The sequence below is a fragment of the Bacteroides sp. AF32-8BH genome, from assembly GCF_003435205.1.
Lineage (GTDB): Bacteria > Bacteroidota > Bacteroidia > Bacteroidales > Bacteroidaceae > Bacteroides > Bacteroides ovatus.
In genome coordinates, this window is the sequence record NZ_QVLZ01000019.1 from 1 (window position 1) to 57,671 (window position 57,671).

At 42.5% G+C, this 57,671-nt stretch carries 41 protein-coding genes (1 of these 41 running past the window's edge); 5 read left to right on the forward strand and 36 right to left on the reverse strand.

Annotated elements, in window-relative coordinates; translation table 11 throughout:
- Positions 1 to 76: 76 nt before the first annotated feature.
- The 21 genes from rpmA to DWZ47_RS14740 all read right to left on the reverse strand — a co-directional run bounded on the left by rpmA (position 77) and on the right by DWZ47_RS14740 (position 23,595).
- Positions 77 to 340 (reverse strand): 50S ribosomal protein L27, encoded by a 264-nt coding sequence (gene rpmA / locus DWZ47_RS14635; RefSeq protein WP_004301792.1) that lies wholly within the window; start codon positions 338 to 340, stop codon positions 77 to 79.
- A 21-nt stretch (positions 341 to 361) separates the two neighbouring features.
- Positions 362 to 679, reverse strand: coding sequence for a 50S ribosomal protein L21 (gene rplU, locus DWZ47_RS14640; protein ID WP_004316691.1), 318 nt, complete (start codon positions 677 to 679; stop codon positions 362 to 364).
- A gap of 194 nt (positions 680 to 873) precedes the next feature.
- A complete protein-coding gene (locus DWZ47_RS14645; RefSeq protein ID WP_004309869.1) occupies positions 874 to 1,512 on the reverse strand; it encodes an HAD-IA family hydrolase in 639 nt (212 codons plus the stop codon).
- A 38-nt stretch (positions 1,513 to 1,550) separates the two neighbouring features.
- Entirely contained in the window at positions 1,551 to 2,435 is an 885-nt protein-coding gene (locus DWZ47_RS14650; RefSeq protein WP_004309868.1) for a TraB/GumN family protein, read from the reverse strand.
- 26 nt (positions 2,436 to 2,461) lie between these two features.
- Positions 2,462 to 3,085, reverse strand: coding sequence for a C40 family peptidase (locus tag DWZ47_RS14655; RefSeq protein WP_182281624.1), 624 nt, complete (start codon positions 3,083 to 3,085; stop codon positions 2,462 to 2,464).
- A gap of 25 nt (positions 3,086 to 3,110) precedes the next feature.
- A complete protein-coding gene (locus tag DWZ47_RS14660) occupies positions 3,111 to 3,818 on the reverse strand; it encodes an ABC transporter ATP-binding protein (RefSeq protein ID WP_004301798.1) in 708 nt (235 codons plus the stop codon).
- 38 nt (positions 3,819 to 3,856) lie between these two features.
- Positions 3,857 to 5,350, reverse strand: coding sequence for a DUF5687 family protein (locus tag DWZ47_RS14665; protein WP_182281625.1), 1,494 nt, complete (start codon positions 5,348 to 5,350; stop codon positions 3,857 to 3,859).
- 23 nt (positions 5,351 to 5,373) lie between these two features.
- Complete coding sequence (locus tag DWZ47_RS14670; RefSeq protein WP_004304602.1) at positions 5,374 to 8,211, reverse strand: M16 family metallopeptidase; 2,838 nt, start codon at positions 8,209 to 8,211, stop codon at positions 5,374 to 5,376.
- An 81-nt stretch (positions 8,212 to 8,292) separates the two neighbouring features.
- The gene (gene kdsA, locus DWZ47_RS14675; RefSeq protein WP_004304603.1) at positions 8,293 to 9,093 is read right to left on the reverse strand and encodes a 3-deoxy-8-phosphooctulonate synthase; all 801 of its coding nucleotides are present in this window, start codon (positions 9,091 to 9,093) and stop codon (positions 8,293 to 8,295) included.
- A 75-nt stretch (positions 9,094 to 9,168) separates the two neighbouring features.
- Positions 9,169 to 10,095, reverse strand: coding sequence for a diacylglycerol/lipid kinase family protein (locus tag DWZ47_RS14680; RefSeq protein WP_004301802.1), 927 nt, complete (start codon positions 10,093 to 10,095; stop codon positions 9,169 to 9,171).
- A 58-nt stretch (positions 10,096 to 10,153) separates the two neighbouring features.
- Positions 10,154 to 11,074 carry a tRNA (adenosine(37)-N6)-dimethylallyltransferase MiaA gene (gene miaA / locus DWZ47_RS14685; RefSeq protein ID WP_117513654.1) on the reverse strand — a complete coding sequence of 307 codons (921 nt, stop codon included), beginning with the start codon at positions 11,072 to 11,074 and terminating at the stop codon, positions 10,154 to 10,156.
- Positions 11,075 to 11,817: 743 nt separating this feature from the next.
- Positions 11,818 to 14,469, reverse strand: coding sequence for a TonB-dependent receptor plug domain-containing protein (locus tag DWZ47_RS14690; protein WP_117513656.1), 2,652 nt, complete (start codon positions 14,467 to 14,469; stop codon positions 11,818 to 11,820).
- A 23-nt stretch (positions 14,470 to 14,492) separates the two neighbouring features.
- A complete protein-coding gene (locus DWZ47_RS14695) occupies positions 14,493 to 15,698 on the reverse strand; it encodes a hypothetical protein (protein WP_004320882.1) in 1,206 nt (401 codons plus the stop codon).
- 94 nt (positions 15,699 to 15,792) lie between these two features.
- Positions 15,793 to 16,437 (reverse strand): ATP-binding cassette domain-containing protein, encoded by a 645-nt coding sequence (locus tag DWZ47_RS14700; protein WP_004304608.1) that lies wholly within the window; start codon positions 16,435 to 16,437, stop codon positions 15,793 to 15,795.
- Between the two features lie 20 nt (positions 16,438 to 16,457).
- The gene (locus tag DWZ47_RS14705) at positions 16,458 to 18,005 is read right to left on the reverse strand and encodes a DUF4836 family protein (protein WP_117513700.1); all 1,548 of its coding nucleotides are present in this window, start codon (positions 18,003 to 18,005) and stop codon (positions 16,458 to 16,460) included.
- A gap of 51 nt (positions 18,006 to 18,056) precedes the next feature.
- Positions 18,057 to 18,755 (reverse strand): 16S rRNA (uracil(1498)-N(3))-methyltransferase, encoded by a 699-nt coding sequence (locus DWZ47_RS14710; protein ID WP_004309858.1) that lies wholly within the window; start codon positions 18,753 to 18,755, stop codon positions 18,057 to 18,059.
- 8 nt (positions 18,756 to 18,763) lie between these two features.
- The gene (locus DWZ47_RS14715) at positions 18,764 to 19,357 is read right to left on the reverse strand and encodes a bifunctional nuclease family protein (RefSeq protein ID WP_117513658.1); all 594 of its coding nucleotides are present in this window, start codon (positions 19,355 to 19,357) and stop codon (positions 18,764 to 18,766) included.
- 13 nt (positions 19,358 to 19,370) lie between these two features.
- A complete protein-coding gene (locus DWZ47_RS14720) occupies positions 19,371 to 20,621 on the reverse strand; it encodes a nucleoside permease (RefSeq protein WP_117513660.1) in 1,251 nt (416 codons plus the stop codon).
- A gap of 407 nt (positions 20,622 to 21,028) precedes the next feature.
- Positions 21,029 to 22,207 (reverse strand): class I SAM-dependent rRNA methyltransferase, encoded by a 1,179-nt coding sequence (locus tag DWZ47_RS14730; RefSeq protein WP_117513662.1) that lies wholly within the window; start codon positions 22,205 to 22,207, stop codon positions 21,029 to 21,031.
- A gap of 63 nt (positions 22,208 to 22,270) precedes the next feature.
- The gene (locus tag DWZ47_RS14735; RefSeq protein ID WP_004301815.1) at positions 22,271 to 22,930 is read right to left on the reverse strand and encodes a 3'-5' exonuclease; all 660 of its coding nucleotides are present in this window, start codon (positions 22,928 to 22,930) and stop codon (positions 22,271 to 22,273) included.
- Between the two features lie 2 nt (positions 22,931 to 22,932).
- Positions 22,933 to 23,595, reverse strand: a complete 663-nt coding sequence (locus DWZ47_RS14740; protein ID WP_008650924.1) for a DUF5063 domain-containing protein — start codon at positions 23,593 to 23,595, stop codon at positions 22,933 to 22,935.
- 125 nt (positions 23,596 to 23,720) lie between these two features.
- Here DWZ47_RS14740 and DWZ47_RS14745 point away from each other — a divergent pair, with 125 nt between their 5' ends.
- The 3 genes from DWZ47_RS14745 to trxB are packed head-to-tail and all read left to right on the forward strand — an operon-like array spanning position 23,721 to position 27,867.
- The gene (locus DWZ47_RS14745) at positions 23,721 to 26,213 is read left to right on the forward strand and encodes a DNA translocase FtsK (protein WP_008650926.1); all 2,493 of its coding nucleotides are present in this window, start codon (positions 23,721 to 23,723) and stop codon (positions 26,211 to 26,213) included.
- A gap of 19 nt (positions 26,214 to 26,232) precedes the next feature.
- Complete coding sequence (locus DWZ47_RS14750; protein WP_117513664.1) at positions 26,233 to 26,880, forward strand: LolA-like putative outer membrane lipoprotein chaperone; 648 nt, start codon at positions 26,233 to 26,235, stop codon at positions 26,878 to 26,880.
- 36 nt (positions 26,881 to 26,916) lie between these two features.
- Complete coding sequence (gene trxB / locus DWZ47_RS14755) at positions 26,917 to 27,867, forward strand: thioredoxin-disulfide reductase (protein ID WP_004301820.1); 951 nt, start codon at positions 26,917 to 26,919, stop codon at positions 27,865 to 27,867.
- Positions 27,868 to 28,079: 212 nt separating this feature from the next.
- Here the strand turns inward: trxB and DWZ47_RS14760 are convergent, their stop codons facing one another.
- The 14 genes from DWZ47_RS14760 to DWZ47_RS14825 all read right to left on the reverse strand — a co-directional run bounded on the left by DWZ47_RS14760 (position 28,080) and on the right by DWZ47_RS14825 (position 48,872).
- Positions 28,080 to 30,509: a beta-N-acetylhexosaminidase gene (locus DWZ47_RS14760; protein ID WP_117513666.1), complete on the reverse strand. Its 2,430-nt coding sequence runs from the start codon at positions 30,507 to 30,509 to the stop codon at positions 28,080 to 28,082.
- A 157-nt stretch (positions 30,510 to 30,666) separates the two neighbouring features.
- Entirely contained in the window at positions 30,667 to 31,956 is a 1,290-nt protein-coding gene (locus DWZ47_RS14765) for a thioredoxin domain-containing protein (RefSeq protein WP_004320880.1), read from the reverse strand.
- Between the two features lie 20 nt (positions 31,957 to 31,976).
- Positions 31,977 to 33,152 carry a pepsin/retropepsin-like aspartic protease family protein gene (locus DWZ47_RS14770; RefSeq protein ID WP_004301823.1) on the reverse strand — a complete coding sequence of 392 codons (1,176 nt, stop codon included), beginning with the start codon at positions 33,150 to 33,152 and terminating at the stop codon, positions 31,977 to 31,979.
- Positions 33,139 to 34,281: an aspartyl protease family protein gene (locus DWZ47_RS14775; protein ID WP_004301824.1), complete on the reverse strand. Its 1,143-nt coding sequence runs from the start codon at positions 34,279 to 34,281 to the stop codon at positions 33,139 to 33,141. The genes DWZ47_RS14770 and DWZ47_RS14775 overlap by 14 nt, the downstream gene beginning before the upstream one ends.
- A 9-nt stretch (positions 34,282 to 34,290) precedes the next feature.
- Positions 34,291 to 35,997, reverse strand: coding sequence for a S8 family serine peptidase (locus DWZ47_RS14780; RefSeq protein ID WP_004301825.1), 1,707 nt, complete (start codon positions 35,995 to 35,997; stop codon positions 34,291 to 34,293).
- Positions 35,998 to 36,027: 30 nt separating this feature from the next.
- Positions 36,028 to 37,035 carry a TlpA family protein disulfide reductase gene (locus DWZ47_RS14785; protein WP_004301826.1) on the reverse strand — a complete coding sequence of 336 codons (1,008 nt, stop codon included), beginning with the start codon at positions 37,033 to 37,035 and terminating at the stop codon, positions 36,028 to 36,030.
- 99 nt (positions 37,036 to 37,134) lie between these two features.
- Positions 37,135 to 38,196 (reverse strand): hypothetical protein, encoded by a 1,062-nt coding sequence (locus DWZ47_RS14790; RefSeq protein ID WP_233525055.1) that lies wholly within the window; start codon positions 38,194 to 38,196, stop codon positions 37,135 to 37,137.
- Positions 38,197 to 38,244: 48 nt separating this feature from the next.
- Positions 38,245 to 39,807 (reverse strand): RagB/SusD family nutrient uptake outer membrane protein, encoded by a 1,563-nt coding sequence (locus DWZ47_RS14795; protein WP_004301828.1) that lies wholly within the window; start codon positions 39,805 to 39,807, stop codon positions 38,245 to 38,247.
- Between the two features lie 19 nt (positions 39,808 to 39,826).
- The gene (locus tag DWZ47_RS14800; RefSeq protein WP_004320878.1) at positions 39,827 to 43,408 is read right to left on the reverse strand and encodes a SusC/RagA family TonB-linked outer membrane protein; all 3,582 of its coding nucleotides are present in this window, start codon (positions 43,406 to 43,408) and stop codon (positions 39,827 to 39,829) included.
- Positions 43,409 to 43,433: 25 nt separating this feature from the next.
- Complete coding sequence (locus DWZ47_RS14805) at positions 43,434 to 44,594, reverse strand: FecR family protein (RefSeq protein WP_004301830.1); 1,161 nt, start codon at positions 44,592 to 44,594, stop codon at positions 43,434 to 43,436.
- A gap of 67 nt (positions 44,595 to 44,661) precedes the next feature.
- The gene (locus DWZ47_RS14810) at positions 44,662 to 45,216 is read right to left on the reverse strand and encodes an RNA polymerase sigma factor (RefSeq protein WP_004301831.1); all 555 of its coding nucleotides are present in this window, start codon (positions 45,214 to 45,216) and stop codon (positions 44,662 to 44,664) included.
- 34 nt (positions 45,217 to 45,250) lie between these two features.
- Positions 45,251 to 45,952 carry a Crp/Fnr family transcriptional regulator gene (locus tag DWZ47_RS14815; RefSeq protein WP_004301832.1) on the reverse strand — a complete coding sequence of 234 codons (702 nt, stop codon included), beginning with the start codon at positions 45,950 to 45,952 and terminating at the stop codon, positions 45,251 to 45,253.
- 116 nt (positions 45,953 to 46,068) lie between these two features.
- A complete protein-coding gene (locus tag DWZ47_RS14820; protein WP_004301833.1) occupies positions 46,069 to 48,258 on the reverse strand; it encodes a glutamine synthetase III in 2,190 nt (729 codons plus the stop codon).
- Between the two features lie 134 nt (positions 48,259 to 48,392).
- On the reverse strand, positions 48,393 to 48,872 hold the full coding sequence (locus DWZ47_RS14825) for a hypothetical protein (RefSeq protein ID WP_117513670.1): 480 nt from the start codon (positions 48,870 to 48,872) through the stop codon (positions 48,393 to 48,395).
- 665 nt (positions 48,873 to 49,537) lie between these two features.
- Here DWZ47_RS14825 and DWZ47_RS14830 point away from each other — a divergent pair.
- Together DWZ47_RS14830 and DWZ47_RS14835 are read left to right on the forward strand one after the other, a co-directional pair.
- A complete protein-coding gene (locus DWZ47_RS14830; RefSeq protein WP_165860838.1) occupies positions 49,538 to 51,745 on the forward strand; it encodes a DUF5686 family protein in 2,208 nt (735 codons plus the stop codon).
- Between the two features lie 205 nt (positions 51,746 to 51,950).
- Positions 51,951 to 53,081, forward strand: coding sequence for a reverse transcriptase family protein (locus tag DWZ47_RS14835; RefSeq protein WP_004301840.1), 1,131 nt, complete (start codon positions 51,951 to 51,953; stop codon positions 53,079 to 53,081).
- 1 nt (position 53,082) lies between these two features.
- Here the strand turns inward: DWZ47_RS14835 and DWZ47_RS14840 are convergent, their stop codons facing one another.
- A protein-coding gene (locus DWZ47_RS14840) for a DUF3320 domain-containing protein (protein ID WP_117513672.1) crosses the window boundary here: on the reverse strand, positions 53,083 to 57,671 show its 3' portion. 1,369 nt of this gene lie beyond the right edge of the window; the window shows 4,589 of its 5,958 coding nt (coding positions 1,370-5,958); its start codon lies off the right edge, out of view; it ends in the stop codon at positions 53,083 to 53,085.

Below are 57,671 nucleotides of genomic sequence, written 5' to 3' on the forward strand. Positions count from 1 at the left end.
AGAACTGTAAAATATAAAAGAGGTTGTGCCAACGTTTTGACACAACCTCTTCTCTTAAATATTTTCAGTTGTGCAATTATGCCTCAGTAGCAGGAACAACAGAAACATATCTTCTGTCTTCTTTGCCAACTTTGAAGCTAACTGTACCATCTACTAAAGCGAAAAGAGTGTGGTCTTTACCCATTCCGATGTTTTCACCCGGGTGGAATTCAGTACCTCTTTGACGAACGATGATGTTACCTGCTTTGCAAGCTTCGCCACCAAATATCTTAACGCCTAATCTTTTACTTTGTGATTCGCGGCCGTTCTTAGAACTACCGACACCTTTCTTATGTGCCATTTCTTCTTACTTTTTAATTGATTAAGCTACTACTTCTGTAATTGTTAATTCAGTGAACTGTTGACGGTGGCCGTTCAGTTTTCTGTGTCCTTTTCTTCTTTTCTTGTGGAAAACAAGAACTTTGTCGCCTTTAACCAAGTTTGAAACAACCTGGCAAACAACTTTAGCGCCTTCTACGGTAGGAGCACCTACTGTTACGTTTCCGTCTTTGTCTACCAAAAGAACTTTTTCAAATTCTACTGTTGAACCGTTTTCTGCACCTTCGATGTGGTGAACGAACAACTTTTGACCAGCTTCTGCTTTAAATTGCTGACCGTTAATCTCTACAATTGCGTACATCTTATATATAAATGTATAAGTTAGCTCCGGCGGGTGGTCTTTAATCACTTAAAGAACTCTTTATCGAACCCGTTGCGGAATAATCGGGCACAAAAGTACTATTTTTATTCGTTCCCGACAAATATTTCTTTTATTTTTTATAGGAGATAAAATGATTACGGCAAATAAATGAGCATTTTAGCTCTCATTGTAGCCTATTGGACTAATTCTCCTAAATTCTGCATAATGATTTTGTGTGGATAAACACGAAGTTCCTCTCCCGTTGTCATTCCGTTCAGCACACCTGCAAAATCGACTCCTGCATTCTGCGCTGTTTCGGCATCTACGGTGCTATCTCCAATATACAATGTCTCTTCGGGGCTACTTCCCAGATGTTCCAATGCAAATTTAACTCCTTCCGGCGAAGGTTTCGGTGCTTTTACATCTTCTCCTCCCACTACTATATCAAGAAAATCTTTAGGCAGAAATTCTTCCAGATAACTCAATATCCGGAAACGATACTTGGTAGAGATAATTCCGACGCGGGCACCCCGTTTCTTCAATTCTTTCAGTGTAGACAATGTGTCGGGAAAAAGACGGGTATTTACATTCATGTGTACATCAGCTTCCAGTCTGTACTCCTGCCGGAAGGCCTCCAGCTGTGCCGGGTTGGTAATTCCGGTAAGGATACTGAATGATTCTTCCAATGTTTTGCCGATTGTACGCTTGATAGCTTCATCAGTAACGGTTAAATACTGATGCCGGGTAAGCACAATTCTGAAACACTTAACGATACCACGCGACGAATCGGCTAGTGTGTAGTCGAAATCGAATAAATAGGTTTTGTAGTTCATTGGGGAAAACTTTTCCGCAAAAGTACTAAATACTTTTCTTATTTCACAGCTTCTACTGTGTATCCTTGTCTTTTTAGTAAGTTTAATAATCCTTTTTCTCCGGGGAGGTGCAGGGCGCCTACTGCAACAAAAGTCGGGGCAGCCTTCATGATTGCCGGTAGTTTTTCAGCCCATGCTTTATTACGGTTGTAAATCATGGTATCTTCTTCGCCGGGAAGTGCGTCACATTGATCGCCTTTACGCTCTTCGCTGATTTTAAGCATGGTGTTCAGATCTTGGTTCATGTAGGCGTTTGTGAGCTTTTTCAGGTTTTCTACTTCAGTCTCTATATGGTTAAGAGTGCACATTAATAGTTGTGCTTGCCGTTGTAGTGAACTGCCATTGAAAAGCAGGTTGAATTGGAATTCTGCAGTTTCCAGTCCGTCCACCTTTTTTCCGTTTTGGATGGCTTGACTTTGAAAGAATGTGTCGAGTTGCTCTTGCGGGTTGAATTTCCCTATATGTTTTACGTAAGCCATCACCACTACATTATTTAATAAGAAGGCAGGTTTTAGCTTCGGAGCCATATTTAAATCTACCATCAGGTTTTCTTTGCAGAATTTATTAGCAGTCTCAAAGTCTTTCGGAGAAAGGAGAGAGTTTAGCGTGGTATCACTTTCAATCATCATTGCCTTTTGCATCTTTTCCATGGTGGCAGGCGATTGCATTTCCGACATTTTTATCTCTCCATATACTTGTTGAGTTTCATTCATAGCCTTTTTAAGTCCGGCAATGCTATCCATGATGCTGAACGGTGCTAGATGGTGAGTGCCTATGATGTAGGAAGGTTGGTTCAGTCCGTTGCCGGACACTTTCCATAAAAGCTGTGCATTGGCGCTGAATGCCACGCAAATAAATAGAACTGCTCCGATGAATGATTTCATAATTTTATATCATTAGAAGTTGATAATTAACGTATCCTGCCGCCGCTTATCCAGTGTTTGGTATAATAGTTTTCGTTCAAGTTGCTGACGATCACTCCTTTACTGGTGCTGGAATGAATAAACTTACCGTTTTTGAGGTAAATGCCTACATGAGCTACTTTATTTTTTGAACGACTGCTGGTGAAGAATACCAAGTCTCCTTCCCGGAGATTCCGTTTGGCGACTTTATTACTTTCTTTTTTTAGATCTTCCGTGTTACGCGGCACTTGGGTGCGGTATACCTTACGGTACACTTGATAAACTAATCCCGAACAGTCGGCTCCTCGTTTCGAATCACCTCCACCACGATAGGGAACCCCTATCCAGTCGGCTGCTTCCAGATAGAGCTTATGGTTATCCTCCATATTAATATCTACCCCCAACAATATAGAAGCTCGTGCCAATGCTTGATAATCCAGCCGGGGTGCGGAAGTGCGGCAGGAACTAAGGCTGGCAATCAGTCCTAATAAAAGGATGAATTGCAGGAAGTATCTTTTCTTTCTATCAGGTTTCTTTATACTAGACTTATGGGTATCAGACTTTTCTGTTATATATCTCATCATAATTAGTTTATGCAATAATTTTAGTAAGGATGGATACTTACCCTTCATTATTTTATCATTTCCTATTTACCGTTTACTCTTCTTCTACATTAAAATAATCCTCCAGTTCTTTCTCTGCGGAGTTGTCCTCGTTGATAATATCCCGGATGATGACACCGTGTTCCAATAAAGCAATCCTCGGACATACATCTACGGTATGATTGAGATTGTGACTGGATATGATAACCGTAGCTTGATGCTCCTCATTATATTTCTTGAGCAGATGTTTGATGATAGACTGAGAACTTGGATCGAGAAAGTTGAATGGTTCGTCCAGTATCAGTAATTGCGGGTAATGAAGCATGGCAGAAATAATTCCGATCTTTTGCTTGTTACCTGCGGAGTAGTTACGGATTAGCTTCTTGTGCCCGATCACTTCTCCACTCATAAAACGTTCAAAAGGAATCAGACGTTCGTCCACTTCTTCTTTCTTTAGTCCGTACATCTTTCCGATAAAATAGAAATATTCTTCCGGAGTGAGATAATCAATCAGAAAACCATCGTCAATGAAAGCACCGGTAATGCTTTTCCAGTCTTCGCTTTGGCTGACATCAATATCATTAATAATCACCTTACCATCGTCTGCTTTTAACAGATCCAGCATGATTCGGAAGAGAGTTGTTTTACCGGCACCGTTGTTTCCCACCAATCCGAGCATATCGCCTTGATTGATTTCGTAGTGTTCTATGTCTACGGCAATCTTCTCACCGAAATTCTTTTTAAGTTTGTCAATGATAATCATGATCTTCAATGTTTATATGGTTAATGATTCATGAGCGTTTATTGGCGGCTGTCTCTGAAGCTTTCCATGTTTTCGTATCGCCGTTTCATGAAACGATGATATACATTTTTAATCCATAAAGGAGAAGTCAGGGTAAATCCGAGACCGACAACTAACAGAATAATGTAAGTGATTGTTTCACCTAAAAATGCATTTAATAGACTGTATAAGATGAGAGGCACACCGAAAGCAGCGAAATTAACCACCATCTGTATAGCGCTATTCGTTTGTCGGCTTGCCACTTTCTCGTTTAAGGGGACCGTCTGTTTGTTGTAGACAGCCAGTTGGAAAAAACAGAAATAAATAAAGCCGATGGTATAGAAAAACCAGGCGAAGGCGCCCAGTAAAGTGAGTTTATTCATGATGATGGCGGGAATCATGAGTATGAAAGGTATGATTTCGCCAATGCTGTATGTGTAATATTTGGCTTTCAGTAGACTCATAATTGATTCTTTACGAGACATCAGGCCATCAATGTAATTACCTTCGAATGACATAATCTGTGAAAGGATAATCATTCCGAATACGGCAAAGTTGTATACACAGATGAAAGAAGTCATGAAATTCCCGTCGTAGACACTGGAAAAGCTAAGTGCGACGGAGAAAGCCACCACTACAATTGCGATATTGCGTAATGCACCTTTGCAGCGGCGGTTGCGTAAAAGCATTTTCAGTTCCAGCCTCATATATTCGCCAACTTCCCCGTAGCGTTCGAAGAATTTATATTCGGAGACATGTTTAATCTGGCTATCTTCTACTTTTGCCAGCTCTACATAGATAAGTCCGGACATGATCTTGCGGTTAATCAACCATAAAATGGCAATCACAAGTATGGTGCCGAGAAAATAGAGAATGTTGCCCTGTATGTATCCGTCTCCCAGATCCATGAAGAAATAGAAGAGAGGACTATCTTCGGGAATAAAAAGAAGGCAGCCTATTCCACCGTAGAAAGCGATAGGTAATAGAATCCACCAAATACGTTCGTTGATAAGAGTGCGGCAAAGCAAGTACCAGTAATTATTGGCAATAATCAATAGCAAGATACCGATAAGATAGGTGATGACACCGGGGATACCGAAAAACTTGGTAATAGTGATGAAGGAAAAAGGGACAAACAGAAACAACCAGAACAAGTTGAACAGGCTTAGTCCCGAGCGGATCAGTAAGAAGTCGATGACACGAATTCGTTTAACCGGCAGCAGGAGGTAAGGTTTTACCTCCTGCGTCGGTGTTTTTTGAAACGGAACACGCAACAGAAAGTCCAGTGCCAGGATAAAGATCAGAACCACTGCGTTCATCACATGATATGGTTCCCGGTTGGGAACCATATCAGAAAATCCGAACGCGAACGTCGTACCAAAGAATATCAGGTAACCGGCCCAGAATGCGCCCATGACATAACCGAATATTTTAGCAACTTTGTTCTTTTCATACATCGGATGCCGTTTGGCGGCAAGCCTTCCATGTTTGCGTAATTCGTTGAATATCATCATTCAGTAGATATACTAGAGAATTTTTATTTGTTTTCTTCCGGCACGGTCATGATGACTTGAATTTCGTTGTTCTGTTTCAGCAATTTGGCGAGGAAGTCTTGCACTTCTTTTGCTGTGATGCTGTTGACCAACTTTTCATAGTCTTTTGTATTATCCACACCCGTGTAGAGGTATTCGTCCATATTATTAAGCCAGTAGCCGTTTTCTTTCTGGGCGTCTTTATACTTCTTCAGCATATATTCTTTGATCTTCTGCATGTGTTCGGCAGACGGACCTTCTTTTGCCATTTTGTGAAGTTGTTCTACAACAACAGCAGACAATTTATCTTTCTTGGCAGGGTCAGTTTGGAATACAATCTGAAGAACAAGTTCCTCTTTCGGGTATTTACCAAGACTTCCGTTACAGCTTACACCGTATGTACCTCCTTCTTTTTCACGGATTTCAGCAGTGTAAACCAAATCCAGAGCCTGATCTAAGAAGCTAAGCAGGACATTGTTGCGCAAGTCATATTTGCAAGTGCCGCTATAAAGGAACATGATGGTAGCCATCGGAGTTTCCTGTGCCTTTGCAAATACATTTTTGATCTCTCCCTTGCGGATATCCATCTTGTTATCTTTGAAAGTCTCTTTACGGTTGATAGATGGCAGACCTCCCAGATATTTAGCGATTAACGGTTTCATTGTAGCCAAGTCTACGTTTCCTACCAGGAAGAAAGTGAAGTCACTTGCATCTTTGTAGCGGTCTTTGTACATTTCAAGAATACGGTCATAGTCGATCTGGTCTACCATGTTTTCTTTCATTCTGATAGCACGTGGATGGTGACCGTATAGTACGCTTGTAATAGTGTCACTGAAAGCAGTCATCGGGTTAGCGTCCGCATTTTGAAGTTCAGCTTTCAAACGGTTCTTGTAAGATTCGAATGCTTCGTTATCCTTACGCGGAGATGTGAAAGTCAGATAAGTAAGCTGCATCATTGTCTCAAAGTCTTTCGGGGCACAGCTACCGGAAACAGTTTCCGTAGTGTTGCCGATACCCGCACCTACGTTTGCACGTTTGCCAGCCAAAGCTTTACCCAGATCTACTTTGCTGAAATTACCGATTCCACCTACTAGAGCTACTCCGTTTAATTGAGAGATATTGATAATTTCTTCGTTCGGGAATACGCTGGTACCACCAAAGCTTACACCTTTCATTACAATCTGGTCAGCCTTGAAATCAGTTGGTTTCACATATACGGTTACGCCGTTGGAAAGTACCAACTTAGTCGTACCATAGATTTCACCAGCTTTTTCAGAAACAATCTTGCCGCCTTTAATATCTTCAGAGATCAGCGGTTCGTTAGAAACTTTATCTTCATAAGGTTTCAGATCGAATGACTTCATTTGTTTCAATAAAGCAGCAATTTCTTCTTTAGTAGGGTATTTTGCTCCTTCTTTTTCCGGACCGGCCAGCAAAACCACCTGATTGTTGTCAGTGATTAGTTGTTGCATCACCTGATTGACAGCTTCTACAGGGATATTCGGAGCCAGTTTGTTTACCAGTGTATATTCAACTTCTATTCCCGGAATCGGTTCTTTTTCAAGGAAATTGTTAACGTATTCGTTGACGTAAGAACCACTTTTAGTCTTTTCACGTTCGTTGTAAGCAGATTCTACGGCTTGCAAATAGTTGGCGCGTGCGCGTTCATATTCTGATGCGGTAAATCCGAAGCGGCGTGCACGTTCCGCTTCTTCCAAAACAGTTTTCATTGCTAAATCGATACCGTCTATTTTGCTGCTTGCATCAAGTGCGAGTGCTTCTTTAGTCTTGGCAAGGAAATAGTTTCCATATTCTGCGCTTGCGCTAGTGAAAGGAGGATTAGCGGTTTGACGGAGTTCATTCAAACGGTTGTTCAGCATATTCATAGCCATGCTGACCATATATTGAGTAGCATAATAAGCAATGGTGTTTTTCAAAGAATCCGGTGTAGCGTCTTGTTTGAAGAAGATGTTCACATAAGGATTCTTCACTTCCTTGTCTGTACCGATATAGATCAGCGGTTCCTGATTATCTGCCACTGGATAGTAGATACGTTCGGCCGGGTTTACCGGAGCTTTTACATCTGCAAATACCTTTTTCAGTTTAGCTTCAATTTCATCTACATTGATATCACCTACAATAACGATTCCTTGTAAGTCCGGACGATACCATTTCGCATAATAATCGCGGATATCCTGATAAGGGAAGTTGTTGATAACATCAATACTTCCGATAGGCATACAGTCTGAATATTTAGAATCCGGATACAGAGTCGACTGTGCATCAGTCATGATGCGAAGCATACCACTGTTGCGGCTTCTCCATTCTTCGCGGATAACGCCACGCTCTTTGTCAATTTCCTTGTCGGCAAGGTTGATAGCGCTCGACCAGTCGTGAAGAATCAGCAGACAAGAGTCTACCACGTTTATATTTTCAGTTGGTACGTTGCTGATGTTGTACACCGTCTGGTCGACACTGGTATATGCATTCAGGTTCGTGCCGAATTTGATACCTTTTGTTTCACACCAGGGCACGATGCCAAGTCCGGTTTCATCACCTGGGAAGTGCTTTGTTCCGTTGAAAGCCATGTGCTCCAGAAAGTGAGCCAGACCACGTTGTTGCGGTTCCTCAAGAATGGAACCTACTTTCTGGGCGATGTAGAATTCAACTCGTTTTTCGGGAAGGGCGTTGTGGCGAATGTAATAGGTAAGCCCGTTGTCTAGTTTACCGATGCGAACATTCTTGTCCACAGGTAATTCTTGCATGGGTTGTGCAAGTACGAGCTGGAAATTGCAGCATATAAAAAGGACTGCAATAAATAATCCACGTAATAAATGTTTCATGTTCTATTTAGTTTAAATAAATATTTCTGTGTTATTTGTCGTTGTGCTTGGTTGTAAATCACAAATAGACAGGGAAAAGAGTTATTTTATAGCTTCCCGTATCCTGACTAGCTTAGTTAACAGTCCTTCCAGAAGGTCTAACTTTAACATATTGGCACCATCGCTTTTGGCTACGGCAGGGTTTTCATGTGTTTCGATGAATATTCCGTCGGCACCTACGGCGATACCTGCTTTGGCGACAGTCTCTATCAACTGCGGCATTCCTCCCGTTACCCCACTGGTTTGGTTGGGTTGCTGCAAGGAGTGAGTGACATCCAGAATCACCGGATAGCCAAATGACTGCATTTCGGGGATACCACGGTAGTCTACAACAAGATCTTGATAGCCGAAAGTTGTTCCACGTTCGGTAAGCATCACATTCTTGTTTCCGGCTTCCACCACTTTGTCGGCAGCAAACTGCATTGCCTGCGGTGAAAGGAACTGTCCTTTCTTGATGTTAATCGTTTTTCCGGTTTTGGCTGCGGCAACCAACAAGTCGGTCTGGCGACAAAGAAAAGCTGGGATTTGAAGTATGTCCACGTATTCGGCTGCCATTGCAGCTTCATCTGCAGTATGGATATCGGTTACGGTGGGGACTCCGAAAGTCTCATGTACCTTTCTCAATACTTTGAGTGCTTTCTCATCGCCAATGCCGGTAAACGAATCCAGACGTGAGCGGTTTGCCTTACGGTAAGAACCTTTGAATACATAAGGTATTTGCAGTGCTTCGGTGATCTTTACTACTCGTTCGGCAATGCGCATTGCCATTTCTTCACCTTCTATCACACACGGACCGGCCAACAGGAAAAAGTTGCCGGCGGGGTTGTTCTTAAGTTCTATCATTTTATTATTTACCAATTACAAATTATCAATTAGATTGTGAGTATATGTTTCTCTCCTTGGGTGGAGTGATCCTGATTAGTTGGGGATGATAAGCGTTGTCTTTTCCGGGAGCACGCCTACTTCTAAAGGAAAATGTTTAGGCAACAAACGCCCGTCCAAATCCACCGCTGCATTCTGTGCCCGGAGTACCTTTACTTTTCTCGTCCGGTAGCTTTTCACCACTTTGTGATTCAGGATTCTTCCCTGAATCAGCATCCATAGCCCGGAAATAATTTGCAGGAATTCCGGGCGGTAGATTACAGATACATCCAGCCATCCGTTGTATGGAACGGCACTGGGAGTTTGTCCCCATCCCCAGGCACTTCCTATACATACGGTCATGATGCGTCCGCGGATATGTTCATCATTGATGCGGAGATGCATTCTGTAAAGTTTCCGTTCGAAGATGAGGGAGAACAGGGCGGCAACGTATGAAAGGAACTTCACACCCCAGAAACGTTTGGTCTGATCGGTGATTTTGACGATTCGTGCTCCCAGTCCGATATTAACGGCATTGAGGAAATAGCGGCGCTGGTGTTCGTTTCCGTCGTAGAAGTTGCAGTAGCCTACGTCTATTTTCTTCAACCGATGATTGATGATACAGTCGACAGCCGGCTTGTATTCGGTACTAAGTCCCCAATATTTGGCGAAGTCATTTCCGATACCGTTCGGAATCATGCCGAGGGCGATGTTCTCTTTGTCTTCGGCATCGGATAGCATAATGCCATTGATGGCATCGTTCAATGCCCCATCACCTCCCACAATGACAATCGTGCGATAACCATTGTTGGCCAAGATTTTAGCGAGACGCTCTACCGAACCGAAACCTTCGGATTGTACATAGTCATAGTCTACACCTTTACTGTCCATGTACTCCTTAATTTCTTTCCAGCGCTTCTTTACCTTTCGGGTACCAGCTTTGGGGTTGTAAATCACTCCCCATTTCTTCGGTTCTACACTCATATTTGTTTATCTATCCTATTGTGTATTAAAAATCGCACTATAATAACTGCCAAAGATACTAATTCCCTTGCAGTTTCTCTTTTACAAAAGCTATCTTTTCTTCCATCGGCAGCTCTGCATTCATCCAATGGATCGTAAATCCTCTTCTTTCCATGCCGCGGAACCAGGTCATTTGTCGCTTGGCAAACTGATGGATGGCTATCTCCAAACCGTTGAACATTTCTTCATAAGTCAGTTTGCCTATGACGTATAATGTCAGGTATTTGTATTCCAGTCCATAGTAGATGAGATCGTCCGGTGCAATTCCCAGTTCGATCAATCGTCTTACCTCGTCCACCATTCCTTCATCCAATCGTTGTTTCAATCGGCGGGGGATCTTTTCACGGCGCAGTTCCCGGTCAATGTCCACTCCGATGATGAGACTGTTCAGTTCCGGGAATTCCCTTTCGGGAACCGGATGGGCTGCATAATACTCTTCAATTTCTATCGCCCGTATCGCCCGTTTCACGGTATCCACATCGGTGGAGTTATGCAAAGCCTTGTATTGACTTAGCATTTCCGTCAACTCTTCCAGCGAATGATTTGCCAAACGGTTACGCAATTCCGGATTTTCCGGTACGGGCATCAGTTTATATCCTTTCAACACGGATTCCAGATACATACCTGTCCCTCCACATAAAACGGGAAGACAGCCTTTTTGTTTGATGCTTTCGTAAGAATTCAAGAAATCACGTTGATATTCAAACACATTGTATTTATATCCGGGGTCTGCAATGTCAATCAGATGATAGGGGATTGTACGTCCGTTTACGGTATAGTCGGCCAAATCTTTTCCTGTACCGAGATCCATTCCTCTATATATCTGACGGGAATCGGCACTGATAATTTCTGTGTTGAGTTCATAGGCCAAGGCAGCGGCAAAGGGAGTTTTACCCGAGGCTGTAGGTCCGAGTATGGCGATTAAATCATAGTCCGGCATAGCTTCATTCTTTTATATCTGCAAAATTACGAAATATTTTTAACCTGTTTGGTATTCAATCGCTTTTTTATCAAGATTAATAAGGGGATAGGGAAGGTTAATTTGCATTTTAACCTCTAATTGGTGGTATTCAATCTAATAATAATGAAGTGTATGAGAATACCGCCATCTGATATTATCTACTATAATATTTGTGTTGTTTTTATTGTCAATCTGTCAGGGTAGTGGCTAATCTTTTGATTTTTAGCGGAATATGGCTGATGATAGGAGCTGACAATAGGCTGACAATAAAGGTCTTGTTTTTTATTGTCAGCTTTGTTTTTGCTGATTAAATAGTATAGCTATTTGATAAACAGTTGTTTATCTCCTTTTTTATCATGATGCTATTTTTGTGATAACTTCTGTATATCTGTATGTTTTTACGTTATATTACCACTAAGGTTGTGTTGAAAAATCAGGTGTGATAACTCTAGTATGCTGATAGAATAACACGGAGATACGGGTAAAGTAGCTTAAAGATACTGGCATTGTTCAGCTAGAGTGCCTTTATTGTTCAGCTAAAGTACCACTCTTGTTAGTTCTCCACGGCCGTGGGAAGATCTCACCACGGCCGTGGTGAATGAATGATATCGGTAGCTTAACAGATGTATACCTGCTTGATAGAATAAAGATAAAGGTGCCTTAATAGAGTTGTGCTTACTTGCGTAAGTCTATAAACCTGACATTCAAAATCTTTTCCACATTTATCTGTTGTTGATCGTTTGTACTATCCGGCATACCTTTCCGTTTTTATCCACGCCTTCTATGGTTATATCTTCCGGTGCAGTGCTGTCCGGAGTATAGTATTCGATGGTTGCTTTTCCATTAGCATCCAGTTGAAGGGTAGGATTCCAATAGATCGTACTTCGTAAATCCGAGCGTTGGTCATTCTTCTTTTCAGGCGTATCATAAGTAGGATGATAGAACTCGACCGAGTCGCTGTACCCCAGTGGAGTACATGTGATAATGCCCTGTGCCGGTCTTGCCGGGATATCTTTGCCGTCTTTCAGCGTAATAACGATAGCACCTGCCGAACCGCGGGAACCTAAGATCGCTGCATCGGCACCGCGAAGAAGGCTCAAGCTCGACATATCACTGGTTTGTATCATGGTCAGGATGTCGTTATCGTCTTCATACACCACGTCGTCAACAACAATGACAGGTTGCTCGGGATTGTTGCGGATATGTATTTCATTTCCATTTGTCACGCTAATGCCCGGAAGTCTGGTGACTGCATCAAAAGCTGTTTGTGCACCGAATCCTTCCAGTCTGTCCCCTTCGATCGTGTAGGTGTTGATACCTCCTGTGTAAATACTTTCTGAACTGGCCTTTTTACGACTTCCAGTGACTACCACTTCTTTCAGATTGTACACTCTCATTCCACCTTCCATGTAATATTGGTCGCGGGTGTTGAGCAAATAATCTTCCATAAACGTTGCTGTTCCATCATGGAAAGGAGACTTGTGCGAAGTTGCCGGGTATTGAGGAGTGTCAATCACGATGTCCACTCCAGCAAATCCTCTTTTGGTACGTGCCTGAACAAGGAAAGTCGTGCTATCTCTGAAAGATGTGTTCACGATAAACTCTCCTTTTTCGTCTGTGGTGGTAGTGGCGATGATGTTCTGTTTGGGAGCCAGAATACAAATAGGTCCTTTCTTAACGTTACCTCCAAAGAAACCTTTGATACGTCCGCTGATAGTTTGCCCCTTTTCCATATAGTTGGTGAGGTTCATTGAAGGTGCAGTCAGTACATTCTGGATATGGTGTCTGCGCCATCCGTGCGTCATCATCAGGAAGTCTACCGTGCGGAGAGTCCGGAGGTCTTGCTGCAAAAAATAATATCCGGGATTTTCTACATATCCTTTTAAGTCGGAGGTCAATAGAAAATTCGATACGATATTGTCAGCAAGCGAATCCGGGCGGATACTCTTTCTGTCGGTAATGCTGATGGAAAAACTACCTTCTACCGGAGTACCGTTATCGTCTTTTGCTGAAATTTGCAGGGATACCTTTTCTCTTTTTCCGTATGTCGGCTTATCTGCAAGAATTTGCCATTGATGCGGATTCCGGTCGGGTATGAAAACCAGGCGTTCGCTAAGTGCGTTGCCCTGTTGGTCGATCAGCATGAAATGGGTGATGCCTGCGTTGAATAAACTGTCGTTCATTCTTCCAAAAGTCCTGTCGATACTGACTGGCTGCAGGATGACCAGCTTTCCACGAGTGTGCGCAATCAAGAATAACTTTTGAGGCCATTCGGTAGCTTCTGTTTTCTGGATTTCGTAACGGATTTCCTTTTTATAATGTGTCATGGAAAGTGTGATTCCTTTTTCTTCTACAGCTGGGAGGTCGAATCGTTTACTGATACCGTCACCGGATTTGGCAATCACATAGTAAGAGTTTCCCACAGTCGGATTCAGTGTGAAAACTCCCATGCCGTCATGCTCCGAGCGGAAAGCTGTCAATGTGTCTCCGTTGGCATCGAACAGGAATCCTTCTATTTCTGTAGAAAAGCCATCCGATCCTTGAGCCTTGAAAGCTATATTCTGATGAGCAACGGTCAGGAGAGCACCTCCTTCCGGGAAGAACTTAACATCAAAGTCTTTTGTAAACGAAGGCAGATAGAAAGTCTTTTTATAAATATATTGGGGATCATCGAACTCTACTTCAATGTGGCGTGTGGCAATAGGCTTCAAATCCGGCAGGGAAATAGAAATCAACCCATTCTCGTCTGTCTTTCTTTTACCTTTATCTTTAATCTTTCCGTTTTCAATGTAGCGGTAGCGGATGGCAGTATTTCCGAAAGCCTCTTGGGTATTGCTGGTAAATCTTACCTTGGCTGTATAATGTGATTCGTCTTCTTGCTGATACTCAATATTTGAAACAATCGTATTATCAATCGAATTACCGATTTTCAGATTGCGTGAATAAAAGAATTCCGGTTCCTGATTAAGCATCCAGTTGCTATATCCCCGCAAATAATAATCACCTGCAGGGAGAGTGGGAGGGAGGGTGAAAGCATTATGAAAACCCAATGAATCTCTACGGATCTTTTTCCGTTCTACAATAGAGTCGGAACGGTTGACAAGCTCTGTAATGATGAAGTTGCTTTGTGTATTATCTTGATGTGTAACAGAGTTTACCAGATATCCCTTGAACCATATTTTTTCTCCTGCCCCATAAAAGGGCTTGTCCAGATGTAAGTAGAGTTTCTCCTGTGGGACTTTTTCCAGTAGATTAAAATACGCAATAATTGTATCTTGTACGTTTTGCCCTGACAATGGGGCAAAACAGGACAGTATTCCGAAAAAGAAAGCTATTAAGCCTCTATGGATAGAAAATGTAGTTTTGTTTTTCATACGTTATGTGTTTGATTCTACATCTATGATTTGTGCATCCAGATCGAAAGCACTTTCTTTTTTACTGCCAGTATGTTAATCACCGATACAACGATAAATAATAGAATACCCATACTGATTGCTGCCCATAATGATCCGGTTTCCAGCTGTGGAAATAGGATGCGGATACTGTCTATGTAATAACTGCGCAACCAGGAGACTAATCCGATGGATAATACAAGCACAATAACGTTCAATCCTACCGTGAGCAACTGATAAGGCAATGCTACCTTGTTGGGACTGTATCCGATTAGTAATAGACTTTCCAGCTTGGTTGTATTCTTTTGTAAAAGCAGGAAGATGCTCAACATCAGTATATAGAATGAAAGGATACTGATAAATAAACCCACTCCCAATACAATACCTACGATAAGACGGAGGAAATAAGTTGTTTTTCCGGCATCCAGCTTACCATCTTCCGTTTCATATCCTTTCTTCTGAAAATAACTGGCGATGGCGGAATCTGCCGGATTGCTAACCTCGATAATCAATCGTGCCGGTTGGGCTTCTGCATTCGGTGCGAAATTCTCATTAGCCCATTTCATAAAGGACTGGGGAACAAGAATCGTATTCAGACGATTGGAGAAACCGACAATGTTTCCTTTGTACTGTTCCACCCGTCCGTTGCCACGCATCATAATGTCCATTTGAATCAGACTCATTAACCCTTCCGATAGTTTGGGGAGGCTGCGGCTTTGCGCAAAACCGAAGTTATAAAGGTTCAGATAGTTGCGCGGAATGATAATGGGTATGGTATGTGTGTTTTCATCGAAATGCCATTTATCGAGTTTGATGTCGACAAACTCATCGGGAACAGACTCAAAAAACATATCTGTGGAAAGATGAATACCGGCTTCCTTCATTCCCAATCCTGCTGAAACTTTGAATTGAGAAGGAGTGAAAGCTCCTATTGTTTTGGTAAACGGTTGCTTTTTCAGATCCGCAATTTCTTCGGCAGAGAATGTATTACTCTTTCCTGCAAAAGAACCGAGAGCACTGATTTTCTTTGTAGCTATGATGAAATCCTTTTTCATAAAGCTGTCTCCTTCGGTGAATACCGGAATGACATCTTTATAAAACTGTACGCTAAGCAATACAATCATCATGCCGAATAGGTTGGCTAAAAAGAAACCGGCTAATTGACCGATACTGATATGTTGGCGGAGAAGCTTCCAGACAAGAGTTGGCATTTTATTTACGATTTTACAATTTACGATTTACGATTTGAAATGATGCTGTGAAAAGAGGTTGTTCATTACCTGCTACCTGTTATTAACCAGCTTACTACAGTTGAAGTGTATGGTTGTAAGGCAACTCGATATGTTTACCGATGGAAGTGGCGATCACTCCGGCTCCTTGTGCCTTTGCTTCGGCGATGATAAGTTCACCCATGATGCGGCTGTTATCATCGTCCAGGTGGCTGATCGGTTCATCCAGAAATAAAAAGTCGAACGGCTGGCAGAGCGCCCGGATAAAGGCGACGCGCTGTTGCTGTCCGAAAGATAGCTTGCCGGCTTTCACATTTATTTTATCTGCGATCCCCAGTTGTTCGAAGAACGATAAGATTTCTTTTTTCTTTTTGCATCCGGTGAGGTTATTCTTCAATTGCACATTTTCAAGAGCGCTAAGTTCGGTGAAGATGCGTAAATCCTGAAAAAGCATACTTAGTGAATGCTTTCGCAGGTCGACCCATTGCTTCACGGAGTATGCTTTGATATTGGTTTCATCGAAATTAATAATCCCCTGATAGTCGTTGCGGTAGCCATAGATATAGCTGCACAACGAAGATTTGCCGGTGCCGGAAGCAGCTTCAATCAGATACATTTCTCCTTTCCGGAAGAAAAGATCCTGATGCCATACGTCCGAAGTTACCGAATTACGGTCAGCAAACACTTGGGGAAGTGTTTGCTGTAAGTGAATACTATTCATACCGTTGGTTTATACATTTATTACATGCCGGCAAATTGCTTGGCAAAGTCTACAATTTGTTTGAGGGCATTTACATCTTTGTCTTTCAGGCAGAGGTCGATCTCGCTGACTTCCCTTTCCGAACTCATGGACAGGTAAGAAACCTTGTTGGCCAGTTCGATATATGTCTTAGCTTCCTGTCCTCCGAAACCTGCTACCATTTTAACGATAGGCAGATCGAGGATTGCTTCGGCATTGATTGCTATAAATAGGCTCTTTCCCTTCATATCCGATGCATAAGGAGCATCTTTGACTGATTTGTCGGCAGTTTTACCTACGTTTTTGTAGAGTAACTCATCATTGGTTGCATACATTTGTTTATCCTTGATGCCGAAGAATATATTCATGCCTCTTGTCTTGTAGACATATTCGTCTTTGCCAAGTTGCATGATATCTTCCCCTCTCTTCAATCCCAATGATTCCTTGTTCTTGTAAATCATTTCAAGAGCATTGCCGTTCTTCACGTCAGCGTACATCATGAAAGTGGGAGCACTGCTCATCGTTACGTTGATTAATCCTGCAGAAATATCACCATTGAACGAACTGAACAACTCTTTTACTTCGTCTGCCTTAGCGATAGATACTGTGTTGCGGAATTCCTTGTTTTCGCTCAACAGGTTATACAGTTCGCCTCCTTTTACACCTACGTTGAAGAACATCAGGGTAGAAGCCGGGAAGTATTTAACGAAAGTATTGTTCGCTTTTCCAACAGATTCCATTTGTTTTTTTAGGAGAGCTTTCACTGCTTCGTTTTCAGTATAGTTTTCTGTTTTGAGGGCAATCTTTCCTTTTTCAAAGTTCAGTCCTCCTATCAGAGTGATGTCTTCCGCTTTCACTTCAGTAGGTAATCCCATGGTTATCTGATCGCGGTAGGTTGAAGGAATAGCTGTCATGGAAGCAAAGAAGTTAATATCACTTTTCTGTTTCTCCATTTTCTGGAAAGCTCCTGATTTCACGATACTATTGCTTGCTGTCTGTTTCAACAAATTAGTAATGGCTTCTTTGGCTTTATCAGTTTGAGTTGTTCCGCTGACATTGACTACCAATATAGTAGAACTATTGAAAACAAGCAAACCGCTGTTCATCGTTGTAAAACTGTAACCGTCAGCTTCGCCTACCGGTTGGCAGATCTGTTCTTTTGCCATCACGTCGAGTGAAGCATGCAACTTATCTTCATTGTTCACTTTACCTACAACAGTAGGATAAGGGAAAGAAGATGAAGAGAACACATAGAATGGAGATTCAACATCGATTCCCGATTCGCCCGGATTCTTCATAACCTTTTCCAGTTGTTGGAATGTGGCCGCATTCATTCCGCTTTTCAGTGCTTCCAGTACTTTTTGTTTAGCAGCTTCATTCTCTTTATCATCCAATCCCGCTTTGCTTGCGAGGGATTTAAGGTTGATAGAGGCAACTACCGAAGCGTCAGCCGGTATCACATTTGTATATTCCGATGTTTTGGAACATGCTGCCAGAAAAACAATCAGTACTGCCAGTACCGAGAGTCGTGAAATCGTTTTCTTTGCCATACTTATGTTATTTAAAAGTTGTATAATCATTGATTCAGACATTTACTGCTGTTATTGATTTTGCAGATTCAGCGTGTGGCAGGCCACCAATGCCGCTGTTTCTGTACGGAGCCGTGATTTGCCGAGACTAATCGGAACGAATCCCCGTTCGATGGCCTTCTTCACTTCTTCTTCACTGAAATCCCCCTCGGGACCTATCAGGACAAGGGCGTCTTCTCCTGGTTTCAGAACATTCTTCAATAGAGGTTTCTCCCCTTCATAACAGTGGGCGATAAACTTCTGTCCTTTAAACTCCTGCCTGATGAACTGATCGAACTCAATCATTTCGTTCAACTTTGGCAGTCGTGCCTTGAGAGATTGTTTGATGGCTGATACCAGAATCTTTTCAATCCGTTCGGTCTTGATGACTTTACGTTCCGAGAAACGGCAGTTGAGGAAAGTCAGTTCATCAAAACCTATTTCGGTAGCTTTCTCTGCAAACCATTCGTTGCGGTCCATATTCTTCGTCGGTGCCATGGCAATGTGTAAATGGCACGGCCATAACGGTTCCTGAAAAATGGTTTCTTTGATGTTTACGAAACAACGTTTGTTGGTTGCAACAGTAATTTCAGCTTTGTAGAAGTTACCCTTACCGTCGGTAAGCGTGATTTCGTCTCCGATACTTAGCCGCAGAACACGGATACAGTGTTGCGCTTCCTCTTCGGGAAGCTCGTTGCTTTTCTGTATATCGGGAGTATAAAATACGTGCATAATATTACTTACTGATTTTTATTTCTTGAATTGATTTGATCGCGTATCTGTGCGGCTAACTCGTAATTCTCATCTTTAATAGCCTGTTCCAATGCTTCTTCGAGCGTTCTGGAAGTAGTACCGGGCAAATCATGTTCTTCTTCATCCCCTTCGTCGTTGTCCGTTTCTTCAGAACGGGTTCTTTCTTCTGACGACATGTGAAGACATTCCTGTTCAAGAATAGAATCATAAATCAGAATCGGGCAGTCGGCACGCACTGCCAGGGCAACTGCGTCTGAAGTCCGTGCGTCGATACGTATAATTTCTTCGTCTTTTTTGAGGTAAATATAGGAGTAGAAAATACCATCCTTTGCTTTGTAAATTAATACACGTATCAGGCTGGCTCCCAGTATAGTAAGACTTGTTATAAATAAATCATGTGTCAACGGACGGGGAGTTTTCACTCCTTTCAGATATAGAGCGGTAGCCTGGGCTTCCGCTGGACCGATGATGATAGGCAGTTGCCTTTCACCGTCCACCTCGCCTAATAGCATTGCAAACGCGCCTACTTGCGCCTGGCTGTTCGTGATATTTATAACTTGTAATTCTACCTTTTTGTCCATCGTTCTCTTTTACTTAATTTGTTTTATTCTCTTGCTGGTGTTTGTACTTGAATACCAAGGCAAACAGAATGCCGATCACCAGCGCATAAGCGGCAAAGATCAGCCAGATGTCCATCCATTCGCGGCTCACCAGTCTGCCGTCGGCATATACAGAGAATGCATCAACTACCGCACCGCTGGCATATCCGCCCATGATGGCTCCCAATCCGTTAGTCATCATAAAGAACAAGCCCTGTGCACTGGCACGGATAGAAGAATTGGCTTCTTGTTCAACAAACAACGAACCGGAAATGTTGAAGAAATCAAAGGCCATACCATAAACGATCATGGAAAGGATTAGCATCCATAGTCCCGATCCCGGATCTCCAAAACCGAACAGGCCGAACCGGAACACCCAAGCGAACATACTGATTAGCATGACTTGTTTGATTCCGAAATGACGCAGGAAGAAAGGTATGGCAAGAATAAACAATGTTTCGGACATCTGTGAAATGGATAACAGGATGACTGAATGTTTCACTCCGAAAGAATCTGCATATTCAGGGATGCTGGCAAAACTGCCTAGGAAAAGGTCGCCGTAAGTATTCGTAATCTGCAATGCTGCACCTAGAAGCATGGAGAAAAGGAAGAAAATAGCCATTTTCTTTTTCTTGAATAACACCAGCGCATCCAGTCCGAAAGCGGAGAGCCATGATTTGTTTTCAGATTTAGCCGGTCGACAGGCCGGGAGCGTAAATGAATAAAGTCCGAGTAGCAATGCGGAAGCACCTCCTACATAAAGTTGTGCACTTGAATTCTTGAATCCGGTAAGGTCGACAGCCCACATGGCACAAATAAAACCGATTGTTCCCCATACGCGGATAGGAGGGAAGTCTTTAATCAGGTCACATTTGTATTGCTCCAGTGCATTGTACGATACCGTGTTGGCGAGGGATAAAGTGGGCATATATACCAACAGGTTGAGTAACATGGCCCAATACATCTGGTCGTATCCCGTTGCGGTGGAAGCGTAGAAGAGACATCCTGCTCCTGCAATATGGCAAAGTCCGTATAAACGTTCTGCATTAAACCATTTATCGGCAATAATACCGATAATACCCGGCATTACCAAAGAGGCAATCCCCATGGTGGCGAAAATGGCTCCGATTTGTCCTCCTTCAAAATGAAGTTCTCTTCCCATATAACCACCTAATGATATTAACCATGACCCCCATACAAAGAATTGCAGGAAGTTCATAATAATCAAACGAACTTTTATACTCATGACTTTTTTAATTTGTGTTTCTCTTCACATTCATAAACCTTGCAAATATAATATTTTCGTTGAATAGGTGGATAAGTAATTTGATAAAAAGGGGATAAAAATGGCATAAATGCGAAGAAAAGATGAGATTTGGGTGTGAAAAAACAAATGAAGGGGGTATAAAAAAAGAAGGCTATCTATCCCAGACAGCCAATCTTTGTTAACCTTAAATCTAATACCATGAAAAACACAGTGCAAAGATATAGGGTTTATGTTATACAACATAATGTTTTCTCGAAAATCTTCTATTTGTTAACTCTAATTAACTTTGAATCTTCCGTTTTTCTGTTACTGCCCTCTCTAATCAGCCATACTTCCGGAGAAATGTCTGATATCCGAATGGAAACTTGACTCCGGCACCTTGCCGGTTATTCTACGTAGAGTACCAATCCTTTCAGATATTCTCCTTCGGGATGATAGATGTTTACCGGATGGTCGGCCGGTTGAGTCAGCTGGTGTAGAATGCGTACGCTACGCCCTGACATGGCTGCTGCGGTAAATACGGCAGTACGGAAATTGTCTTTGCTTACCACTTGCGAACAAGAGAAAGTAAACAGGATACCGCCCGGTTTGATTTTCTCGAATGCTTTGGCGTTCAGTTTACGGTAACCTTGCAAAGCATTCCGCAGTGCATCTTTATGTTTGGCGAATGCGGGCGGATCAAGGATGATTAAATCATATTGGTCGCCCATGCGGTCGAGATATTTGAAAGCATCCTCGGCAAACGCCTCGTGGCGGGAATTACCGGGGAAGTTTAATTCCACGTTTTTGTTAGTCAGATCAATCGCTTTGGCTGAACTGTCGACAGAGTGCACGAGTTTCGCACCTCCGCGCATGGCGTAGAATGAGAATCCACCGGTGTAGCAGAACATATTCAGTACCGAACGGTCTTTGGCGTAATGTTCCAGCAAAGAACGGTTTTCACGCTGATCTACAAAGAATCCGGTCTTCTGACCTTTCAGCCAGTCCACATGGAACTTCAAGCCATATTCTTGTGCGATATTATCACTGCTTCCTCCTTTCAGAAAACCGTTTTCGGGGAAAAGGTCTGCCTTAAAAGGAAGAGTTGTTTCTGATTTATAATAGATATTTTCAATTTTGTCACCCATTACTTCGGATAAAGCTTCGGCAATTGTCATACGGTCTACGTGCATTCCTGCAGAGTGTGCCTGCATAACAGCGGTTTTGGCATAAACGTCAATCACCAGTCCGGGGAGATTGTCTCCTTCACCGTGAACGAGACGGTAGGTGTTGTTGGTCGGATTAGTGGCGATGCCGATACTGCGGCGCATATCGTATGCAATTTCCAGTTTGCGTTTCCAAAAATCGTGATCGATAGGTTCCTGGCGGAAAGACAGTACGCGCACAGCAATACTTCCGATCTGGAAATGTCCTTCGGCAATAAATTCTTTTTTTGAGGTGTACACTTCTACAACTTCACCTTCATCGGGCTCTCCGTCAAAACGAGCGATAGCACCGGAAAAAATCCAGGGGTGGAATCTCTTAAGAGAATCTTCTTTACCAGGTTTGAGATATACTTTATGCATAATGTAGTCTTTCCTCAACCCTCTCCCAAGGGGGAGGGCTTCAGATCGTTTTATTATTGGTTATTAATCACTTATTTTATTACTTATCACTTCTTCCGCGGGAGAGACAGTAGCTGTCAGCGGAGAAACCTCCCAATCTCCCGTCTGTTTCAGTTCTTGCAACAGATTGTAGATATTGAGGCATGCCCATGCATCGGTAGCAGCGTATTGTTTCTGTCCGTCACTTAATACATCAGCTTCCCAGTTGGACAAGCGTTGTGATTTGGATATTTTTTCTTTGAATAAGATGGCGTAAATCTTTTGCAGACTTTTGTCCTGTATTCCGAATTGACGCACATAGTCCTGTAATTCGATACAGCTTTGTTGGGTGAAAGGTGCACGTTTGTGCAGCATCATAAAGTCGTCTTTCAGTGAAAGTCCCACTTTGATTACAGCCGGATTTTCTAACAAGTCAACCAATGGCTGGGTCAATCCCGTCATATTGAGCCGGAATAAGAAACAACATTCTTCGGAAGAAATCTGGAGAAGTGCTACTTTGTGCGATTGTCCTTTGGTAAAGGAAGGGCGAGTTTCGCTGTCGATACCTATCACTGGTCTGGATTGGAGGTAAGCTACAGCTTTTTCCGTTTCAGCTTCCGACTGGATAACATAAATACGTCCCGGAAAGACTGTTTTCGGGAGTTCTTTTAGTTCATCTTTATCTATGGTTCTTCTTACAATCATTTTTATTTTAATTCATCATCGTGGCAATGGCAACCGTCTTCGTGACAGTGGCAATCATCATCGTGGCAATGACAGCCATCTTCTTCACAACAATCGTTGTCGTCGCTTGGTTCGTAAAATCCTTCTTCATTACCTACTTCCTCTTCTTCTTCCTGGTTGTATTTCACGTCATGAAGGGCACGAAGTGTGTTTACCAGTTTCTGTCCCCACAGTGTACCGAAGTTTTCCTGGCAGATGGCCAATGAATCATTCATTGTTTCGTTCAGTCCCAGTTGGAAGACAAATATGAAATCTTTAATATCCTGATAAATGTCGGCCAGGTCTTCCGATATAGACTTCTTGATAGGCTGGTCGCTATACACCATATCTTGCACGAATACGTCCAGATAATCATCCTTGTCAGCCATCAATCCGGAAAGGTTGATACGCAGAATTTCGTAAATCTCTTCTGTGACATACGTTTCAAGTGCTTCGTCCCCGATAGTCTCACATTTGGGCAGCATAGATGCTTTGAGATAGAGCAGGGGAAGTATTTTTAATGATGTATCAACGAAAGTGCTGCGCTTCATGCGTTCGGCACGTTCGAGAAATGCACAAAATTCGGCAGCTACCGTTACGAACTCAATTACGTTTTTATCAAATATCGTTTGGCTTTCTTTTTCCATGATCTATATTGATTTGAAACGCAAAGGTAAGAAAAAGGATTGAATGAGCGTAGTGCTCGTTATTTTTTTATTATTTTTGCAGCTTAGAATCTCATTCCTGTTTTATAAAAAAGAATTAAAGACTCATGGCAAAGAAGAAATTAGATAAGGAGGCGGAACGCACTCCCTCTTCCCCCAGTAAAATTGTGGCTGTATGTAAGAATGAAACTGTTCATTTTGTAATCGGATTGATGCTGGTCATCTTTTCTGTTTACCTGTTGTTGGCTTTTTCTTCCTTCTTCTTCACGGGGGCTGCCGATCAAAGTATTATTGATAGTGGCAGTTCGGCAGATTTGGCGGCTGTTAATAATCAGGTGAAGAATTATGCAGGTTCACGTGGAGCGCAGTTGGCCAGTTATCTGATTAATGACTGTTTCGGTGTTTCTTCTTTCTTCATACTTGTTTTCTTGGCAGTGGCAGGATTGAAGTTAATGCGTGTACGTGTTGTACGTCTGTGGAAGTGGTTTATCGGCTGCACACTCTTGCTGGTCTGGTTCTCCGTATTCTTCGGATTTGCCTTTATGGATCATTATCAGGATTCCTTCATTTATTTGGGAGGTATGCACGGATATAATGTCAGTCGTTGGCTGATTTCGCAAGTTGGAGTACCCGGTGTGTGGATGATCCTGTTGATAACCGCTATCTGCTTCTTCATATATATAAGTGCACGTACCGTCATCTGGTTGCGTAAACTCTTCGCATTGAGTTTCCTGAAACGCGAAAAGAAAGAAGAAAAGGAGAATGTTCCGGAAGGAGAAGGAGATCCGGAATTTACGACTTCCCAACCGCAAGAAGTGGAGTTCAATTTGAAACGGACGTATAAACAGACACCTCCTCCGGCACCAGTGATGGATATTCAGGCTGAAGAACCTGAAGACGACTTTCCTATTAATAAACCGGAAAAGGAAGATATTTCCGTATCTGACGAAAGTGAAGGAGTGACTATGGTATTTGAACCGACTGTTTCCAATCCTGCTCCTATTGTGCAGGAAGACTCTTTGGAAGAGGCGGAACCCGGATTTGAGGTGGAACCGGCAGCTTCGGAAGAAGAATACCAGGGACCTGAACTCGAACCGTACAATCCTACTAAGGACTTGGAAAACTACCGTTTCCCGACTATCGATTTGATGAAGCATTTTGAAAATGATGATCCGACGATTGACATGGACGAGCAGAATGCAAATAAAGACCGCATCATCAATACATTGCGTAGCTTCGGAATCGAAATCAGTACGATTAAAGCAACCGTGGGACCTACAGTAACTCTATATGAAATTACTCCGGAGCAGGGAGTACGTATTTCTAAAATCCGTGGTTTGGAAGATGATATTGCATTGAGCCTTTCCGCTGATGGTATCCGTATTATTGCTCCGATACCGGGTAAAGGAACCATCGGTATTGAAGTACCGAACAAGAATCCGAAGATTGTTTCCGGACAGAGTGTGATCGGAAGCAAGAAATTCCAGGAATCCAAATATGACTTGCCTATTGTATTGGGTAAGACGATCACGAACGAAGTCTTTATGTTCGACCTTTGCAAGATGCCGCACGTATTGGTGGCAGGTGCAACCGGTCAGGGTAAATCAGTCGGTTTGAATGCCATTATCACTTCCTTATTATATAAGAAGCATCCGGCAGAATTGAAGTTTGTGCTGGTCGATCCGAAGAAAGTGGAATTCAGTATCTATTCGGTGATTGAAAATCACTTCCTTGCCAAACTTCCTGATGGAGGCGAACCGATTATTACGGACGTAACGAAAGTAGTGCAAACCCTGAACTCTGTTTGTGTGGAGATGGATACCCGTTATGACCTTTTGAAGATGGCACATGTGCGTAATATCAAAGAATATAACGAGAAATTTATCAACCGCCGCCTGAATCCGGAAAAGGGACATAAGTTTATGCCGTATATCGTAGTGGTGATTGACGAGTTCGGAGATTTGATTATGACTGCCGGTAAGGAAGTGGAACTTCCGATTGCCCGTATTGCACAGTTGGCGCGTGCTGTCGGCATCCACATGATTATCGCTACACAGCGTCCGACTACTAATATTATTACAGGTACGATCAAAGCCAACTTCCCGGCACGTATCGCATTCCGTGTATCTGCCATGATGGACTCCCGTACCATTCTCGACCGTCCGGGTGCTAACCGTTTGATTGGTAAGGGTGATATGCTCTTCTTGCAGGGAGCCGATCCGGTGCGTGTGCAGTGTGCCTTTATCGATACGCCGGAAGTGGAAGAAATTACGAAGTTTATTGCCCGTCAGCAAAGTTATCCTACTCCGTTCTTCCTGCCAGAGTTCGTGAGCGAAGATGGTGGCAGTGAAGTAGGAGATATTGATATGGGACGGCTCGATCCGTTGTTCGAAGATGCAGCCCGACTGGTGGTGATTCATCAGCAAGGTTCCACTTCGTTAATTCAGCGTAAATTCGCTATCGGTTACAACCGTGCCGGACGTATTATGGACCAACTCGAAAAAGCGGGAATCGTAGGCCCTACCCAGGGAAGCAAGGCGCGCGATGTATTGTGCATGGATGATAACGATCTTGAAATGCGATTGAACAATTTACAGTAACCGTTCGTTTATTAATCAAATGAGAAAGTACATTTTTAGTGTTTTAATAGCTTTACTGTCTTTGCCTGTGATTGCCCAACAACAGCAGTCGCAGGCTAAAGCCATTCTTGACAAGACGGCAGAAGCGTTTCGTAAAGCAGGTGGTGTAAAGGCTGATTTTACTGTAAAGGCTGTGACGAACGGTCTGGTAGAAGGTGCAGAAAATGGAACGATTCAGTTGAAAGGAGAGAAATTCGTACTGAAAACATCGGATATCATCACTTGGTTTGATGGAAAAACGCAGTGGAGTTATGTGACAAAGAATGATGAAGTGAACGTCAGCAATCCGACACAGGAAGAGTTGCAGCAGATTAATCCGTATACGTTTCTATATATGTATCAGAAAGGATTCTCTTATAAGCTGGGAGCAACCGGGTCGTATCGTGGAAAAGCCGTTTGGGAAGTCGTTTTGACTGCCAGAGATAAGAAACAGGAGTTGGAACGTATCACTCTTTTTGTGGCGAAGGATACTTATGAACCTTTGTATATTTTGCTTCAACAGCGTGGTCAGCAGACGCGTAATGAGATAACCATTACAAGTTATCAGACTAAGCAGAATTATGCGGATCAGGTTTTTACGTTTGATAAGAAACAATACCCCAATGCGGAGGTAATAGATTTGAGATAATATACGTTTATAACAAAACGATAAAGATAAATTAAAATGGCAGAAATAGAAAAAGTAAAATGCCTGATTATAGGTTCAGGACCTGCCGGATATACGGCAGCGATTTATGCAGGACGTGCAAATTTATGTCCGGTGCTTTATGAAGGATTGCAACCGGGTGGCCAGTTGACTACCACTACGGATGTGGAGAACTTCCCCGGTTATCCGGAAGGAATCAGTGGTCCGCAGTTGATGGAAGACTTGCGTGCACAGGCAAGCCGTTTCGGAACAGATGTTCGTTTCGGTATTGCTACGGCGGCCGATTTGAGCAAAGCCCCTTATAAAATAACAATCGACGGTGACAAGGTTATTGAAACAGAATCATTGATTATTGCTACCGGAGCCACTGCTAAATATCTGGGACTGGAAGATGAAAAAAAATATGCCGGAATGGGTGTAAGCGCTTGCGCCACTTGTGACGGATTTTTCTATCGTAAGAAAGTAGTTGCCGTAGTCGGTGGCGGTGATACGGCTTGTGAAGAAGCTGTTTATCTTGCCGGACTTGCATCCAAAGTATATCTGATTGTCCGTAAACCTTTCCTGCGCGCATCGAAGATTATGCAGGAACGAGTAATGAACCACGAGAAAATAGAAGTTCTTTTTGAACATAACGCAGTTGGTTTGTTTGGCGACAATGGGGTAGAAGGTGTAAACCTGGTGAAACGTTGGGGCGAACCGGATGAAGAACGTTACAGCTTGCCTATCGACGGTTTCTTCCTGGCTATCGGACATCAACCGAATACTGAAATATTTAAAGAATATGTTGATACGGACGAAGTGGGTTATATCATCACGGAAGGTGATAGTCCCCGTACAAAAGTTCCCGGAGTTTTTGCGGCAGGAGATGTTGCCGATCCGCATTATCGTCAGGCTATTACGGCTGCGGGAAGTGGTTGCAAAGCTGCTTTGGAAGCAGAACGTTATCTTTCTGCCAAAGGACTCATTTAATCCGGTTTATATCCGATCATAGGAAGGTGTGCCATAATGAATAATAAAACGCAGATTAACGCAAATTATCGCAGAAATAATTTTATAAGTCGTTGATTAATATATCAATATAATTAAAATAATCTGCGATAATTTGCGTTAATCTGCGTTTTGACACACTCTTATTTTATAAACTCAAAGCTTTTCGAACAATATTTGTCGATTGTCTTTGGTTAATACGCTTCTATTTCATCTATCCATAATTCGGCAGGAATGACTTCCGGCCCGTTATTCTTTTCAAAGTTGATACCATTACGCAGTGTGCCACCATTCTTGATTTTGACTTTCAAGAACGTAGCCTGTGCCGGTTCAAATTCAATGGAATCGGTGAATGCAATTCTTCCTGTTTCCGGATAATCGTGTTTCAAAGCTTTTTCGGCTATCCGTGTGTATTGCTTGCCGTCTGCTGATACTTCTACGGCAACTCCTCCTGCAGGAAGAATTCTCATGGCAGGATTGAATAAAGAACCGAAAATAACTTTGCTGACTTGTGTCGGTTTATCCAGATGAACGATAAATTCCAAGTCCTTACCCTCCACGATACCGAAGCTACACCACGGAGTATAAGAAGCGTTATTGCCTCGTTTGCCGTTGGTTAGTCCGAAAGTGGTTTTGTCAGCTCCTAATACATCGTTTTCATCGAATATATCGCCTGTCCATCCCATCGTATAATTAACCGTATAGGGCTTTCCTGTTAATAAATTGCCATACAGTGGTTTGTGAGCTACTTTACCCAACATCTTTCCGTCTTTGAAAGCAGCGGCTTTCAGGTCGATATTACCTTCAAGAACGAAAGGCTTTTCATATAAGACGGACGCTTTGGTCGGTTCGCTCCCGTCCGTTGTATATCGGATTTCCGCATTCGGGTAGAAACTTTCCAGCAATACCATTAAAGGACCGTTCTCATCTGCATGCGTATTTATATTTACGTCGTAGAAGTTGAGACAAGGTTGGGTGTTCATAACTTTCAAACGTTCAAATTCAGTCACCATCCGTTCGCAGAAATTCTTCCAGTCTTTGTTTGCGTTTTGTGTCCAGGCCGTTTCGGCGATAGCCATTGCACGCGGGAAAGCCTGGTAGTCTGTACGCTCTGAATTCTGCATATACTCTCTCCAGATATTACCTTGTATTCCGATGATATGCTTCTTGGCAAGCTCGTCAGCGTCGTCCGGAACAGGGTTGTAGCTATATGTTTTCTTCAAGGTATTGTATCCGCCAATAGTAGTCGGAGCAATTTCCGGCTCTTCCTGATAGTAGTCCAGGTATACATAAGGATTCGGAGTCATGATGGCATTATGCCCTGCTTTGGCTGCGTTCATACCGCCTTCTACACCGCGCCATGACATAACAGTCGCATTGGGAGCCAGACCACCTTCGAGAATTTCATCCCAGCCGATGATGCTTTTGCCTTTGCTATTCAGGTATTTCTCCATACGGGTAACGAAATAGCTCTGCAACTTATCCTCTTTGCTGTGCTTTATTCCGTCTATCTTACTGGGAGTCGTATCATCTTTCAATCCTAACTGGCGGATTAACTGCTGGCAGAAAGCACTGTTCTTCCATGCTGTCTTGGGACATTCGTCGCCACCGATGTGAATGTATTCGCTGGGGAATAATTCTATTACTTCATCCATCACTCCTTCAAAGAATTTGAAAGTCGTTTCACTCGGACAGAATACCTGTTCGAATACTCCCCAGGTAGGAGATACCTTGTAAGTCTGTGTAGAGTCGCATGACAATTCCGGATAGGCGGCAAGTGCAGCCAATGCATGTCCCGGCATTTCTATTTCGGGAACAACATTGATATATTTACTTGCAGCATAAGCCACTACATCTTTGATTTGCTCCTGTGTATAATAACCTCCATGTTCTTTTCCGTCGAATACTTGCGGATAGTTTACATAGTAATAGTCTACTAATGTCTTTTCACGTTTGGAACCGATTTCCGTCAATTTGGGATATTTCTTGATCTCGATTCTCCATCCCTGATCGTCTGTCAAATGCCAGTGGAAGACATTCATCTTGTTCATAGCCAGTAAGTCGATAAACTTGTAAATGTAGTCAATCGGTACATAATGGCGGCAAACATCCAACATGAGTCCGCGATGAACAAAACGGGGTGAATCTTCAATTTCTACGGCAGGAACCGACCAGTCAGCTTTCTTATCCAACTGCTTTCCGTAAATTGCCGGAGGGAGTAACTGATAAAGAGTCTGCACTCCATAAAAGAATCCGTTTGGCTGGGAAGCGGTGAGTGTAATGAGACTGGGAGTGACCGATAATTTATAACCTTCTTTCGGCATACCTTCTTGTACAACAAAAGAGATCGCCGTTTTTCCATCTGCACTTTCAGCTTCTTTCAAGGAGATTCCTGCTGTCAGTTTTAGTTGTTCGGCCAGGCTGTCGGCAATGCTTTTTACTTCCGGAGCATCCGAGGGAACTACGAGGCAGACTTTGTTGTTTAGTTCAAAGCGTCCTTCCTGTGGAAGAATCTGGTTGGGTTTGGGAACGATGTTGTACTCGTTCACCGCTTCTTTTGTCTTCTGGCAACTGGGGGTAATCATTAGCAAGGACAAAAGAAGAAGAGAAATACTTTTCTTCATGGTCAAAATGTGTGTTAAGTTATAAATAGATTTGACAGGGCAAATGTACTTGTTTATATGATTAGTTCCAATAATATGGAAATAAAAAAGCCGGAATGATGTCCGGCTTTTAGCTAAAGTTTCAGATTAATGTAGTTATATAATTAAGAGAGAGTTTTTATTTCAGTAGTTGCTCTTCGATGATTTGTACGTACTTCTCCGGAGTAGCTCCGACTTCAATAATCGGTTTGCCGCCTGCAGGTATGAAGAATAAGGTAGGCAATGCCTGTACACCGAAGTGATTGCATAAATCCTTTTCTTTGTCCGCATTAACCTTGTAGAATACAACTTTACCTTTATACTTTTCAGCCAGCTTTTCCATTTCCGGAAGTAAGCGCATGCAAGGTCCACACCAAGTTGCCCAGAAATCAATTACAACCGGTTTGTCGCCATTATAAACGAAATCGTTCCCTTTTCTGTAGTCGAAGATGTGTTCGAGGAAGAATTGGCGGGTAATCGGATTCAGTTTACCGTCTTCAACTTTAGTTTCCGTTACTTTAGCTTCCGCTTCCGGTATAGGAACCATGTCAAACGGCTGGAAATAAATTTTCTGATGAATATAGTCAATGGATATGATTCCGTAGTCCAATATCTTTTTGCCTAATACGGAGCGTTTCAGGTATGGATTCTTCACTGCCATGGCATCCTCAATCTTTGTTTTTACAAACATGGTTTCAGGTAAGATGAGGCTTTCCTCTTCTTGAGTCGCTTCTTTATATCCATTGGAAACTTTTTGGTTGGTTCCTTTGGTATATTGTGTGCTCCATGTATTGAAATCTTTTTCGGTAAGATTCACTAATCCTTCGCTCCATGTATCCAGAACAAGAGAAACGGGTTTTCCCTGAATGGATATCGGACATACGATTCCTAATCCTGTAATTAGCTCAAAGTTCTCCCGGTAGTTTAATTTCATGTAAGAAGGACGATAGGGCTGCGTAATTGTGAGTTTTTTCCGCTGCATATCAATAGTCAGAACGGAAGTGCGGAAAATAGCACCGCTTAATACACCCATCACTCCCAGCTTGCGCAGATATGGTTCGTCTTCCAGAGTGAAAGCAGGCAGATCGTTGTTAAACGTGTTGTTGCCAATAGCAACTGTTGCCATTTCATATACTTTTCCAACAGGTACTTGTTTGAATACAAAATCCTGATAAGCACTAAAAGTACCGTTCTTCCCCGTGTCGATGCGTAACTTCTTGAGAGCCTCAGGAAGCAGGGCGTTATGTCCTGACAGATCGAGGACGAAGTCTGCCACTTCGCCATTAATGGCGGCTTCTACGATAATCTTTCCATCAATGGTTTTGAATGGAATGACCTCTGTCATACTGTTCTGTGTCTGTGCACTGATTCCTCCGGCAATACAAAATGCAAGTAGACAGAGATACATCTTTGTTATTATTCGCTTCATATCTTTTTTCTGTTTAAAGTTCATTTCTCTTTCCTGATTTCAATCTTTTTCTCTTGATTGTCTTTCTTGACAATAATATAACCGGTATCACCGGGGATGGCGTTCATGATATCTTCCACAGCCATTTGGCTCATGGGACAATCGTCCAAAGAAGTACCGTTGATATTAATCACCTGGTCGCCGAAAGCAACTTTATCTTTCATGCTGTCCCAGATCGTTGTAATTTCGAATCTGTCATTGCGTGGCAGAATACTCACGTTCCAGAGAGCGGGAGCACCGCCCATGTCGGTTTTTCCTTCTTCAAACGGGAAAAAGTAGAATCGTCTGCGCATATAATCGATAATTACTTTACCGTATTCCAGTAAATCCACCCCGATGATGCTTCCATTCATCACTGTGGTCGTACTACCCACGTTCGTGAATTCTTTCCCCATGATGTTGATAGGAGGAACAGTCACCTTCTTTATATCCACCGGCTTGCCTAGACCTGTTATTCCGGCAGCTACGATACCATATCCATGGTTAGTAACTTTCGAAATGTCAGACAGCCTTTCATAATCTTCTGTAGAATAAAGCAGAAAGCCTCCCGCACCTGTATCGAACAGAACCTTGAAGTCATTGTCCCCTAAGCGGACATTGACAATGGAGTGATGATCCGTCTCATCCAACAGCGGAATCCCATCCGTTACTTTTAGTCCTTCGGGACGATACGGATAATTGATAACCATTATTTTAGAACGGGAATCGAATGTGACTACCGACTGTGCGAAAGCGTCTCCTCCAAGAATACCGACAACCCCTAGTCCGGTGAAGAATGGATTCTTAGGCAGTACCATCGTCTTCAACTGCTTGATTTTATAGTTTTCCCCGATAGAAACATTCTGTACGTGCGCTTCCTGATAATTGGAGCCTTGTGCATTCACATCGGAGATACGCATATATCCTGCGGCAGTAGCTTTCATTTCCGTTGCGGCATCATACATCGTTCCGGTTCTTCCTCCCGTATCGACGATATATTTCACTTTTATACCGTTAACAGTGACGGGGATAATGATTTTCTCTTGTATAAACTCATAAGGAATGGTGTCGCAAACCTTATTCCGGATTTGCGCTGCCATTCTTTGTCCGCAGTTTAGAAATAATAGCAGCCATAAGCCGGTCAGTATTCCTATACTTTTCATATTATTCTTTTTCATAGATAATATCCTTTACTCCGGAAGCTGTCTCAATCGTCAGTTTCGTCTTCTTTTTCTCTTTTAATTCCGGTATTCCGTTCAGAATACTTTCGCAGAAGTCATATTTCTTAGCAGGTTTGCCATTGATTTTAACTACCTTGTCTCCGACTGCTATCTTACCTTTCGTACTGCTCCATACGGTAGATACAAACAAATCTCCGTCTTTGACCGTTAAGTCAAAGTTGTTACCTTGATTGTTTATTTCATTGTCCGGTTGAAATGCTTCGAAATAGAATCTTCCGCGTGGATAGTCAATGGTCACTTTACCGTATTGCAACAGTTTGACGCCCAATAATGTGTAAGGGTGATTGTTGGTGCTGGTTGTTACGTTACGGAATTTGGTGGCTCCGACTGATAGCAATGGAATACGAACCCTGTAAGAAGAAGCTTTGTCCGCCTGGCCAGATACTCCGATACTCCCTTCTCCATACCCTTCGGAAACCACTTCCATAGAGGCTTCCAGTTTGATTTTTTCAAAATCACTTTCGATAAGTGATAACAGACTGGGACTACCTGTATCGAATAATACATTTATATTGCTAACCGGAGCTATTTGTATGCTGACGATCGGCATACCGCCCCCTTTGGTGAAATTCAACATCTTTCGTAAAGACACTGTCGATGGCTTTTCAGCAGAGGTAACTATAATATTTTTGGCTTGTGAATCAATAGTGACAATGGTGTTGGCGAATAAATCACTGCCGATGATGCCATCTACTCCAAAACATTCCCAGCCTTTTACTTCATCAATGACCAGTGACGGAGCATTTTTGAAATTAATAACATGGTCGGGGGTAGTCAGGTTCTCTATCCGGGTAGTCTTGTAATAGCTTTCCACGTTATTCACATCCGTTACTTTAGCCGAGTCGGTGGCTGCCATTTGCAGTGCCTGGCAGGCTTGAGTCGTGAGTGCCGTACGTCCTCCTGTATCAAAAATGAAAGGACGTGCCGTGCCGTTCACTTTCATTTCGATAATCATCTTTTCACCTACCATCCGGTAAGGTATAGTTGCCTTATATTGTTGGGCGAATACAGGAACCGCCATGCAAAAGGCGACAACGGTTCCTATCATACGAGTCGTATACTTCATAAGTTAATTTTATTTGCTGACTTTTTCTGCTTCCAAAATTGCCTGATAAGCGTTTACAATACCTCCGGAAATACACAAATCATCGAAAAGGAACAAGTCTTGTGAAGGACTGTCGTTTACGCGGATTCCTTTTTCCACTTCCACCCCTTTGCGTGAAGTGACGCTCTTCAGTAGTATGTCACGGATTTGCGAGCCGGTTAATTTAGGGAAATATGATTTCACTAAGGCAGCTACACCGGCTACAGTAGCCGAAGCCATTCCTTCACCTGTACCTTTTTGGTACGTATCACCCATATAGGATGAATAAATATCTGTTCCCGGTGCATAAAGATCGAGAGTAGTTGCACCGTAATTGGTGTTTAGTACCGGATTTCCATTCTTATCAGAAGAAGCAACCACCATAAAATTGGTAAGTTCTCCGTCTTTTCTCATCTTCCGGTTAGGGAAGAATTCATCTTTATCCATATCTACTGACAGATCCCAAACCGGAACTATTACCAATGCTCCTTTCTTTTCAGCTTCTTTCAGCGCATCTGCTACCCATTGTCTCTGTTCTTCCGGGTATAACGAATTTTGTTCCGGCAATAAAATAATATCCGCTCCGTGGTTTACTGCATACCGGATGGCCAGTGCCATATCTTTTAAATAAGGTTCTCCTTCTCCCGGATGAATACGTAAAGTCATAATTTCTGCATTATCGGCAATACCGTTACTTCCGACACCGTTGTCGCGTTTGGCTGCGATCACTCCCGCTTTCATAACTCCTGTTGCTGCGTCAGACGTCAACAGTACATTATTGCCATATTGTGTGTCGTTAATATCCAAGGGATTATCACCTACAATTTCTTTCCGGTTATCAGTTCCGTATTTCTTTAAAGCATCTTCATAGGACGTTTTGGCTGTTGCTACACTTTTCTTTCCCATATTTTGATATACGGGTTCCCATTTATCCGTATTATAGATACTGAAATAGTAGGCAGTAAACACAAAGGCAACTTCTGAAAGACTGTCTCTTTCTGCTTTGGGATCATAACAACTTTGGAAGTCCTCAACGGTTAACTCTTTTCCGGGGAAGCGTTTTTTCATGTCCTTATCGAACTTTTCAACATATTCTTCTATTACATAAGAAAGTTGGAGACCACCATAGGTTCCTCCGATTCTTGATTCCGGCATGACTTTATAGCGATAGTAGTTATATTCTTCCATATTTTCCGGTACGGGAACTTCTTGGCGTTTTCCATTGACAATCTTATAGTACTTTTTTCCATCGAAAATATAGTCAGCATATTTATCTTTTAGGCGGAAAAATTCACGTTCTCCTTCGCGCGTCAGAGCTTCCATTACTTGACCGTCTTTACCTCCGATGAAGTTCCAGCCATTGATATCGTCAACAAGCCCGTTTTTATCATCATCTTTTTGGTTTAGTTTTTCTTTCGGGTTCATCCAGATTGCATGTTTCAGGTCTTCGTGTTCTACGTCCATTCCTGTTCCGATCAATGCAACAACCGGTCTTTTTTTAGCTTTCTTTTTGTTAGCTTTCAGATACTCGTAAGCCTTGTTTACTTCGGCACCATATACACTGTCTTTGTCGAAAGAACAGTTAAACCAGTCCAGTTCGGATTGTTTCTTTTGTGTTTCTGCTTCTTGTTTGACTAACTGAGCCGATACTGTAATGCTGATAAAACAGCATACGATAGGAAATATAAGTTTCTTCATTGTTGATGAGTTATAATTTATACAATCTAGTTATTTTCTTATTTTTAAAATGGCTTCACGCACCTGTTCACCCCGGACATTACGTGCAGCGAGTTTGCCTTCTTTGTCAATGACAACGAGGAAAGGGATGGAGTAGAAACCGTAAGCAGCCTGAATAGCGCTTGGAGTCTTGCTGTTTTTGGGAAATCCTGTTTTATCCCACAACATCACCCACGGCAGTTTTTCTTCATCCAGCATTTTTCTCCATTTTGCTTCGCTGTCATCCAACGAAACACTGATGAATTCTAAATCATCCGCTTTCAGATCATTATATATTGTCAGCATACTGCGCATCTCTTTGCGGCAAGGACCACACCAGGAAGCACAGAAATCCAGTACGACAATTTTTCCACGGAAGTCTTTTAAACTTACACTCTTTCCATTGCTGTCAATGAACGTAAAACCAGGACATTCTGCACCGATGATCTGGTGGGAGAGAACTTCTACTTTGTTGATTAACCATTTGGCAGACAAAGAATTCCTATCTTGTTCCGGTATCATATCCAATAACATTTTGTTGGATGGGTAATCATTCACATCTGCCAGATAAGCTAATGCTGACGCCATGGCAGGCGTCAGTTTTTCTTTGGCAGAAGTCGAGATTGTTGCTTTATCCGGATCTCTTTCGGCCGGCATATAGTTTTGTAAAGTCAGAAACGGATCAATGCCGGTGAATGAAAGTGAGCTTTGTTCGGGATTCTTTTCATCGAAAAAGCCATTGATACTAACAGAAGTATTTTCAAAGTAAATGTTTTGTTCCGTTTTCCCGATACATAGCGTATATACGTCGGGCTGGATCTCTTTCTTTTCTGTTTCGAATACTCCGTTCTGGCTGATGGAACAAGTCAAAACAAGGTTTCCATTCAAATCTTTTACTTGTAAGGTAGTAGGTCTAAGTATCCTTAACTTTCCCTTAAACTGCAGTCCGCCGTTGCTCCATAGGGAGGAGGTGGTGCATAAAAGCAATAGTATTAGTGAGAGTCTTTTTATTAATTCCATAATATTGAGTTTTATAATATATCGTAAAGCAACGAATAGCTTTGTCGTTATCCGTATCTATTTTAATAACTTGGTTACTACTGGATAAAGAAAAAAGTTCTACCAGTCTCCCCAAGGATCATCATCGTCATCTCCTGCATCAGCTTCTGGTAGTTCCGGATAAGGTTTGATATCCCATTCTTCCGGTCCTTGAGCGATAGCTTCCAGGTCAATATTGTATTTTTTTAGATAATTGGTTACAAACTCGAACTTACTACTCATAAATGGATAGGTTGCCGAAGGCCACATTGCTTCCCGTTCTTCCTTAGTAAGACGCATGGCTATTTGCATGTAACCGATAAATGTTTCTTTGGCTGTTGGAGGATTATCAGAATGTGGTTTACTATATTTTGCTGATAATGAATTTACATCACCGGGATAGCCTCTTCTAAGATAATAATTAGGATCAGCTTTGCTTTCAATATCTTCATTTCTGACAATCTTAGTTGAATGGTCGAATCCTGCATCAAATTCATCTTCGGGTACGATAATGTTACCTCTGGTGATGGCTGTGTTTATAACTTCATCAATTATTTTGAAGCGACGCACAGTAAAACTGTCCTTGTTGCCGGCAATAGGGGTTTTCAATCCAGAGATTGGATCATCATAGGTGCTGTGAGCTGCATCTCCCCAGAAGCAAGTTACCCAGCAGTCAGTTTGGCTTTCTTCATGTTCGGATAATGCTACATAATATTCTAACACTCCCGGTACAATGGAGGCAAATACCGAGTAATTGTATCCCACATACCAATACATGGGAAATACTCTGTCCGTAACTTCCCGATTAAGATAAGGGAATATATGATTTTTCATAAAAGTAATATAGAATGCCGCCATCTCCTCATTGAGACAATTTTCGAACACTCTTGTAGAGCCACCGATACCACCACCTGTCCAATTTTTATTGAGGTCTTTTTCTGTGATATCTTTATATATTATTTTCACTCCGAAGTCTTGGTAGATTTTCATGGCATCATTGTCCCAAGAATTATCTCCTTGGGGAAACTCAAATCCTCCGGCCTGTGCAAGTGGGTCTGGTGTCGGGATAATTGAATCATCTTCGTAGCAAGACGTGAATGTGAGACAGAACAATAATATCCATACGTTATATATTGGCTTCATAATTTTCTGTTGTTTAGGATTAACGATCATTATTTTTATAATTTATAGTTAGTTTGTTATGGAAACTCCAACCCGTTCCGGACCGAACGGATTTTGTTCCAATAGTAAGTTTCTTTGCAATACATTTGGAGGTATAGGTAATACGTATGAAGGATCATTTTTTGTTAATGTGTAAATTTTTCCTTCCCATTTGTGCTGTATGGAAGGCATGCCATATCGACGTAAGTCAAACCAGCGTTGGCCTTCGTAACAAAGTTCTTTTCTGCGTTCTTCACGTATCTTGGTAATAAGATCATCTCCACTCAATCCCGAAAAGGATGGTATGTTTCCTTCGTCATATCGTTTTTCCAGTAGTGCGTTCATAGTGGTGATAGCTTCTCCTTCTGCTTGACTCATGGCAGCAGCTTCAGCATAATTCAGATAAGCTTCTGCTACCCGGAAAGAGAGTGCGAAATAATCACTGCTTCCGGAAGTGGGGACAGAACGGAGCGTCTTATATTTGCCATAGGGAAGATACGTATTATAAAATGTACTGCTCTCTGGGACATCTTCATTATACTGTATCTCCCGAGTAATATAACGATCTTTGCGTAAGTCACCTTCCGAGAAACTGTTAATCAACTCATCTGCTGCTTTGAATTTTCTTCTGGTATCGTTATTATTCTTACCTTCCTTTTCAATATAACCTTCGTATTCACCTGTCAAATCTCTTATGGTTCCATAACTCCAGATAACTTCTGGAGAATCATAGGTGTTGAATGTATAATAAGGTTCTTTCATACCCGCTTCCGGTGCAGGGATTGTATTCAGATCGCGCAGTGAAAAGTTCCAATCTTTGATAACTTTTTCTGCATACGTTTTTGCCTCTTTCCAATTTTCCATATAGAGAGCCACACGTGATTTTAATAATTGCACCATAGGTAGGCTAACGAGGTAGTTTGGCTCATATTGTTGTGCGGCGGAGAGAGTCAAGAATAAACGTTCTGCTTCGTTTAGGTCGGCAACAATCTGTAGATATACTTCCTCTACCGTATTTCGTTTCATCAGTACCTCACCTTCATCTCTCATTTTACTGTCAATTTTTAGAGGAACTCCCAATGATTCTTTGTCGTAATTATATGGAAGTCCGTATTGATTAACCAGCATATAATAGAAGAAAGCCCTCAAAGCATAGGATTGTGCCTTGATGTAATTTTTTTCAGCTTCTGTACCGGACACTTCGTCAGTATAATCAAGTGCAGCATTGGCTCCTAAAATATATTCATAAAGGTTTCCCCATGTATTGCTCGGCTCTTGTCCTAATTTTTGTTGCATTTCGAACATATTGGGTTGCCAACTGTACAGTACCTCGAATGTTTCCATTTTTCCCTGTTCATTTTCAGGGAATTCGTAACCCTCCACTTGATTTTGATCGATATCATCTGCAAGTATTTCCAAATAGGCTAGAAATTTGGTATTCCCTTGTTGGGGATAAGCCTCTCCAATAAGCATCTCCTGTAATGCATTGGCATCCTTGGGGATGTATTTGCTTTGTGACTTGGGCTCTAAGAAATCACTGCAGGCAGTGAGACTTGTCAATGTAATTGTATAGATTAAATATTTAAGTTTCATATCTTTCTTTGTTTATAGTTTAAAATCCGATATTAAGTCCCAGTGAGAAAGATCGTGGCATGATACTGTTTTCTAATTCCGGGTCGAAGCCATTGAAACGTTTGCTGGCTATTACAAATATGTTATCCATATTAAAATTGATAGCTAGGTTTTTTGCATGGATCTTGTCACACCATTCTTTTTTCATTTGCCATGATAATCCGATGTTACGACAACGTAGGAATGAACCACTGACTACCATAGCATCTGATTTCTCCCACATTTCAATAGCTGATTCTGCACTATCTGTATTAGGCAGGGTCCACCCTATTTCTATCGGCCATGTCGGAAGTCCGGGAATATTTGTGTAGACCTCATCTCCGGGCTTTTGCCAACGGTTTAGTAAATCGCGGTTTACATTTTTGGTTGGATCCGGCATCATACTGCCGCTTCCTTGAAAATCACTGTAAGGTGACGGCAAGCGTTTTTTACTACCTAATAAAAGGGAGAAACTGGTATTTAATGACAAAGATTTGTAACGGAAACTAAAACCGAGACCTCCGGTGAAGTACGGCTCTGTTTCTCCGGAATATACCAAGTAAGTAGTCGGATCGATACTTTTGCTCTTTTCTTCATCTGGGACCTCAACGTAGTTGAACATTGGTTTACCATTACTTCCGTCAAGACCAGCAAAAGAGTATGACCAGAATGCACTCAGCGGATAACCTTCTTTTAATATCTGTGTACTACCTCCTCTCAAGTACATTGCTGTGTTTCTGTCAATTTTGGTTTCTCCACCTTTGTTCCAGTTTTTAGAGGCATTCAGGTTGATGTTCAGGCTGAAATCGCGCTTTTGGATAGGCGTGAATGATAATGTGTATTCAATTCCCCGATTGTAAATAATTCCACCGTTACGTTTCATATCATCAATTCCGTATTCGAATGGCAAATCTACGGTGATTACCGCATTGGAACGTCTGGTATAATATTCCAGATTCATATAGAACATACGGAACAGTTCCAGATCCACGCCGAAGTTCCAGTTTCTGGTACGTTCCCAGGAGAGATATGGATTAGGTATCTGGCCGATAGTGGAGAAGTAGCGATTATATCCGGGTTGTACTCCCTGTTGGCTTAAGATTAGTTCAGGACTTTCTCGTGTTAAAGCATTTCCCTGAATACCGAATGTTCCTCTGAAATTAAGTGTAGTGATCCATTTCAAATGTTTTTGAAAGAAAGCCTCTTCTGATGCTCTCCAGGAGAGACCGAATGAATAAGTCGGGTCGATACGATGGTTTATATCCTGCCCGAAAACGTTGGAGGCATCATTTCGTACATTGGCATTGACTACATAGCGATTCTTGAATGAATATGCGAAAGTAGCGAAGAATGAAAGGAAGTTGTTGGTATTGTCTGTTCTTTGCCAGCCTCTACTATAAATATCTCCTAATATTCCCCAGCCTGTTGGAGGATTGTTGGGAGTTATCACTTCACTTGGTATGGTAGGAGCAACAATACGTTCACCTCTGTCCGGCACATATCCCCAAACTTTATTGGCTGTTCCTTTCGCTGTAGATGAACGGAGTTCCATACCCAATAATGCGTTCAATCGGTTATCAGGATTGAATGCTTTACTGAATTGTAACTTGTTCTGAATATTGTAGGAATACTGGTTGTTGTCGTTTGTATACAATATACCTCCGAATGGAAGCTGCGCAGCTTTAAATTCAGCACTGGTGGGAGTAACGGAATTAAAATCGTAGCCGCGATACTCGTTGGCAATATAGTAAGTACGTTCGGTAGCCCAGCTTTCATTCGTACTATTGTTATTCGAATAACCTCCGGTGAATTGGTAGGTTACCCAATCAAGAATACGCCAGTTTACATCTAGTGAGGCGGACATGAAGTTCGAACGTGCTTTTGAACCGCTGTTGTCCCGTTCATTGATAAAATTGTATGAAAGGGTTTGTATCTTACCAGTTTTAGAGTTGTAGCCGTTCCTTTGCATATAATAAGCGTCCGGATCGATGATGCGGTTGGTGTTAGTAGCATAACTCATTGGGTTGACTTCGTTGAAAAAGCCATTTGTGGTAGAAACACTACCGTTTAAAGTCAGATTGATAGTTAGCTTTTCTATAGGGCGTAACATCAGGGCGATACGGCCTGTCATACGTTCGTTGTCGTTGCCGATTTCCTGGCCTTCACTGTTATTATATCCTATGGATGCTGAATAACTGAACTTGTTTGTTCCGCCGGAAACACTAACGTTGTGAGTATGGCTGAACGAACGACGTGTCAGGCGTTTGAACCAGTCTGTATTACGGGTTTCCATATCGTTATAAAGCTTTCTGTATTCGATGTCTGAAATATCATGTTCCTGCAGCATCCGTAATATACCTTCATAGGTGTTAAGATCCTTATAAGGTGTTTCTATATAATTAACCCCTGCATCAAACGCTTCTTGTGAGAAACGGACACGTTCTTGAGAGTTCATGAAGTTGAACATCCCATAATTAGGACGTTGTCCGATGTTAAAGTTGGCGGAGTAGTTTACGGTTAGTCGGTCAGTAGTATTTTTCTTGGTGGTGATTTCGATTACACCGTTAGAGGCTTTCGAACCATAGATGGCAGTGGCGGAAGCATCTTTCAAGATGGTGATATTTTCGATATCGGCGGGATTTAACCACGAAATCTGGTTACCGATAATGTCTTGCAAATTTTTAGTCATCAGGTCGCCACTGTCTAATGTTACCTGAAAATCTTCCTGGATAATGCCGTCTACTACCCACAATGGGTCACGGTTTCCTTGCAACGTACTGGTACCTCGAATCTGAATCTTGGGGGCAGTACCTACACGACTGCTTGTATTGGTTACAACCATACCCGCTACACGTCCTTGTAACATTTGGTCAATAGTAGTAAACGAAGGCATGATGATATCTTTTGCTTTGATGCTGGTAATAGATCCAACGATGTCACGACGTTGAATATTCTGGTATCCGGTTACCACCACCTCATCTATTTCTGTGCTGGTGGAGCTGTTCAGAGTGACATTAATGGTTTTTTTACCCGTATATTTTACCGTTTTCTTTTCCATTCCGATAAAAGAGTACGTAAGAATCAACCCTTCCTGTGCTGGAATATTAAACGTGTACTGCCCGTCCAATCCTGCAATGGCTCCATGTTTAGAACCTCGGATCGTGATAGTAGCGCCGGGCAAGGCCTCACCGTTAGTATCCCGGACCCAACCGCTGATGGTTATCTTTTGGCTTTGTCTTTTCTTTATAACAATTGCGCTACCAGAGATTTCGTAAGTCAGGTTAGTGCCTTCCAGACATTCATCCAGAATTTCAGTAATCGTTTTGTCTTTGGCTCTGATGGTGATATCAGTTACATTAGCGACATCTTCCGTTCCATACATAAAGACAAATTTCGTACGATTCTGCAGATACCAGAGCGCTGCTTCCAGCGTTTCTCCTCTCAAGTCGATGGAGATTCTCTGATTGTCCTGTGCTTGAATCATGAGTGAAGAAAGGGAGAATATCCATAAAAGACAGAACTTCACAAAGTTTCTGCTTGCATAAGATACCACCCATGGCAGGGATTTTACTCGTTTTTTCATAATGCGTTAGTTATATTATGTATTATTACTGTTTGTAGGAAATGTGCAGGATGCCCTCCCGTTGTTTGATATTGACCAGATTTAATTCTGTAATCATGTCGATAATCGGGTTCATGTTGGCGTAGCGGTTAAGGTAAGCTCCGATACGCACCTGTTTGGCTGCTTCGTCTTCAAAAGAATATTGGAATCCATACCATTTGGACAGGTATGACATCACATTCTCAAGAGGGACATTTAAAAAGATAAATGATCCGGATTCCCAAGATGTATACAAATCAGTGTTTACGTTGGCGACGGTATTTGTACCGGTATTTTTATTATATGTATAGTGCTGGTTGGGAACTAATTCGAATTCTTCATTTCCACTGTTGATTCTTACTGTTCCACTGATTAAGGTTGTACTTTCCGTATCTTCATCAGCGTAGGCTCTTACGTTGAACGACGTTCCCGTTACCCGGATAGATGTATGCGATGTTTTTACGATAAACGGATGCTCCTTGTCCGGGGCAACATCAAAATAAGCCTCCCCTTCAATTTGCACAATACGTTCTTTGCTGCTGAAACAAACCGGATAAGTCAGCCGGGTTTCCGCATTGAGATGTACCCTCGTGCCGTCGGAAAGCGTGATAAGACATTCCATCCCCTGCAATGTGCGTAGTGTGTTTTGGATTTCTTTTACTTGCGGTTTGTTGGCGGGAATCTGATAGTTGATCCCTTTAGAATCGATCACAAATGCTCTGACTGCATTCTCAGGAAGATTATTGTCGGAAAGATTGAAAGATTTGCCGTCACTCAAGATCAGTTCCCCACCAAGGGTTCCCGGAGTGATGTCGCTAATCGTTTCTTCGGATATCCAATGATAGATAAAGTAAGAAGCAGGTACTAATAACAATAAGATGAGAGCTGCATATTTCAGACTCTTTTTCCACGAAAAAACAGTACCCGATTGATTGCCTCCTAATAACGGATAGACTTTCTCCCACGCTTTTTGTGAAGAGAAGCTTTTTATTAACCGGCTGTTTTCTTCATACGTTTCCTTATTTAATATCCGGTCGGCTATCTTTTGATGTTCCGGGTTTTCATCCAACCATGCACGATAGTTCTTTTCCTCTTCGGGGGTAGACGAATGAGTGAATAGAGAAGCTAAGATTTTTGCAATTTTAAATTTTTCTTTAAATGAATTCATCGTTTTTTCGATTTGTTATATAAGTAAAACAATCCAATCGAAAAAACGGGGTAATCAAAAAGTTACTTTATTTGCATAAAAATAGTAATAAGGTGTAATTTATGCCTTTGAGACTTTCGCGAAGTTTGCGATAGGCGAATTTCTTTAACGTATGGACAGTGCCTTCTGAAATTTGCAATTTGTCAGCAATCTCATGGTTTTTTAACCCTTTCATAGAATATAAGATGATATTTCGCATTTGGGTAGGCAATTCTTCTACCGCTTTGCGAACCATGTGGAATGTTTCCTGTTCGATAATGGCAGCTTCGAAGCCACTATCGAACTCTTCCTGTCCAGAAAAATAGGGAATATCTAATTGCTCATGTTTTAAGTGATTCAGACATTTATTTCGGGTGACGGTATAAAGGAAGCTTTTTACTTTCAAAATGTCGTCAAAATCTTCTTTCCGTTCCCAATAAGCTAACAATACATCTTGTGCGATGTCTTTGCAAACTTCTTTGTCTTCAATATAGTGGGATGCGAACACGCAAAGAATAGGATAGTAGTCATCAAATAGCTTTTTGAAAGCCTGTTTGTTGCCACGTTTTATGTCTGCAATTATATTTTCTATATGTATGTTCACTATTTAGGGTGGAACGATTGGTGCAGAAACTCTCTTACCCAATCTTGCTTATTTTCTTCAGCTTTTCTTCTTCGATGATTTTGATTTTTCTTCCGTCGATAGTAATCAGTCTTTCCGTAGCGAATTGCGACAAGGTACGGATAGCGTTCGAAGTAGTCATATTGGAAAGATTTGCCAGATCTTCACGTGAAAGATAAATGCTCAACGTAGAACCGTCTTCTTCCAGTCCATAACTTTCTTTCAGGAAGATGAGTGATTCGGCCAAGCGTCCGCGAATATGTTTTTGTGTCAGATTAACGGTACGTTCGTCAGAGATACCCAAGTCAATGGAAAGTTGGCGGATAAAGAACATGGCCAAGTCATTATTTTGGGCAACCAGCGTAGTGATGGCACTCATAGGAATCAGGCAAACAACGGAAGGTTCGAAAGCTGCTGCGGCAGTTACAAAATCTTGTTTGGCAAAATAAGCACGATATGCAAAGTATTCGCGTGGTTTAATCATGCGGATAATTTGACTTCTACCCCCCACACCATCTTTGAAGATTTTCACTTTTCCACTGATGAGACACATCAGATGATGTGGCGTTTCTCCTTCACAGTAGATGGTTTCATTCTTTTTGTAGGTTTGTATCGTATAATTATTCATCAGAAACTCCTTTTGCTCATTGTTTAGAGGAGCTAACATATCGGATAATGGTTCCGAAATATCGATGTCTGACATATTCATTTTTACCATGAGTGCTACAAAACTGTGTTATACAGCACAAAAGTAAAAAGAAAAAATGAGAAAATGAACGAATCTATAAAAAGATTGCACAAAAGTGGGAGCTTTCGTGCAATCTTGCAGACATTTTATTTGGTAAACAACAGTTCTCTATATTTAGGCAACGGCCATATTTCGTCATCCACTTCCATCTCCAGGTGGTCGATGTGGTCGCGGATTTGGTCAAGATACGGGCGTACTTTTTCTTCGTATGCGAATGCCCTTTCTTTGTAGTTTTCCATGTGGTTGGCTACTTTTCTTGCTTCGGTCATGTCGCGCACGAGTACTTTGATAGAAGTGACCCGGTGTGAAATCTCACGAATCAGTTCTTTACGGTCGGCACTTAATACTTCATATTCTTCAGCCGGGAATATTTCTTTCAGTCCGCGAAGATTTTCGAGCAAACGGTTCTGATAGGCAACGGCAGTTGGTACGATGTGATTGATGGCGAGGTCGCCCAATACACGGCCTTCGATTTGCACCTTCATGGTGTATTTCTCCAGTTCCACTTCCAGACGGCTGTTCAATTCGGTCTCGTTGAAGATACGTTCGCCGATAAGTACTGATTTGGATTGGTTATCAATATAGTGCATCAGGGCTTCCGGTACGTGGCAGATATTAGTCAGTCCGCGGCGTGCAGCTTCTTGTTTCCATTCTTCGGAATAACCGTCCCCTTCGAAACGAATCGGTTCGGAGGCGATAATTGTTTCTTTCAGCAGGCGGAAGATAGCTTCGTCTTTGCCAACTCCTTCTTCCATCAGCTTTTCTACCGATGCCCGGAATTCGTTCAGCTGGTTTGCCATGGCCGCATTGATTGCAATCATAGAGGCAGCACAGTTGGAAGAAGAACCTGCGGCGCGGAATTCGAAACGGTTTCCGGTGAATGCGAAAGGAGAAGTACGGTTGCGGTCGGTGGTATCCAGTAAAATTTCGGGGATACGTCCGATGCCTAACTTCAGTGTGGTTTTTTCTTCCGGCGTCATTTTCTCATTTCCTACCTGGCGGACAATTTCGTCGAGAGTAGACGAGAGTTGTGAACCCAGAAAGCAAGAGAGGATGGCGGGAGGAGCTTCATTGGCTCCCAAACGATAGCTGTTGCTGGCGCTCATGATGGAGGCACGCAATAAATCCTGGTTTTTATAAACCATCATTAAGGCGTTTACCAGAAATGTGAGGAATAGCATATTGCCTTTCGGATTCTTTCCGGGAGCGAACAGATTGATACCGGTATCTGTGCAGAGTGACCAGTTGTTGTGCTTGCCCGAACCGTTTACTCCGCTATATGGCTTTTCGTGCAGGAGTACATTAAAATGATGCTTCCTGGCGATACGCTTCATCAAATCCATGACGAGCTGGTTGTGATCGTTGGCAAGGTTACAGTTTTCGAAAATAGGGGCCAACTCAAATTGGTTGGGAGCTACTTCGTTATGACGGGTTTTGGCAGGAATACCGAGTTTGTGACACTCGATTTCGAGTTCTTTCATAAATGCAGTGACACGTGGAGGGATAGAGCCGAAATAATGATCCTCCAACTGTTGGTCTTTGGCAGAAGAGTGCCCCATCAGTGTCCGTCCTGTCAGGCAGAGGTCGGGGCGTGCATTATATAAGGAGGAGTCTACAAGGAAATATTCCTGTTCCCATCCTAAATTGGTATATACGCGTGTGATGTTCTTGTCGAATAGCTGACAGACTTCCGTTGCTGCTTTATCTACAGCGGCAAGTGCTTTCAACAATGGAGTTTTGTAATCCAACGCTTCACCTGTATAAGAAATGAAGATAGTGGGGATACAAAGAGTGGTATCTACTACGAATGCCGGTGAAGAAACATCCCAGGCTGTATATCCTCGTGCTTCGAAAGTGTTGCGGATGCCGCCGTTAGGGAAAGAAGAAGCATCCGGCTCTTGCTGGATCAGTAGTTTTCCGGAGAAGCGTTCAATCACTCCGCCATCTTCGCCGAATTCGATAAAGCCGTCATGCTTTTCGGCTGTTCCGTCTGTCAGAGGCTGGAACCAGTGTGTGTAGTGAGTGACGTTGAGTGACTTAGCCCAACTTTTCATACCGTTAGCAATTAAATCTGCTATTTCACGGCTGATAGGCGTACCTTTTTCGATAGCGTCGGTTACAGCTTTGTAAGCTTCTTTGGGAAGATACTCCTGCATCTTCTTGCGGTCGAACACGTGGCTACCATAATAATCAGAGAGTTTGTTGGAAGGGGCAATAACTTCCAGAGGTTTCCGGTTGGAAAGCTCTTGTAAGGCAAAAAAACGCATTTTTGACATAAATGGTCTATTTTTTTATCGGTTGATGGCGCAAAATTATATGTTTTTTCTGAAAGTACCCCTATTTTAGAGGGGGTATTTTGAAAAATAATGTATTTTTCTAAAAGTACCCCCCTCTGTTGATTCTCCAACTTCTATTCTTGTTGTTGCTGTTGGTCGATTTCTTTAGCCATCTGTTTAACCAAACTTTCCACTTGGATATAATGGTTGTGATAGTTCTTGAATAACAGTTTGAACACAGGGCTGCTCACAGCCATTTGGGTGAGAAATTGTAGGTGTTTACCCGTAGAGGTGTTCATCTGCATACGTTTTTCTTTGCTCAAGTTGTCTTGTATGGAATAAGCACCGCATGAAATTTGGATTTCTGCAATGCCTTCATCCCAAGGATGGGTGTTGAGGTGAGTCAATGCTGCCAGGATTTTTTTTAGGTCTTTCAGCAGAATGTTTAATAGTTCGAATTCGGTGCGGTTTATGGAGCAGGAATCCGGGTTCAGGAGGAAGGCGAATTTAAGGTAGAAATCCTTTAATTCTTCTTTAGGAATAACAAATGAATCTTTGGAAGCCTTTATCATGCCTCCCACCGCTGGTTGAACGGTAACTTGTTTTGTTTCCATAATATAATTATGAATAAGGTGGTAGGCGAAGATTTTCTATGAAATAAGAGCGGTTCCGCCTTTCCCGTTACTCTTCACCAACCAGGCAGTGGGTGCATTAACACTCCACACGGGGGTACGAAACCGCCATATGAAGCATCAGGACAGGCATAAAAATGCCTGCCACGAAACGAGGCAGGTTCCCTGCCTGGTTGATATGAAGAGTATCGCAAAGATACGACAATTTTCTTCTTTGTCAAGAATAAAGTGATAAATAAAAAGATAGAAGGGTTGATTTAGTCATTAATATGTTTTCAGGGGGCTCTTATATTTACAGATATTGGAACTTTGTATTTTTTCCATTATTGTTGAAATCCCCTTCATATTATAACTTCTTCCATACAGGTTTTATTAATTCCTCTTTCAACCTATCACCGCTCTGTAAGTGCGATGAATAAAGAGTTTTAGAAAGGTGGTGATAGGTTGAAAGAGGATTTTCGTTTTTTATATATGAAGAGAATAGCAGAATATGCAGAGCTTCCTGCATTTATTTCGAGACAACCGCGCCAAAGATTTAGCTTATCTCCATGTTATTTTGAATAATGTGAAGGTTTTCTTCTGATAACTCTTTTTAGTGTCTAACTTTTCTTGCTTTTCGATATTCTTTTTTATATTTGCCTACGTTAATGAAGGAGATACGACGATTGAGAGATAAAATATTGATAGGATGCATATTGTGTCTGTTCTCTTTTATACCAAAGGGGGCAGCCAATAATTATATAATGAATCCTTATACCCATCAGGAAATATCCGCTGACTCCATCATAGAACGTGTGATGACTTTTGCACCTTTGTATGAAACGATAGTCAGTGATTATCGCGCGAACCTATATATAAAAGGTAAGATGGACATTCAGAAGAAGAATTTTATTCTTCGTTATGTACCTTCTATGTTTCGTTTGCAAAAGGGGGTTCGCGAATATCTGCTTGAAACATATAGTGATCTTCATTATACGGCTCCCAATATTTACGATCAAAAAGTAAAAGCCTCCCAGGGAACAGTGAGGGGAAACAGGGGATTGCCGGGGTTGCTAGAATACTTTAATGTAAATATCTACTCTTCATCTCTGCTGAATGATGAACGCTTATTATCACCACTGGCTAAAAACGGACAGAAATACTATAAATACCGAATAGACAGCGTGATGGGAGACCCTAATAATCTGGATTATCGAATCCGTTTTATTCCCCGTACCAAGAGCGATCAGTTGGTGGGTGGCTATATGGTGGTCAGCAGTAACGTTTGGAGTGTTCGTGAAATTCGTTTTTCGGGAAGATCGGAGCTGATAACATTTACCTGTTGGATTCAGATGGGAGATGTAGGCAAGAAAAATGAATTCCTGCCGGTGCGTTATGACGTAGAAGCTCTTTTCAAATTTCTCGGAAATAAGGTGGATGGTAATTACACCGCTTCTTTAGATTATAAATCCATCGAACTGAAAGAAAAAAAGGTGCGCAAGAAAGAGAAGAGAAAATATAACCTTTCAGAATCCTTCTCTTTGCAGTGTGATACGAATGCTTATAAGACGGATGCTTCTACCTTTGCCATCATGCGCCCCATCCCTTTGAGCGAAAGCGAGAAGAAACTATATTCCGACAATTTGCTTCGGCGTGACACGACAACGGTAGAAAAGCCGTCCAAGAGTCAGGCCTTTTGGGGAACGATGGGTGATTTGATGGTAGAAGATTATAAATTCAACTTGTCCAATATCGGAAGCGTGCGATTCTCTCCGTTTATCAATCCGCTCTTATTCAGTTATAGTGGAAGCAACGGTTTGTCTTATCGACAGGATTTTCGTTATAACCGTCTTTTCAGAGGGGATAAATTACTTCGCATTGTGCCTAAACTCGGATACAACTTTACGCGTAAGGAATTCTACTGGTCATTGAATGCCGATTTTGAATACTGGCCGCAGAAACGGGGATTCTTCCGGTTGAATGTGGGTAACGGTAACCGTATTTATAGTAGTAAAGTGCTGGACGAACTGAAAGCTATGCCGGACAGTATCTTCAATTTCGATTTAATTCATCTCGATTATTTTAAGGACTTGTATTTCAATTTCCGTCATACCGTTGAAGTAGTCAACGGACTGGATATCGGTCTGGGTTTCTCTGCCCATAAAAGAACAGCGGTAGAGCCTTCCCGTTTTGTGATTACCGGTGATTATCCGATGCCGCCCCCGGAATTTATGGATAAATTCAAGAACACTTATATCAGTTTTGCTCCCCGCATCCGGATAGAGTGGACTCCGGGACTCTATTATTATATGAACGGAAAGCGAAAGATTAACCTCCATTCTTTATACCCGACTTTCTCGGTCGATTATGAACGAGGTATTAAAGGAGTGTTCAAGAGTACGGGTGAATATGAAAGAATAGAGTTTGACCTTCAGCATCAAATCCGGTTGGGATTGATGCGTAATATTTATTATCGTTTCGGATTCGGAGCATTCACCAATCAGGATGAGTTGTATTTTGTGGACTTTGCCAATTTCTCCCGCCATAATCTTCCCGTAGGTTGGAATGATGAAATCGGCGGAGTATTTCAGGTGCTTGACTCACGTTGGTATAACTCCTCCCGCCGTTATGTACGGGGGCATTTCACTTACGAAGCTCCGTTCCTTATTCTCCGGCATCTGATGAAGTACACCCGTTATGTGCAGAATGAACGTATTTATATCAGTGCCCTCTCTATGCCGCACCTTCAACCTTATCTGGAAGTAGGATATGGCATCGGTACGCATATTTTCGACGTAGGAGTTTTTGTGAGTAGCGAAAACTGGAAATTTGGAGGAATAGGCTGTAAGTTCACGTTTGAGTTGTTCAACCGATAGTTTTCTTCGTTCCGGTTGTTTTATCGAAAGATTTTAGTTATCTTTGTATAAGAGAGGATGAGGGCAGAATTTAGCATCAAAGAGGTGTAGTCGCCTCATAAGCACAGGTATTTTCCTAGAAAATAAATTCTAAGGTATAAATACCTAAATTTATTTTAGTAAATAACTCATCCTCTCTTCTCTCTTTTTTATATGCATATACAAAATGGACGGAATTTTAATAACGATCATTGTTATCACCGCTTTCCTTGTTTATAAGATAATTTCTTCAAGCAGGAAACAGGAGGGGTATAAAAGATGGAAAGCAACAAGCAGTGGTAAGGAAGAAAAGACTACTAAGGTAAAATGGGAACACGGAGCCTGGCTTAGGCATGCTTTGGGGGGAACTGTTCCGAGAACGCAGTATGTTCAAAAGTTTGATGAATCGGCTGTTGTTTGGTGCGCCAACTTGTTGGGAGTGGAAACGGCACGGTTGAAGGAAATTCTACGGGATGTTTCCGAACATTACCGGGAGTTCTGGATGAGAAAAAGAAAGGGAGGTTATCGGATGATTTCTGCTCCTGACAAAGAATTACAATCTATTCAAACCACTATTAATTCTCGAATATTATCATCTGTGACAATGATTTATCCGGCGGCAGTAGGTTTCCGGAGCGGTCATTCTGTGGTTGATAATGCCAGTCCCCATCTGGGAAAACGGTATGTCTTGAAAATGGATATTCATGATTTTTTCTTTTCGATACGGAGCCGGAGGGTGAAAAAGACATTTGAGAAGATTGGTTATCCGGAAAATGTGTCTAAGGTATTGGGAGTGTTGTGCTGCTTGTACAGGCACTTGCCGCAGGGAGCGCCTACAAGTCCGGCGTTAAGCAATATCGTGGGGTATGAGATGGATAAGAAATTGGCGGCACTGGCAGCGGAATACGGACTGGCTTATACCCGTTATGCCGATGACCTGACTTTTTCGGGAGATGTGTTTCCCAAAGAACAAATCATTCCCCGGATCAAACAAATCATCCGTGATGAGAAATTCGAACCGAATCATAAGAAGACCCGTTTTATCAATGAGTATGGCAGGAAGATTATTACAGGAGTATCTGTTTCTTCCGGTGCGAAACTGACAATCCCTAAAGCCAGAAAGAGAGAGATCCGGAAGAATGTCTATTTTATCCTGACAAAAGGCTTGGCGGAACATCAGCGCCGGATTGGCTCGAGTGATCCTGTCTATCTGAAACGGCTGATTGGAGAACTTTGTTATTGGCGGTCAATAGAACCGGACAATGCGTATGTATCCGATTCTATTAACCGTTTGAAATGTTTGGAGAAAGGGTATTAATCTAATTGGCAATCGTTACCCGTTCATTTTCTATCTTGGCGTAATGTCTTTTCACTGCTTCGCGAATACCTCTTTGCATGGCAGCGTCTATGTTCGATCCCATACGGGCAAAGCCGAACTGTTGTGCGCATGCTTTTATCAAATCTGCCGCAGGCAGGCTGATGGAGTCGGTCAATAGTTGCCGGATGGCATTGGCTATCTCTTCAGGTGGTATGTCTGTCGCTTCCCGGTCGGAAACCGGGCGATAGATTGAATAGGAAGCGCATTGCTCTTTGTCGTTCCAGCAGAAGACAAGTCCTTCGTATTCTGTGCGATAGATATTCAATGTGTCGAGTGCTGTTTCTATCTGTGCCTCTACCCGTGTTCCCAAGCGGCTGATTCCCCATTCGGACAGGATTTTCTTACAGAGCAGGGATTTACTGATTGGCGCCTCGCTTTCCATAATCTTCCGTATTTGGGAGAGGAGGATAGAGTAACTGTCCGTAAAGAAAAAGTCTTCCGGTGAATAACTGTATGGGGTGATCTTTGCAAACTTGTACTTTTGTTCTATCCGGTTTTGAGTAGAAAGAACGGAAGCTGCTTGCTTTTCAGGAGCAACAGGCGATGCCTTGAGTACGAATGAAATTTCATTGTTGGTTATCTGTGCCGTCGGTGCAGGTGCTGCCACTTCTGTCGGAGTTGAGTTAATTCCGGCTGTTGTCATAGAGCCGACCTTTGAACTCTTTTTTCGGGCGATAGCCTCTTGGATAGTTGCTATTACTTCGTCCGGCTTTTCCCACCAATCCATTGTCCATATCCGGTAGATGTCCCATCCGAGTGCTTTCAATACATTATTCTGCACAATTTCCCGGTCACGTGCGGTCTTGGTACGTTTGTAGTTTTTGCCGTCGCAGATAATACCTAACTGATATTTAGAGGTATTTTCGGTGTCGACGATACCTATGTCTATCTTGTATCCGGAGCAACCTATGTCTGTATGCACGGTGTAACCCAATGAGCGCAGTCTGTCGGCAATGATCGTTTCGATGGAGGCTGTTGCTTCCGACAGTTGTCTTGGCACACTGCTGATGGTGCTTCGGGTTCCCTTCTCCGCATATTCGAGGAAACGTTTTAGTCCGGCTACTCCAATAGAAGAAGTCCGGTTCAGGTCGATCATCTCCGACCTTAGGGTGGAATAGATAATCATCTCATACCGGGCACGGGAAACGGCTACATTCAATCTTCTTTCGCCGCCTGCCCGGTTCAGTGGTCCGAAATTCATGCTGACGCGCCCTTCTGCATCCGGGCCATAGCCCACAGAGAAGAGAATAACATCGCGTTCGTCTCCCTGCACATTCTCCAGATTCTTGATAAATAACGGTTCGTCGCATTCCAGCGCAAGAGTTTCCAGTTCGGGGTAAAAGATAAAAAGGTCGGATAATAGGTCTTCTATCAAGGCTTGTTGGACAATGCTGAAAGTGACTACACCGATACTTTTCTTTCTTAATTCCTCGCTTCTCAATCTTCTGGCTATTTCGTCCACCACAGCTTGAGCTTCCGCCCGGTTCTGGCGCGACTTGCCTTTATCATAGTAACCGTTGATGTTGACTATCCTGACTTTCGATTCAATGTTGTCCGGTGAGGGGAAAGTCATCAGTTTGTTATCGTAATATTCGGAGTTGCTGAAAGCGATGAGGCTCTCATGTTTGCTTCGGTAGTGCCATAATAAATATTTGGAAGGGATAGACAGAGCGAGACAGTCGTCAAGGATACTCTCCAAATCTTCCATTTCAATGTTGTCTTCATCAATGGTGTTGACCGAGAAGAAACTGGTAGGAGGCATTTGTTTCGGGTCGCCTACGATAATGACGTTTTTACCCCGTGCAATGGCGCCCACCGCTTCATAAGTAGGCATCTGTGAGGCTTCATCAAAGACAATCAAATCAAATTTATCAGCGTCCGTATCGATGAATTGAGCGACGGAAAGAGGACTCATCAGCATACACGGGCACATGCGCGACAACAAAGTGGGAATTTGGTCGAATAGCTTGCGAATAGATATGCCGCGGGCATTGTTGCGGATATTCTTTTGAAGGATACCCACTTCGGAACTTTGGATGGCTTCGTGAGTGAAAGACGGAATGTTGGAGGCCAACCGGGCAAATAATTCTCTTTGGGTCGTTTCTTCGAATTTGGCGGATATTTGTTTGTATTTAGCAATGATATCATTGAATATCTTACCGTTGAATAATTCCAAAGTCGGCTCTTTGGCAATGATATACCGGATAGCCGCCTGATAGAAACTCTTGCGGAAGCTGTCTGTAAGTTGGCTGGTAGGAATATTCTTTTCTTTATATTCCGTCGCGATAAATCCTATTCCCAGACTATGCAGGGTTTGGTAGGCTTGTAGCCACTGATACCAGTCCTTGAGCTTGTCGAGGTTCTCTTTCCAGGTTCGGGCTTTTGACAAGGCAATCGTTATCCAGTCGGCTGAATCGGTATAAAGTTCTTCGATCGAGATACCCAGCATGCCGGACAATTTCTTTTCGGTGGCTGTGAGTGTATCTGCGAGCTGATACAGTTCATTGAAAGAATGAGCATGGATGTCTCTGAATGTTTGAATTCCTTCTGTGAGTTGTACGGACAAATTCTGCTTGATTTGCGAAACTTTGGCAATGTCTTTTGCGTAGTTCAACAAATGCGAATGAAGGGAAGTCATGTCGTCGATTATCTGCTCAATGGTGTTCCAATCCTCGTTCTTGCCGGGGCGTCCGAATAGGGAGGGAAGTTGCCCGATGTATTTCCGGACGGCTTCTGCTTCTTCCTGATACCGGATAATGCGGTGGAGCAGAGGTTTGATGTCTTCTGTTTCAATCGTTTTTAAAGCATATACGTTGATTGCCTTTCTGATTTTCCGTTGTCCGAAATATCTGGGAAGGAACCATTGATCGGATACCCGGTTCCATTCGGCTAACATCTGCTTTGCGTTGATGGACAGGATTTCTTGGGTGAATCCGGTTTCTATCTCTTTCCTTTGTTCATCCCGTTTCCGTCCGTGAACCACTACTTCCCGGTATTCATTCAGTGTTTCGTTGAGCAATGGCAAAGTCAGCAATCCGGGAGTCAGTTCCGGAATGTCGAGTATTCTCCGGATGATGTGGGAGATTGTCTGGAAATCCTTGCGTGTAGGGTGTATATCCGTATCTTTTAGAAGTATGGAGAATACATCCAGCTTCTGCCGGATGGTGGTCAACAGGTCGATAAATCCGGTGAGCAGTTGGGAGGATCCCTCCTTAACGGCTGATGAATATTCGGTAATCGAGATACCGGTTAATGGATGCTGGTAAGGATGTCCACACGCATTGGCCGTCCGGACTAGCAGCTCGATGGCATCTTCCCATTGGGCAAATGTGTCTTTATCTAATGTATCCAGATAAGCTTGTGGAATATCAAAACAAGATTCGACGTCCACGGATTGATAATGAATAATGGCGTCATATAATGAAACTCCGAACGGGTATTCTTTATGCAGGGCTTCGATATATTGATTCAATTCCGCCCGTAAATTCAGCAGGCGTTCCGCTTCCTTTCTGAATTCTTCGGGAGGTGTCTGCCTGATAATTTCCGTGGTTTCTTTCAGTTGAGAGATAACGGCGGATTTCTTTGTTTTGTTGGAATGAATTTCCAGACAGAACGGAGCCAGCCCGATAGCTGCCAATCTGTTTTGCACAACGGAGAGGGCAGCCATCTTTTCCGCTACAAATAAAACACGTTTTCCTTTGTAAAGCGCGTTGGCGATAATATTGGTAATCGTTTGCGATTTTCCTGTTCCCGGAGGCCCGTGCAGGATGAAAGTCTTGTCGTGTACGGCTTCGTAGATGGCTTCCAGTTGCGAAGAATCGGCGATGATGGGTAATACAATGTCTGCGGGCGACACTTGTTTGTCCATATCCGTTGCATCTATTTCCTCTGTGGCGGCTTCCCATTCTATCTTTCCGTTGATGAGGCTGGACACAATCTTGTTCTGAACCAGTTTGTTGGCATTGTTGTGAATATCATTCCACATGATGAACTTGTTGAAAGAGAAGATGCCCAGAATCGCTTGCTCTTCCACGTCCCATTTACGCTGGTTCTTAATGCTGTTGCGGATAATGGAATAGATCAGCTTGACGTTTACGCCGCTTTCGTCGGTAGGCAACGGGTCCAATCCTGATATGGTGATTCCGAAGTTTTGGCGAAGCATTTCCAATAAGGTGATGTTCATCATTGTTTCTTCTTCCCGGGAACGGATTACGTAACCTTTGGCTGCCGATTTACGGATAATTTCAACCGGTAATAGCAAGATGGGGGCATAGCGGGGACGTTCGCTGGAAGGTGTCTCGTACCATTTCAAAAGTCCGAGAGCCAGATAGAGTGTGTTGGCTCCATTCTCTTCGATAGAAGTACGCGAAGAGCGGTATAAGTGAGTCAGTGCCTTACCTAAATCGTTTTCGGGCAGATAGAAACGTAACCTTTTCTGTGAAAGTTCCGAGTTGATGAAACCAACCATGGGATCAGACTCCGGTATGGAGGAATAAATCCCGAAGTCCATCGCCGGACTTTCCCAATCGG

Excerpts from the sequence above, each read along its gene's own strand:
- DWZ47_RS14690 (WP_117513656.1), bottom strand. The coding sequence starts at position 14,469 with ATGAAAAACAAAACTACATTTTCTATCCATAGAGGCTTAATAGCTTTC.
- rplU (WP_004316691.1), bottom strand. The coding sequence starts at position 679 with ATGTACGCAATTGTAGAGATTAACGGTCAGCAATTTAAAGCAGAAGCT.
- DWZ47_RS14730 (WP_117513662.1), bottom strand. The coding sequence starts at position 22,207 with ATGCATAAAGTATATCTCAAACCTGGTAAAGAAGATTCTCTTAAGAGA.
- DWZ47_RS14705 (WP_117513700.1), bottom strand. The coding sequence starts at position 18,005 with ATGGCAAAGAAAACGATTTCACGACTCTCGGTACTGGCAGTACTGATT.
- DWZ47_RS14825 (WP_117513670.1), bottom strand. The coding sequence starts at position 48,872 with ATGGAAACAAAACAAGTTACCGTTCAACCAGCGGTGGGAGGCATGATA.
- DWZ47_RS14745 (WP_008650926.1), top strand. The coding sequence starts at position 23,721 with ATGGCAAAGAAGAAATTAGATAAGGAGGCGGAACGCACTCCCTCTTCC.
- DWZ47_RS14660 (WP_004301798.1), bottom strand. The coding sequence starts at position 3,818 with ATGATTATCATTGACAAACTTAAAAAGAATTTCGGTGAGAAGATTGCC.
- DWZ47_RS14765 (WP_004320880.1), bottom strand. The coding sequence starts at position 31,956 with ATGAAGCGAATAATAACAAAGATGTATCTCTGTCTACTTGCATTTTGT.
- DWZ47_RS14700 (WP_004304608.1), bottom strand. The coding sequence starts at position 16,437 with ATGAATAGTATTCACTTACAGCAAACACTTCCCCAAGTGTTTGCTGAC.
- DWZ47_RS14800 (WP_004320878.1), bottom strand. The coding sequence starts at position 43,408 with ATGAAAAAACGAGTAAAATCCCTGCCATGGGTGGTATCTTATGCAAGC.
- DWZ47_RS14715 (WP_117513658.1), bottom strand. The coding sequence starts at position 19,357 with ATGGACAAAAAGGTAGAATTACAAGTTATAAATATCACGAACAGCCAG.
- DWZ47_RS14665 (WP_182281625.1), bottom strand. The coding sequence starts at position 5,350 with ATGATGATATTCAACGAATTACGCAAACATGGAAGGCTTGCCGCCAAA.
- kdsA (WP_004304603.1), bottom strand. The coding sequence starts at position 9,093 with ATGATAGAACTTAAGAACAACCCCGCCGGCAACTTTTTCCTGTTGGCC.
- DWZ47_RS14655 (WP_182281624.1), bottom strand. The coding sequence starts at position 3,085 with ATGAAGGGTAAGTATCCATCCTTACTAAAATTATTGCATAAACTAATT.
- DWZ47_RS14735 (WP_004301815.1), bottom strand. The coding sequence starts at position 22,930 with ATGATTGTAAGAAGAACCATAGATAAAGATGAACTAAAAGAACTCCCG.
- DWZ47_RS14710 (WP_004309858.1), bottom strand. The coding sequence starts at position 18,755 with ATGCACGTATTTTATACTCCCGATATACAGAAAAGCAACGAGCTTCCC.
- miaA (WP_117513654.1), bottom strand. The coding sequence starts at position 11,074 with ATGCCGGACTATGATTTAATCGCCATACTCGGACCTACAGCCTCGGGT.
- DWZ47_RS14795 (WP_004301828.1), bottom strand. The coding sequence starts at position 39,807 with ATGAAACTTAAATATTTAATCTATACAATTACATTGACAAGTCTCACT.
- DWZ47_RS14770 (WP_004301823.1), bottom strand. The coding sequence starts at position 33,152 with ATGAAAAAGAATAATATGAAAAGTATAGGAATACTGACCGGCTTATGG.
- DWZ47_RS14760 (WP_117513666.1), bottom strand. The coding sequence starts at position 30,509 with ATGAAGAAAAGTATTTCTCTTCTTCTTTTGTCCTTGCTAATGATTACC.
- DWZ47_RS14820 (WP_004301833.1), bottom strand. The coding sequence starts at position 48,258 with ATGTCAAAAATGCGTTTTTTTGCCTTACAAGAGCTTTCCAACCGGAAA.
- DWZ47_RS14720 (WP_117513660.1), bottom strand. The coding sequence starts at position 20,621 with ATGAGTATAAAAGTTCGTTTGATTATTATGAACTTCCTGCAATTCTTT.
- DWZ47_RS14790 (WP_233525055.1), bottom strand. The coding sequence starts at position 38,196 with ATGAAGCCAATATATAACGTATGGATATTATTGTTCTGTCTCACATTC.
- DWZ47_RS14830 (WP_165860838.1), top strand. The coding sequence starts at position 49,538 with ATGAAGGAGATACGACGATTGAGAGATAAAATATTGATAGGATGCATA.
- DWZ47_RS14670 (WP_004304602.1), bottom strand. The coding sequence starts at position 8,211 with ATGAAACATTTATTACGTGGATTATTTATTGCAGTCCTTTTTATATGC.
- DWZ47_RS14680 (WP_004301802.1), bottom strand. The coding sequence starts at position 10,095 with ATGAGTGTAGAACCGAAGAAATGGGGAGTGATTTACAACCCCAAAGCT.
- DWZ47_RS14805 (WP_004301830.1), bottom strand. The coding sequence starts at position 44,594 with ATGAATTCATTTAAAGAAAAATTTAAAATTGCAAAAATCTTAGCTTCT.
- DWZ47_RS14650 (WP_004309868.1), bottom strand. The coding sequence starts at position 2,435 with ATGAAATCATTCATCGGAGCAGTTCTATTTATTTGCGTGGCATTCAGC.
- DWZ47_RS14645 (WP_004309869.1), bottom strand. The coding sequence starts at position 1,512 with ATGAACTACAAAACCTATTTATTCGATTTCGACTACACACTAGCCGAT.
- DWZ47_RS14835 (WP_004301840.1), top strand. The coding sequence starts at position 51,951 with ATGGACGGAATTTTAATAACGATCATTGTTATCACCGCTTTCCTTGTT.
- DWZ47_RS14750 (WP_117513664.1), top strand. The coding sequence starts at position 26,233 with ATGAGAAAGTACATTTTTAGTGTTTTAATAGCTTTACTGTCTTTGCCT.
- DWZ47_RS14775 (WP_004301824.1), bottom strand. The coding sequence starts at position 34,281 with ATGAAGTATACGACTCGTATGATAGGAACCGTTGTCGCCTTTTGCATG.
- trxB (WP_004301820.1), top strand. The coding sequence starts at position 26,917 with ATGGCAGAAATAGAAAAAGTAAAATGCCTGATTATAGGTTCAGGACCT.
- DWZ47_RS14780 (WP_004301825.1), bottom strand. The coding sequence starts at position 35,997 with ATGAAGAAACTTATATTTCCTATCGTATGCTGTTTTATCAGCATTACA.
- DWZ47_RS14695 (WP_004320882.1), bottom strand. The coding sequence starts at position 15,698 with ATGCCAACTCTTGTCTGGAAGCTTCTCCGCCAACATATCAGTATCGGT.
- DWZ47_RS14785 (WP_004301826.1), bottom strand. The coding sequence starts at position 37,035 with ATGGAATTAATAAAAAGACTCTCACTAATACTATTGCTTTTATGCACC.
- DWZ47_RS14815 (WP_004301832.1), bottom strand. The coding sequence starts at position 45,952 with ATGGTAAAAATGAATATGTCAGACATCGATATTTCGGAACCATTATCC.
- DWZ47_RS14740 (WP_008650924.1), bottom strand. The coding sequence starts at position 23,595 with ATGGAAAAAGAAAGCCAAACGATATTTGATAAAAACGTAATTGAGTTC.
- rpmA (WP_004301792.1), bottom strand. The coding sequence starts at position 340 with ATGGCACATAAGAAAGGTGTCGGTAGTTCTAAGAACGGCCGCGAATCA.